Genomic DNA, 57,671 nt, shown 5'->3' with positions numbered 1-57,671 from the left:
CTAGCCCAATCCCATAAAAAAACGCCCTTAAGCCATTTAGCTTAAGAGCGTTTTGATTCACCGAGTTATCAATTAACCAGGGAAAATACCACGTTCCATACGCGCTTTTAAGATACGCTCACAACCAAGAATAAATGCAGCTGTTCTAAGCGTACATACTTTCTCGTTTGCTGTCGTCCACACATCATTAATCGCTTGAATCATGAGTTTATCAAGACGTTCATTGATTTCTTCTTCTGACCAGAAGTAGCTCGACATATCTTGAACCCATTCAAAGTAAGAAACGGTTACACCACCCGCATTACAGATAACGTCAGGAACAACGGTGATACCACGTTGAACTAAAATATCATCTGCTTCTGGATAAGTTGGACCGTTTGCACCTTCAAGTACAAGTTTTGCAGTTAATTTTTGTGCGCGCTCAATAGTGATCTGGCCTTCTAAAGCAGCAGGAATTAAGATGTCCATCTCTACGTCCCAGAATGCTTCATCACTGATCGCTTGCGCACCAGCAAAACCACCCACACCTTGATTTGTTTTAAGATAAACTTTTAACTCTTCAAGGTTAATGCCTTCAGGATTATAAATCGTACCTGTATGGTCCTGGATGGTTACGATTTTAGATTTTGATTCAGCAAATAAATATGCTGCTTCACTACCTACATTACCAAAACCTTGCACCGCAATTTTCGCACCATCAAGTGGTAATTTAATCTTATCTGCAACTTGTTGACCTGTAATAAATACACCACGTCCCGTTGCTTTAATACGACCTAAAGAACCACCCAAATGTACAGGTTTGCCTGTTACAACACCTGTTACAGTATGACCTTGACCAGATGAATAAGTATCCATGATCCAACCCATTACGTTTGGATTGGTACCTACATCTGGAGCAGGAATATCTTTTTGAGGCCCAATGATATGACTGATTTCACTGGTATAACGACGTGTTAAACGCTCTAACTCACGTGGAGAAAGTTTACGTGGATCAACACGTACACCACCTTTTGCACCACCGAAAGGAAGATTTAAAACAGCAGTTTTAATCGTCATCCACGCTGAAAGTGCCATGACTTCATTTAGGTCAACATCTGGATGGAAACGGATACCACCTTTACCTGGACCACGCGATAGGTTGTGTTGTACACGATAGCCTTCAAAATGCTGGATCGTACCATCATCCATTACAATTGGCACATCCACGATAAGCGCACGTTTTGGACGCTTAAGCGTGTCAATATAGTCTTTTAAATGTTCTAAGTGAGGAGCAACACGATCGATTTGCTCGAGGTAGGTTGACCATGGACCGTTATTTTGAGAGATATAAGATAAATTAGACATTTTTGCCTTATCCTTTTGATAAGTTCACGTGAACCATCAATCAAATATATAGTTAAAAATTATATAAGCGGCTAATTTGGCAGTTCTGCTATCCAAATCGAACCGTGGATTACATTCAGCCACATCAAAAACTTTAATTTTGCCGGTTTCCTTAATGGCTTCTAATAATGGATCAAATACCGATAAATCAACTCCTTTTACCGCCGGTGCGCTTACACCCGGCGCAATGCTAGCACTAAATACATCAAGGTCAACTGTAATATACAAATAGTCAACTTTTCCGATAAATTTTTGTATTTTTAAGATTATATTTTCGACATTTTTCTGTTGTAATTCATTATCGTAAATATAAGTACTGTTCAAACGATCTGCTGTTTCAAACAAAATTTTGGTATTTGAATGCTTCGCCACACCAATGCATAGATAATGAAATTCTTGCTGATGTTGTGCTGATAATGTTGCTGCATTGAGAAAAGGCGTGCCTGAAGTGACTTGCTCTGCTTCACGAAGATCAAAATGGGCATCGAAATTGATAATTCCAATCTTTTTATTTGGCTCGTGATTTTGAATATATTGAAACAAACCTGAAAAACTACCAAAAGCAACCTCATGCCCACCGCCTAAGACGATCGGTTTCATGCCCTGTTTCAAACAACGTTCAACCTGATCAGCCAATTCAGCCTGTGCGGTCTCCAACTTACCACTATCACAAACGACGGTTCCAAGATCAGCAATTGTGACAGGTTGGTGCACAGGTAAATTCGCCAATTGCGCACGAATCAGATCTGGCGCATCCGCAGCACCGACACGACCTTTATTTCGCTTTACGCCTTCATCTGAACTAAAGCCAATGAATGCATATGTGGCGTGTTGACTGGTATTGACCACCTGATGGATACGTAAATGTGCCTCACCTTCTCCATCATTTCTTCCTTGCCACTTAAATGAATGATCCATAATTAATATCGCTACTTAAATGTTATGCACTTAGCTGATCGAAATTTCAGTACCGTGTCGTACGATTCTTTTGCTTAAATCACCGCCGAGCCAATACACAATTTCAGAAGGGTGCTCAATATCCCATGCAATAAAATCCGCATATTTTCCCTGTTCTAAGCTGCCGTGTGTTGCCTGTAAACCTAATGCATGAGCGGCATGAATCGTGACACCCGCCAAGGCTTGTTCAGGCGTTAAACGAAACAAAGTACTGCCCATATTCAACATCAAACGTAAGGACAAAGCTGGTGAAGTTCCTGGATTCAAATCGCTAGATAATGCAATCCGAACACCATGCTTATGCAGGCTTTCTAATGGCGGAAGTTGGGTTTCTCTCAAAAAATAAAATGCACCGGGCAATAGCACAGCAACCGTTCCAGTCTCAGCCATTGCCTTAACATCATCTTCCGTCATGAACTCTAAGTGATCAGCAGATAATGCATGGTAACGTGCAGCTAAACTTGAACCACCCAATGAAGAAAGCTGTTCTGCATGCAATTTAATTGGAAGATTTAATGTTTTCGCTGTTTTAAATACACGCTCAACTTGTTCAGGTGAAAATGCTAAATACTCACAGAACGCATCAACAGCATCGACAAGCCCTTCTTGATGCAGTTTGGGCAACATTTCTGTACAAATATGCTCAATATAGGCATCACCTTGATCTTTAAATTCAGGCGGCAATGCATGTGCAGCTAAGCACGTGCTTTTCACAGTCATAGGTAATGTTTGTGCAATCTGACGAATGACACGCAACATTTTCCGTTCATTTTCATAATCCAAGCCATAACCTGACTTGATTTCAATGGTCGTCACACCTTCTTTTAACATGCAACGAATACGTTTTAGCGCTGATTCAAGTAACTGCGCTTCAGTTGCTTCACGGGTTGCCCGCACAGTACTGGCGATCCCACCACCATTTGCAGCAATCTCCGCATAGCTCACACCTTGTAAACGTTGTTCGAACTCAACACTACGATTCCCCCCAAAAACACTATGGGTATGACAATCGATCATGCCAGGCGTGACCCATGCACCATTGAGATCAATAGATTCTTCAAACTCTAGTTGAGGTACATCTTTTTCTAAACCGATCCAATCAATATGCTTTCCATCTGTCACCATGGCTGCATTTTCTATACTGGAATATTGTCCATTTTGCATCGTGGCAATATGACAGTTTTTCCAAAGCTTTTTCATGCATTTATCCTCAAATAGCCCAAGCATTAACTACTTAGGCTATTTTGTCTTTCATGTTCTAGTTCTATTGATTAAGCTTTAACTAAACTCGGTAACAAATTTGGGAGAATGAGCTCATTCAAACAACCACTTGCGAGTAACTCACTTGCTTGTTCAATATCAGGAGCAAAAAAACGATCTTCACTGTAATACGGCACTTGATCACGCAACACTTTACGCGCACGTTCAAGTTTCGGAGAGCTTTTTAAACCTTCACGGAAATCAAGACCTTGACAGGCACCTAACCACTCCACTGCCAAGATGCCACGAACATTATCAGCCATATACCATAAACGTTTGCCTGCATTTGGTGCCATAGAAACATGGTCTTCTTGGTTTGCTGAAGTTGGCAAACTATCTACACTTGCAGGATGCGCTAAAGCTTTGTTGTCACTTGCCAAAGCTGCGGCTGTGACTTGAGCAATCATAAATCCTGAATTGACCCCACCATTGGCAACTAAGAACGGTGGAAGCTGTGACATATGGCGGTCCATCATCATCGAAATACGACGTTCAGACAGTGAACCAATTTCTGCAATTGCCAATGCCAAATTATCTGCTGCCATCGCAACAGGCTCAGCATGGAAATTACCACCTGAAATCACATCACCTTCAGCAGCGAAAACCAGTGGATTATCCGACACAGCATTTGATTCAATTTCTAATACTTCCGCTGCTTGACGAATTTGGGTCAAACAAGCACCCATCACTTGAGGTTGGCAACGCAGTGAATATGGATCTTGAACTTTGCTGCAATCTTCATGTGAGTGGGCAATTTCACTTGAGTCAGTCAATAAGTCACGATAAGCCGCAGCAACATCGATTTGCCCACGTTGACCACGTGCTTCATGGATACGAGCATCAAATGGTGCACGTGAACCCAACATTGCTTCAACGCTTAAACCACCACAAACCGTAGCTGCTGCAAATAAATCTTCTGCTTCAAATAAACCACGTAACGCATACGCTGTTGATACTTGTGTACCATTTAATAAGGCCAAACCTTCTTTAGCCGCAAGAGAGATTGGTTCTAAACCAGCCGCTTTTAGTGCATCAACAGCAGATAGCCACTCACCTTTATAGCGAGCTTTACCCTCACCTAATAAAACCAATGACATGTGTGCTAATGGGGCTAAATCACCTGAAGCACCAACCGATCCTTTGAGTGGAATATGTGGATAGACTTCCGCATTGATCAACGCAATAATGGCATCAATTACTTTACGGCGAATACCTGAGAAACCACGTGCCAAGCTGTTTGCTTTGAGCAACATGATTAAACGAACCATTGCATCATCTAATGGCTCGCCAACCCCTGCAGCGTGCGAAAGAACCAATGAACGTTGTAGTTTCTCTAAATCTTCAGGCGCAATTTTCGTTGAGGCAAGCAAGCCAAAGCCTGTATTAATCCCGTAGGCAGTACGACCTTCATTGACAATTTTTTCCACGCAAGCAACGCTGGCCTCTATCGCAGCCGATGCACTTTCATCAAGTTTAACTTTAATCGGATTTAAATAAGCTTGGCGAAGATCTGCTAGCGTTAATTTGCCGGGTTGAATGAGAAGTTCCATGATTGGTGTCCTATTTTGAACTATATTGTTCTCTTACAGCGCCTCTTACACAATTGCAAAAAACGCCGTAAATGTGATTGAGTGATTTTTTATTGAGTAATCATTGGCAAGTTCAAACCTTGCTCTTTAGCACAATCAATCGCAATGTCATAACCTGCATCTGCATGACGCATCACTCCTGTTGCAGGGTCATTGGTCAATACACGTGCAATACGTGCTGCTGCTTCATCAGTACCATCACATACAATCACGACACCAGAGTGTTGAGAGAACCCCATACCTACACCACCACCATGATGCAGCGATACCCAAGTTGCGCCACCTGCGGTGTTCAAGAGCGCATTTAATAATGGCCAATCTGATACTGCATCTGAACCATCTTGCATCGCTTCTGTTTCACGATTCGGACTTGATACTGAACCTGAATCTAAATGATCACGACCAATGACGATCGGCGCAGAAAGTTCACCACTGCGAACCATTTCATTAAAAGCTAAACCGAGTTTTGCACGTAAACCTAAACCGACCCAACAAATACGTGCTGGTAGACCTTGGAAGCTAATACGTTCACGCGCCATATCCAACCAACGATGCAAATGCTCATCATCAGGGATTAACTCTTTTACTTTTGCATCTGTTTTATAGATATCTTCTGGATCACCAGACAATGCAACCCAACGGAATGGACCTACACCACGACAGAACAATGGACGAATATAAGCAGGAACAAAACCTGGGAAATCAAAAGCGTTCGCAACACCTTCTTCTTGTGCCATTTGACGAATGTTATTGCCATAGTCAAATGTTGGCACACCCATTTTTTGGAAATCAAGCATCGCTTGGACATGCTTTGCCATAGATTGTTTAGCCGCTTTTACCACAACTTCTGGTTCAGTTTTAGCACGCTCACGGTACTCTTCCCATGTCCAACCCACTGGCAAATAACCATTAAGTGGATCATGTGCACTGGTTTGGTCAGTGACCATATCAGGACGTACACCGCGACGAACTAATTCAGGTAAAATTTCTGCTGCATTACCATGCAATGCGATCGAAACAGCTTTACCTTCTTTGGTGTATTTTTCAATACGTGCGAGCGCATCATCTAAATCTGTTGCTTGCTCATCAACATAACGCGTACGTAAACGGAAATCGATACTAGTTTGTTGGCATTCAATATTCAGTGAACAAGCACCTGCCAATGTTGCTGCTAATGGTTGAGCACCACCCATACCACCTAAACCAGCAGTGAGTACCCAACGACCTGTTAAATCACCGTTGTAATGTTGACGACCTGCTTCTACAAAAGTTTCGTATGTACCTTGTACGATGCCTTGGCTACCAATGTAGATCCATGAACCTGCTGTCATTTGACCGTACATCGCCAAACCTTTTGCATCTAGCTCATTGAAATGTTCCCAATTCGCCCAATGCGGAACCAAATTCGAGTTCGCAATCAGAACACGTGGCGCATCTTTATGGGTTTTGAACACGCCGACAGGTTTCCCTGATTGAACCAATAGGGTTTCATCCGCTTCGAGTGTTTTTAATGTTTCAACGATCTTATCAAAGCATTCCCAATTACGTGCTGCTCGTCCAATCCCACCGTAAACAACAAGCTCTTTCGGATTTTCTGCAACATCAGGGTCAAGATTATTCATCAGCATGCGTAACGGCGCTTCAGTTAACCAACTTTTAGCACTGAGCTGTGTACCACGTGGTGCGCGAATTTCTACGTCACGAAATTTTGTTGTCGTTGTCACGATGAGACTCCTTTCGATGGAATTTGGTTAGCAAATTAAACTGCTCTTTACGATATAGCATGTATTAACTTGTATATACATCTATATACTACACAAAACTTTTAACTTGAAAAGATGCATTTCATTCCATTTCTAAAAATAAATCTCAAGCATATGAAATAAAATAATTTATTTTTTATTCGACAACAAAAAACCCATACAACTACAATTTGTATGGGTTTTAAAAAAGAGAGATAAAATTAGACTTTTTCAGTGCTATTAGACAAGCATGTTGTATATTTTGCTGACTAAAAGCGATATTTTTCAAGTATTTCCAATGAGATTAGAAAGATGAAATCATTGCGTAAACTTACCTTCCAGATAATAACGACTACCCGGATAAATCAAACGCGCACTGGAAATCAGTTGTTTATTTGACCATGTACGACGGCGAATCAATAGGCAAGGCTCGGTTTTATTAATCTTCAACCATTTACATTCTTGAGCCGAAGCTAAAATCGCCGTAACCACATGCTCACCCTCGGTTACAGGTGCTTTTGACATCAAATATGCATTCGGTGTAATCGCTGTAAAATCTTGTGCTAAATAATCTGGTATCAGCACCGGATCGACTAAACGATCTTCTATTTGTACAGGCACATCATTTTCATAATGCACAATAATCGAATGAAATAGCTTTTGCCCTTCACGCATCTGCATTAACACACTCTGCTCTGCATCAGCTTGAATTTGCTCTAACACTAACACTTCTGCACGATGCTTATGATTTCGAGCGATAATCTCTTCGGCAATATTATTCACGTGAAATAAAGCTGTTCGCCCTTGTCCTTCCGCAACAAAAGACCCTACACCTTGTATACGTACCAGCAAGCCTTCACTAGTCAACTCACGCAAAGCGCGGTTGACTGTCATACGACTGCAACCAAGCAAATTGACTAGTTCACTCTCGGATGGAATCTTTTTATTGACTGTCCATGTGCCTTCATAGATTTTTTGTGAAATCATTTGCTTTACACGTAAATATAAAGGAACAGGACTATCTTCCCCGAGTGATAAATCCAAATCGTTCTGCTTGGATGTTCTTGACATTGACTAAAACTCATACAAAATACTTTCAGCTATTGTATATGGATTAGTGTCAATTTGTATATACAAGCTTATACAATTAGAATCCCACTTTTAAATAATATGGAATTTTGTTCACTTGAATTCTTGAGTTGATAAACTCGTAAGCTAAACGGTATAGCGCTTACTCAATCCCCAATCTGCCAATATACGACGATACATGGTTGAAGAGCGATCAGCTTCAAAATGTGCTTCCATGGTAATATCTACAGGTAATTCTTCAGGTTTTTGAGACTCTACCATCTCTTGATCTTCTGCAAAAATTTGTGCATTAAAGTCATAAACAGCTTGCAAATCCCCAGTGGTATCAAAGTTACGTGTTAGTGGTACAAACAATCGAGTTTTATTATGTGAGATTGGGCAACAGGCATTTAAAATCTTTAATACACCATCATTTGGAAAATGAATCGTCAATACTGCTGAAAATGGTGGATAAACATCAAAAATCCGCTCCCAAAGGAAATCATCAGGCGCTAAATGTTGCATCCCATGTGGATAATTACTGACGTTACTGACATATTCAGTATGTAACCCATAATCGGTGCGTTCAGTCGAATACTTCGGAACGACAGGATTCTCTCTGTCCGCAAATGCATTGTGATGCACCCAAGCAAAATGCGCCACATCAATAAAACCCTCTAATTGACGACCACTTGAACCAGCAATATCAACATATGGAGGTAAAATTTCTTGGTGTTCTTCTGTATCCCATGTATCCAGTACTGGGAAATTTGCCGAGCTTTCGTCTCGTCCTAAAATACTCGTCCATACCAAACCATATTTTATGACCACAGGAAATTTGGTTAAGGAAAAACGATCAGAAATTTTGGTTAGATCAGGCTGTGCAGGAATTTTTATGCATTTACCTTGTTCATTGAAATGCAAACCGTGATAAGGACAAATAATTGTTTCACCTTCAACCCAACCCTTGCTTAACGGTACACCTCGATGTGGGCAAATATCACGTACCAAATGAATATTTCCCTTTTCAGTTTTATAAATCGCCATATTCAGATCAAGTAACGTGACTTGCTGTGGCTTAGTCGTTACATCTTCAACTCGTGCTACGGGATACCAATGTTGAGCCAATATATGCCAATCCTGATCGTCAAACTGACTGTGACAAGGTTTATTTGGAAGATTGATTAAAGGAATTGCATTCATGTTTTGCTCTCTTTCTGCTAAAGATCACGGATCGATATGGCTTAAATGCAGTGTGGAACAGAACATTTTTTTCGTCTATTAGAATGAATTTGATCATTCATTCTAAAAATTAGAACAGTAACGGCACTAAAATTGCTTTTGTTTAAATACTTATTTTTTATAAAACGTACATGTAATGGCATTACCCTTTTCTCGCTTCGCTGAATATTTTATTGCAGTCGCCAAAACCGGTAGTTTAAGAAAAGCAGCGGATCAGCTTTTTATTTCAGTTTCAGCGGTACATCGTCAGATCGTTTTAGCTGAAGAGGAACTTGGTGTAGCTTTATTTGAACGCCTGCCAAATGGCTTAAAACTAACTTTGGCCGGTGAGTTGCTATATGCAGATTTGCGAAGTTGGCAAAAAGACTTTCAAATGACACAAAAGCGCTTGAATGAAATCCAAGGCTTACAGAGAGGTTCAATTGATTTTGGTGTCATTTCCGCGCTCAGTGAAAGTTTTGTCACGGATGTTATTCAATCCATTCATCAAGATTATCCTTGGATTAATTTCAATATTCGCGTGTTAGATAGCGACTATGTTGCTGATCTCGTAATTAATGCAGAACTCGATTTTGGTTTAATCCTCAATCCAAAACATCAGCATCAATTGCAAGTCAGCTCATTTATTGAAATGCCACTCGGTTTTGTCATTCCCAAACAACATCCCTTAGCAAACAAAGAAAAAATCTATTTCTCGGATACACTGGAATTCAACCATATCATCGCTGCTGCACCGTTGATTATTCATGATCATGTGATGGCTTTATATAAGAAACATGATTTTAATCCTCCCCATCAAATTGAATGCAACGATATTCGTATGATGCTGTCATTGCTTAGAAACAGTCTAGGCATTGGTATCATGAGTTATCTAGATGCCTATGCTTTTATTGAAAATGGTGAATTTGAATTCAGAACGATTCACGAAAATGGATTACATCCGATTACCCTTGCCTTGTGTGTTGCACCAAAACGGCAACTCTCACGAATATCACAAATTATGATGAATCAAATCATTGAACACATGGAAGCACTAAAATTGCGCATGATAAAGATTACCCAGCAAATAAACTCGATTAACGCACCAAAATAAAACACACAAACATATGATTTATATTATTTTATTGTTTGACACCCAAACAATCCATCGAGTAATTTAATGAGAAGTTTCACATTTCCATCTTCTTAGGCAAACCCATGACACTCATAGATCAAACTAACCATGTCACCCATGATTATCCTCGAGATATGCTAGGTTATGCCAATCATCCTCCACATGCTCAGTGGCCAAATCAAGCCAAAATTGCCGTTCAGTTTGTATTGAATTATGAAGAAGGTGGAGAAAAACACATTTTGCATGGTGATGATGGTTCAGAGCAGTTCCTTTCTGAAATTAGCGGTGCTGAAAGTTATCCTGCACGTCACCTTTCTATGGATTCCATCTACGAGTATGGTTCACGTGTCGGGTTTTGGCGAATTCAACAGGAGTTTGCCAAACGTCATTTACCTATGACGATTTTTGGTGTTGCGATGGCATTACAAAGAAATCCTTTAGTGGTTGAAGCAATCAAACAAAATCACTATGACGTTGTTTCGCATGGTTTACGTTGGATTCATTATCAAAATGTAGATATTGAAACCGAGAAAGCACATATGGCTGAAGCCATGCAAATTTTAAAAGATTTATTTGGGGAATATCCAACAGGTTGGTATACAGGGCGTGATAGTCCCAATACCCGTCAACTCTTGGCTGACTATGATCAGATTCAGTATGACAGTGATTATTATGGGGATGATCTACCTTTTTGGACAACACTATCAAAAGAGAATGGTGAAACTCGTCCACATCTCATTATTCCATATACGCTTGATACGAATGATATGAAGTTCGCCTCTCCGACTGGTTTCAATCGTAGTGAAGATTTTTTTGAGTATTTAAAAGATGCTTTTGATGTGCTGTATGCTGAAGGAGCGACTTCACCGAAAATGTTATCTATCGGGATGCATTGTCGAATTCTAGGTCGCCCTGCCCGTTTTAAAGCATTACAGCGCTTTTTGGATTATGTGCAAAATCATGATCGGGTATGGATTTGTACTCGTCAGCAAATTGCGGAACATTGGTATAAATATCATCCTTATCCGGATGATATAACTTAAAAACCATCTAAGTATTTTTGCGTATATAAGTAAAGTTTTAACTATTATTTACTATTGTGGTTGGCGGCATGAATGCCGCCGTTGAGCTGTGGCATCAAGGATGTGCCATCAGCTCAACAAAGCGGTTTTGTTACTTTTGCCCAGTCAAAAGTAAGGCTAAAGCTTATACAAGAATAATTCGTCTTTGGATCAATTAAAAACTAATGCCAATGTATACAATTTAAGAACCCAGCAATAGAAAAATAATTAAAATTACTTTTTCATCAAACTCAAGCTATTTTTGCCATCTCCATACTCCGCTGCTGTAACAGCTTTACTGATTGTTTCGCTTGCGAAGCCAGCTCCATCATATCAACATCAGGAATTTGGTCATTTTCCACCACCATTTTACCTGCAATAAACATCGCTTTAATATACGCGCGACCACCACTTGCAATAGGACCAATCGCCATATCGTGTAAGCCCAAATAACGAGGATCATCCAAACGATACAAGACCAAATCCGCTTGTTGACCGATCTCAATCGTACCGACTTGATCTAAACTGAGAACTTTTGCACCACCGACAGTTCCCCAGCGAATAATATCTTCAATACTTGCCGCATCAGCACCGCCCTCAAACATCCCACCTTCATATTGTGGCTTTGCCAACATACCTTTTCTCGCACGTTGTAATAACCATGCGGCATGCGTTTCAGACAACATATCAGCAGCCTCGTTGGACGCCGCACCGTCAACACCAATCGAAATTGTCATGCCAGCTTTTTCTAAACTTACCAAATCAGCGATACCACTGCCTAAACGTGCATTACTTTGAGGACAATGTGCAACTCCTGTTTTTGTTTGACCCAAAATCTGGATTTCTTCTGGTAATAGCTTCACCAAATGAGCAAACCAAACATCATTGCCCACCCAATCATTTTCAGCACAATATTGCACAGGTGTCATATTAAATTTAGCTTTTGCTGCGTCCAAATAGTCTACCGTTTCAGATAAATGACTATGCATACCAATACCAAGCCTTCTAGCAATTTTTGCACTTTCTCTAAATTGTTCTGGTGTCATGGAATGTAAAGTTGATGTGGGGGCCATTACAATTTTTCTAAAAGAGTTGCCTTCTGATTGATGATATAAATGAACTAACCGCTCTATGTCAGCCATATAGGCATCAAATTTTTCTGGACGTAATGCTTGTGGTAAATCACTTTCTAAACCACGTGTAAGCGTTGCACCACCACGACATAATACAAAACGCATGCCGAGCTTTTCGGCTTCATCAAATAAAATAGCAGCACCATCAAACGGCATTTTTGGCCAATATAAATAATGGTGATCCGCAACTGTTGCACAACCTGAGCGTAGTAACTCAATTAAACCTATACGCACTGCGATTCGAAATGTCATTTCATCAAATGCACCACGAAAACGATACGGTGTAGTCGCGAGCCATGAACTTAAATTTTGATTTAAACCCTGAGGCTCTCCTTTTAATAAAGACTGAAATAAATGGTGGTGGGTATTTACCCATGCAGGATAAATAACACAATCTTTCGCATTTACTACCTGTTCATTTTCATACTCAGCCAATTGTCCAATTTCAGTAATTACTCCAGCTTGGATACGAATGTCTGGCGCAGAAGATCGAGCAGCAGTACCTGATAAACCAGTCAAAATAGCATGGGCATTTTTAATCAAATAACTATTATTCATCATACTTGTTCACTCTCATGCCATTTACGAAGAAATACACGACTTAATAAAGACATCAATACAAACAGCCCTAAGCCTGTACAAGTAATGAGAAACAGTGCAGCAAACATTAAAGGTAAATCTAGTTGGAATCCTGCCTGTAAAATTTGATAGGCTAAACCTGCACTTGTACCGCCAGCACCTGCAACGAACTCGGAAACTACCGCTCCTATAAGCGCTAAACCACATGAAATCCGTAGGCCACCAAAGAAATAAGGCAACGCATTCGGCACACGTAGGCGCATCAGAATTTGCCAACGACTGGCTTTATTAATCTGAAAAAGATTAAGTAGCCCTTTATTGACACTACGTAGACCTAAAGTTGTGTTGGTGAGTATTGGGAAAACAGCGACTAACATGGCGCATACCACCAATGCCAAAGTGGTATTTTGAATCCAAATAATCACTAAAGGTGCAATCGCCACGATCGGAGTCACCTGAAATAAAATGGCATAAGGCATAAAACATGCTTCTACAACACGACTTTGTACAAATAGAAAAGCAATTAAAGTTCCAATAATCACTGCACAAGCAAAAGCAAGTAATGTGATCTTTAACGTCACCCATAAACTACCAAACAACAGCGAAGATTGATTCATCAGTGCCATCACAATATCACTTGGCTTTGGTACAACATAAACGGGAACTTCTAATTGCTGAAAACTCAATTGCCATGTGAGTAATAAGAAGCAGCCAAGCATGAATGGCGCTGCAATACGTTGCATAACAGGATGTTGTATTAAAGGTTTAACCATGATCATGCCCTCCGTTTGCTTGAGCCAACAAAGCAGAAAAATGTGCACATTGTTTAATAAACGCATCAGATGTTCTAAAAGATTCATCTCGATGATATGGTCCATCCACTTCTAAATCTGCGATTACTCGACCAGGTCTTGCACCCATCACGATCACTCTAGAAGACAAATACACTGCTTCGTAAATACTATGAGTAACAAAAACAACGGTTAAATCGCGTTCAGACCAAAGTTTTCGGATATCACTATCGAGTTTATGTCGAGTAAACTCATCTAAAGCTCCAAAGGGTTCATCCATGAGTAATAAATCTGGCTCTGTCACTAATGCACGAGCAAGAGAAGCGCGCATTTGCATTCCTCCTGAAAGTTCACGCGGATAAGCTTTCGCAAATTGCTCTAATCCTACTGCTTTCAAAGCATCAGATACTTTGGAGGAACTTTTCGACTTAGCAATGTGTTGTAAATCAAGTGGCAGACGTACATTTTCCTCAATCGTTGCCCAAGGCATAAGTGTGGCTTCTTGGAATACCATTGCCATTTTGCATTGTGATTGAATATCCGCCTTACCATTCCAGCGAACTTGCCCCGCTGAGGGTTGCTCAAGATCAGCAAACATCTTCAGTAATGTGCTTTTCCCACAGCCCGATGGTCCAAGTAGAGAAACAATTTCACCTCGTGCAATATCTAGATCAAGTCGCTGTAAAGCATGTGTGCCGTTTGGATAGGTTTTTTCGGCTCCACGCACCATAATCATTGGCGTAACAAAATTTGATGTAGTCGGAATATCTACAGATAAAACTGAATTCATGCGGTTTCCCCTTGAGACGAATGTCTGATTTTCTAACCTACTGATGTAATTGTTATTTACTTACAGGATTGAACTGTGTGGTATAAGCCGCTTTCCAATTAGTTTTAGTATTGAGCAAACCTGCATTTACCATAAAATCACGCGTTGCTTTCCAACGCGCGTCTGTCATCACGCCAATCCCTCGAGTTTTGGCATCTCCGCCATCAATCAATTTTCGTTTTTTCATTTGATCAACTGCAAAAGCCAATAGATCATCATTCATATTGGGATTTTCTTTTTTTATCATCGCATTGCCTAAACGAGGATCGGCTAGGTAGTTTTTCCAACCTTCCATAGAAGCCTGTACGAAACGTTTTAAAACATCGGGTTTTGCTTGAATGACATCATTTCGAGTCACAAGAATTCCACCATAGGCTGGGTATCCAGCATCAGCGAATAAGAAAAAATTACTCGAAGGTTCAGCCTTTTTTGCTTGAAACACCTCTGAGGTTGCATAGGCTTGTTGAGCTACATTTTTACTTGCTAAAAATGGTTGCATATTGAAAGTATAAGGACGAGCCTGAGCTGCATTTAAATTATATTTTTCTCTTAACCAAGGCCACCAGCTTGCTTGTCCGCTGGTAGATACAAGAATTGTTTTTCCTTTCAAATCTGCCAAAGATTTCACATCGCTGTGAGTCAAAATACCTTGTGGATCAAATTGAAATGGTGCAGCAATTGCCTTGATCGGAAAATTACTTTCTATACCTTTTAATACTTGGAGATCATAATTAATAATAATATCTGCACGTTTAGAAAGTAATAACGTCATATTATTGACTTGTGGGCCACCGATTTTAATATCGACATCTAGCCCATATTTTTTATAGATTCCTTGTGCTAAAGCTTGATAATAACCACCTTGCTCTGCTTGTGCATACCATGTGGTTTGTAAAACTAATTTGTCGGCAGCTTGAGTAAATGAACTGAATAGTAATGCGCTCGCAATGACAGCTAATCGCCCTTTGCCTACATAGTGCTGAATTTTCATAAGTAAGACCCCTAAATATGTTTGAACTCATTTCACTGTTCTTTTAGGGGAATAAAAATCGAATGTAAAAAGGCACACAGATTCTCTCAAAGCCCTGAAATGACTTTGTCCCCAAAAGAGGAACAGCTAACGCTGTAGAGCAATGTCCCATGTGTAATACACACTAACCGCTTATACTCAGTTATGATTTAGCAAACACCATGCCAGCATTTATTTAATCGATATATTTCATAAAGATAGGCTAATATTTTTTCTTTTAATTTCACATCAGCCATCTATTTTGTATTAACATTACTTTTAATTTTGAATAATTTTAGATAGACAAATAAAATGCACCATTTTTAAACCATAACATGCACAAAAAAGGATCAAATATTAAACTATAATTTTAGACATTCAAATATTCTGTATTGGTCAATATTATTTCTCATATTTTATATACATCAAGGTCATAAATTAATCTCTTTTTAGATTGGTATAAAAAATGCTTATATTGATTTGTCGGAGTAGAAGCGTTCAGCATATATTTAAACAATATATGTGGGTCATTGCTCAGAAATAAGCTCACATTCTATTTATTTAGGATGTGTTGCTCTTTTTTGAAAAAATGACCCAGTCGCCTTTCATTCAATTTGATTGGGTCATGGTTTATTCAACAATTGAGGTGAAATATGAATAGCGCGAACATGACCAATTTAGCTGAAAATAATTACAGTTTAGAAGAGCTGCAAAAAGAAGCACGTATGGGGGCTTTGGGTCAAGAAACTTTTGAAAGAGAAGTTCGTATCATTGATCTTTCCAACTTTGAAGATCGTAAATATGAAATTGCAGAACAGCTTTGGTCTGCGGCAACTGATATTGGTTTTTTTCAAGTTTCAAATCACGGGATTAATTTAGAACAAATTCAAAATGCTTTTGAAATGACAAAAAAGTTTTTTGAGCTACCTACACATATCAAATCCCAATACCCTTTGAATCGAAATGCTGGCTGGGAAAGTAAAGCTCAAATTCGCCCATCTACAAGTACGCCCGATCAGAAAGAATCCTATCAAATTACGCGCCCAAGAATGATGGGGTTGTATCCCAGCGAACAAGAATTACCAACATTTAAGACCACAATGCTTGAGTTTGAAAAAGCATGCTGGCAAGTGGGTATGAAAATATTATCTTGCTTTGCTTACAAACTTGGATTCGCAGATAATTTCTTTACGCTAGCACATGATCCTGATCAAGAAACTTATCAAAGTACACTCCGGATGCTGCACTATTATGCAATTGATCCAGCCATCAAAGATCAACTGGGGTTATGGCGTGCTGGTGCACATACCGATTTTGATTGCTTAACCTTACTATTTCAGCGCAAAGGCCAAGGTGGTCTGCAAGTTTGTCCTGGTAAAGACATGGACCAACAACAATGGACAAGTATTGAACCGCGTGATGATGTAATCACTTGTAATATTGGTGATATGTTGATGCGCTGGAGTGATGATCAACTTCCATCAAATTTTCATCGCGTTAAAAATCCTGAAGCCCATGAATATCAAGGCGCACGTTATAGTTTGGCATTCTTCTGTCAAGCCAATGAAGATGTGATCATCGAAAGTCCGCAAAAGAAATATCCAGCAATCACGGCAAAGGAATATCTAAAACAAAGAATTAGTGCAAATTTTAAAGGGAAATATTAAGTAACTTTGCGGTCAGAGACTTGAAATCTCTGACTGTTTCTGTTCAATAATCCACTTCGGTTCAACCAGATGATGTACATCACAATTTTGTCCACCACCAATACGATCCACCACTAAAAAATCACTTTCAGCTTCTAAAGTAATTAATGGATGATGCCAAACCCCTTGGCGATAGGTAATACCCTGCTTACCATTACTTAGAAAGGCATAGATTTGCTGTTCATCTGGTTGTGAGTGATCCAAAGGTAAAGCCACAATAATGATAAATTTTTGTTGTTGTAATGGAATGAACGATTGTGAGCCGTAAGGATGACGTTCAAGCATAACTATTTTAAACGGAATCTGTGTTGCACATAAGTTATGAAAAATACTCATCCCCACAGTAACGTGATCACCAGTAATTTGAGCAACTGATAATGCATGATAGCGCTGCGTTAAACCTTGGTTAATCGAAAAAAAATCATGATTTTCTTTTTCAATCACATCACCAAAAGCGGAAAAACTCTCTTGAGTTAAAGGCTGAATTTGGATGTTTTTTCTCATATATTGAACTTCACTTTATTTTAGCAGAACGAAACTTCGTAGATTGTTCTTCTCTAATCCAATGCATAATGAACATTTGCTATCGAGCTAGGCGGCATGGATGCCGCCCGTTAGGCTGTGGCATCAAGGATGTGCCATCAGCCTAACAAAAGATTTTTGTTACTTTTGATCTTTCAAAAGTAAGCAAATACCAATTTAAAAATGATCTGTTTTATCAAAACTTATATGACCATGCTCATTACTGAAGAAACAATTTCATTCTGTGATTTTGCCCCACAAGCGAATCCGACTAATTCCACCATCTGGGATCATATTGACACGAATATAGTTCACTTTTTGATGCTGCAAAATTTCGGCAATATATGCATGAATCGCATCCATTGATAACGGTTGCTGCTCTAACACAAAAGGCCAAAACATACTCTGAGGAATCAACTGAGCATCCGTAGCATCCTCAACATAAGCAGCTTGTATCGAACAAAAAGCAGGAAAATTACCCTTAAAATGTGCTGTATCAATTTCTATTTTTTCTACGTGCCCCGCTTGACCTAAGGCAATAACGCACCAGTCAAAACCAGGTTCACGACGGCGCTTGGTTTCCCAACCATCTCCCATATTGATGCCGCGATCTGGGCTGAGTAAATTATTCGGATGCCCATAGTGCGCATCACTAAATGCAACAATACGCCCTCCATTTTTCAAACCAATCAGATCAATTTGTTGGGTTGAATCTATATTTTCCAGTACAACATTGCCATAAACACGTAAACGAGCAACACCGCCATCAGGGAAAATATTAAGTCGAATGTGGCTGATTTTATGTACTTCACAACTAAAAAAATGATGATGATCTGGAGACAAAACCGAGTTTTCTAACAATGGAATCCAAGTGATATTTTCCAGTTGATCATCAGGTGCATAACACCCTTCAATCGATGCAGAAGCAGGATAATTCCCTGTGAAAAAAGAAGTATCGAGATCAAAACCTGAAACTTTTCCAGTTACACCCAAACGCACAATACACCAATCGTATCCTGCTTCACGCTTACGACGTGTTTCCCATCCATCCATCCATTTCCCATGATCATCGAACTTGCCTTCGATGAATTTTGCAGGTTCTGGTTGTAACATTCTTTCCGCACTTGCAAAAAACTCATCAGAGCAAGACACAATGCTCGCGCCAATGCGCGCATCAGCTAAATTGGTTAAACCCTGTAAGTTATCTGGCAAAGCTACTACTTTGGCAATATGCACCGTCATTAATCAATCCTACAAAACATTTTCATATGGTTCATTCTATGCAAAATCCAGTCCAACTGGTCTGACCTGTTATAAATAATTATCTAATTTTAGCTTTGAAGCAATTTAAATTTATAAATTTTGTGTAGAATCAAATTGTTCATTTTATTTTTAGGAAACGATGTTTATGAGTCCACAAGCAATGCTCAATGGAAAATCATCTCAAGTGACTGAGCAAGCAGTGGAAGTCATTCATCAACGCATTCAGGAAGGTACTTATGCAATTGGTTCTGCATTACCCTCTCAACGTGATCTTGCCACGCAATTAGGAATTAGCCGCGCTTCTCTGCGTGAAGCTTTGACCCGCCTTGCCGCTTTAGGTCTATTAGAAATCAAGGCTGGTAAAGGGGTGTATGTCATCTCACAACACAGTAAAGCAGCAGAACAATGGGAAGGTGAACATCGCATTTCTTTAAAAGATTTTTATCAATTACGCTACGTACTTGAAGGGTTTTGCGCCCTGCTGGCATGTGAATATCTAACTGAACAAGATAAATTAATTTTAAAACAACACTATGAAGCGCTCTCAAATGCAATTTTGCAACAAAATTGGCAAGCTGCTTCTGAATTTGATTATGCATTTCATCAACATATCATTGATTTAAGTCATAATCAGTCGATCATTCAAACACTTAAAATGCATAATGAATGGATTAAGAAAAGTCAGATTCTTCCTTTTGTTCAACCAAATTTAGCATTTAAAACCATAAAAGAACATGATGCGATTTTACAGGCACTCTTTAAACAAGATGCTTTAGCGGCTGAAAAGGCAATGCAGGCACATATTATTGGCGCTGCTCAACGTGCTGGTGTTTATTTTTCTCGTCATGAGTCTTGATAAAATACCCATGCACCACTTTAACTCAAACTTTGAACCACATCGAAACACTCATCTTATTTCCGCTTCTTCATAGCGCATAATAACTGGTATGACCTGTTAAACCACCAAATAAAATTGGCACAATTCTCGCTTAAGACTTATTAGAAATTTATAGTTCTAAAATTAGGGTCTAAAAGATGAATATTGCGATTGTAGGTGCAGGTATGGGCGGTTTAACTGCTGGTATCGCTTTAAAAAAATTTGGACATCAAGTCACGATTTATGAACAAGCAGCAGAAATTTTACCGGTAGGCGCAGCAATATCACTATGGTCGAACGGCGTTAAATGTCTAAATTACCTTGGTTTGACTGATCAAATTCAAGCTTTAGGCGGAGAAATGGAGTCTCTTTCCTATATCGATGGTCTCACTTGTCAAACCATGACTCAATTTAGTTTAACTCCTTTATACAAAGAAGTTGGACAACGTGCCTACCCTGTTGCACGTGCAGATTTACAACGCCTGCTCATGCAAACATTTGGCTTAGAAAATATTAAACTAGGCATGAGAATGACCGAGATTGAAAATCAGTCTGAATATGTCAGCATTCGTTTTGCCGATGGTTCCGAGATTCAAGCTGATCTATTAATTGGTGCGGATGGAACCCACTCCATCACACGCAAGTTTGTACTCGGCCATCAAGTTGAACGACGTTATGCTGGTTATGTCAATTGGAATGGGCTAGTTGAAATTGATGAAAAAATTGCACCAGCGCAACAATGGACAACCTATGTCGGTGAAGGAAAACGTGTCTCACTTATGCCTGTAGCACAAAATCGTTTCTATTTCTTTTTTGATGTGCCTATAGAAGCAGGTCTACCCAATCAACGTGATCAATATAAAACTGAGCTGAAAAAATATTTCAAAGATTGGTGTCCACCTGTGCATCAACTGATTGATCGTTTAGATGAGCAAAAAACCAATCGCGTTGAAATCCATGATATTGAACCTTTTATGAATTTTTATAAAGGTCGTGCCGTTTTACTTGGCGATGCAGCACACAGTACCACCCCAGACATTGGGCAAGGCGGTTGCCAAGCAATGGAAGATGCTATTTACTTGGCACGTGCTTTGCAAATAAATACTTTTGGGCTAAGTGATGCACTAGAAAGATACCAGAACAAACGTAATGACCGAACCAAAGAAATGGTATTACGTGCTCGTAAGCGTTGTGATGTAACGCATATGAAAGATCAAAAAGTGACTGAAGAGTGGTATCAATCACTCTATACAGAACAAGGTTCGCACATCATGCAAGGAATTATTAGCAATATTGTGGGAAATCCTTTAGATTAATAACATAAAGTTTTAACTCCCCCCTTCAATGGGGGCTTTTTTTATCTAAATAATTTAATCAAGCAAACTTATAAAACTAATAAAAAGCCCATTTCATAGCTGAAATAGGCAATTGGAATAAAGCAGACTTTAAAACTTATAGCTCAATGTAAATCGATTTTGTAAAAAGTCTTTTTCATAACGTGGTGAAGTTTGGATACCAAAGAAGTTACTCACACTAAATCCTTTTAAAGCGCCTGTGAAATTATAAATTCCAAAAACCATATACTCAGACTGATTACGACTCGCAACATGATCAGCCTCTTTCAAATCCATAAAAGAATATCGAGCACCCGCAATCACTTGATCTGTGAGCTTTCCTTCCAAGGACGTCATAAAAGCATTCCCTGCGCCTAGATCCTGAGTACTGGTAAAAAAAGGTTGTGCGAAAATTTCACCTGAAGAAGTTTTAGTAGCGTATGGCGTTAATAAAGCACCATTTAGATAACTTTCGCTATCTGGTTTGATATAGTTATAGGCCACTTTCAAACTTGCTTTTGACAAAACTTTAAACGTCGCCTGAACCCCCAAAATTTGGCTATCTACCTCTCCAGCCAAAGCTTTCCCTTGATCTTTACCCGAAATATATTGCATAGAAAACTCTGGCGAATAATTCAATTTTGGCAAAGACAAATCTGCTTGGGTATAAATCAAACGCGTGTAATCATCATAGTCTTGATACCAAAATTGGGCTTTAAGCTTCTTATCTTCGGCGATATCAAAACTCTTACCAGCACCAACTGACCACACACCATCTGATTGAGTATTAGGATTTTGACGTGTGGTTTTGGTAAATTCATCATCAGCATAACTTTTAAATTTATTGACCTTGGTTAAGCGTATAAAGTCTGTGTTATTTCCCACTTGGAGATCCGCAGCTTGGTACAAAGCCATTAAAATACGCCGATCTGCATAATCCCCCATAAATGGTAAATTAAGACGCTGATTACCGACCGTCACCCGTGCGAAATCATTTTTCCAAGTCACATAGGCTTCCGCCAAGCCATCACGATCTTCTTTTAACTCAGATACTTCATCATTTTTATTTTTTTCATCTAAACGACGTTGCAGATCATAACCAATGGCTGCTTGTACGCCGTAAAAAGGCGCTGTTTCATATCTAATATAACCACCAATGGAAACTGTATCTTGATTGAGATTATTGACAAAATAACCATTATTCAAAGAATAATAAGCTGTTTTAACTGTGCCATGTATCGCTCCACAACCCAGCATTTCTTGTACGGATTTAACTGAATTATCTTGCACTTTGCAGTCTTGCCCTAAATTAAACAGCCCATTCAAGCTCGTATCCGCAGCCCAAACTTGGCCCATGCTCCCCATTGCGATAAGCAGAGTCACCGATTTCAAAGTAAAATTTTTCATAATATTCCCCTAATGATTCATTTAAAAAATCAACTCAATTCATTTTTAAGTCGTCAAAGCCCCAACCTTTGATTTTTAAAATCAAAAGCTCCCCTAGACCTATTCAAAAATGAATAAGTAATTTTTTAATGGTTGATGTTTAAAACGTGTGATGGATTTGGAAAATCAAGCCACTTCTATACAGCTATGAGTGGCCAGAATTAATAGGTAATGTGGTTGTTTCCACCGATTTTTTGGCGAAAGGTAAATGATTAAATAAAATATTGAGCAAAATGGCAGTGATACATGCTGAGCTAATTCCAGAATGTAATAGCGTACTAACCCATTTTGGAAACTGTGCATAGAACTCATTGTTTGCAATCGGAATCATTCCAATTGCCAATGAGGTTGCGACAATAATCAGATTTTTATGATCGTTATAATCAACTTTTGCCAATGTGCGGATACCACTTGCGGCCACTGTACCAAACAACACAATACCGGCTCCACCTAATACCGGCATTGGAATAGCAGCCACTAAACGCCCAACGATTGGTAATAGTCCAAGTACCACAAGAATCCCTCCAGCGGTTGCCACCACAAAACGGCTTTTAATCCCTGTAATTGCAACTAATCCCACATTTTGTGCAAATGCAGTTTGCATAAATGAACCAAAAATTGGGGCAACTGCACTAGACAACATATCAGCGCGTAGACCATCTCCAATCCGTTTAGAATCAACTTTGCTTCCAACAATTTCACCAATTGCGATAATGTCCGCTGTAGTCTCAGTCATAATGACTAAGGTTACGATTACCATAGAAAGAATGGCAGTAAATTCAAATACAGGCATCCCGAAATGGAAGATATGAGGAAAAGCGAACATTGAACCGCTAGCGACTTTGGAAAAATCTGCAAAACCAGCCAATGAAGCGATAATCGTACCTAATACAATCGCAATTAAAATCGCCAGACGACGCATTAACTGACTTTTTAACATACTGAAAATAATGACAATCGCTAAAGTCATCGCAGCTAAACCAATATTTGCTGGATCGCCCCAATTTTCTGCTTTGGGATTGCCACCCATCATCCAACGAATCGCAACGGGCAATAAAGAAATACCAATCATGGTAATTACACAGCCAGTCACCACAGGAGGGAAAAACCGAATAATTTTTGAAAAGAATGGTGCCAGTAATAAACCAATCAATGATGCAACAATGACTGCGCCAAATGCTGAAGCTAATCCTCCGCCTGTGGTGACAATTGCCAAAATTGTTGCAACACCTGCAAAAGAGACTCCTTGAACAATCGGCAGTTTTGCACCGAAATGCTTAAAGCCCAAGGTTTGTAACATTGTTGCAATGCCTCCGACAAAGAGCGCAGCAGCAACCAATAAACCTATTTCCGAGGCATCTAAACCTGCGGCAGCACCAATAATGATGGGTGGTGCAATAATTCCACCATACATCGTCAGCACATGTTGCAGTCCATAAATGATGTTTTTATTCATTCCTAAATATTGATGTTCCGCTGAAACGGTTGCACGAGGTTCACTGTGCATTTTATCGTTGTGCATGGTGGCCTTTCCTCAATAAAAATTTATACTTTCTACATCGCGAGTCATTAACTACCGCGATAGGTGGAATAAGAAAATGGGCTGATCAATAAAGGCACGTGATAATGTTGTTGAATTTCGCTTACCTTGAAATCGATACATACTCTCGGATAAAAGCTTTCAACCTCCATAGATTGAAAGTAATCGGCAATGTGAAAAATGAGCTGATAATTGCCTGGTGTAAATGAATCAATAGCGAATGCTTTAATACGACCATCCGCATCGGTTAATTGTTTATCCACCGATACATCACCTTGGGAGGTTTGCTTAAATAATTCAACGAAAACCCCCGCAGCAGGTTTACCCAATGAAGCATTTAGGATGTGTGTACTTATACCCGCCATTATTGAATCTCCTGCTTTAAACGGATTAACGCGATTTCACTGAGTTGTTGTTTGACTTCGAACTGCTCCAACTCAACTGAGTTTTCTAAACGTCGATTAATTTCTGCGAGCATTTCAGTTCCTGAACGCCCTGCAGCACGAATTAAAAAAATATGACCAAATTTGTGCTCATAAGCTAAATTGCCCTGATACAGTGCTTGTTGAATATCTTGATCTGCACCAAGCTGAGCCTGTTCTTTTTGTGAAAACTGCTGCTCTCTTTCCGATAAAGTCGTAGCAGCTTTTTTTTCACCAATTCGTGGATGTTGCGCAAGCGCTTCTGATATTTCTGACCATTGCCATGTTTGAGCCTGTAAAGCAGCCGTTTGATATAACTCATCAACTGAACCAAAAGGCCGTTGCTGAATAATGCTCTGAATCCATGATTGAATATGAACGCATGATTTTAATGCTTCAAATGCCTGCTCATTATTTAATGAATTGAATTGTTCCAAATCCATGTTTGCTCCAACTTGCACCAATGTCAGACTGGTCAGACCAGATCTATTTATATTAAGCAATGAATGTGCCAATTTAAGAATAATGTTTGAATCGTAAAATAAAAAAAGCTGCAACAGTTAACCTATTGCAGCTTTTTAAAGATTGAATTGAACTTAATCTAGGCTATATGCAATCACATAATCACCATGATCAGGAGATTGTCGTGCACCGCCTGCTGTGATCATCACATACTGTTTACCATTTTTAGGTGAAACATAACTAATCGGCGTACCTTGGCTACCGACTGGTAAACGAGATTTCCATAACTCTTTCCCTGTTGATGAATCAAGCGCACGTAAATAATAGTCTTGAGTCGCAGCAAAGAATACTAAACCACCTTGGGTTGCCATTGGCCCTCCAATCGTTGGCATTCCAATTGGTGCTTTAAGCCCCATTTTGATGCCCATAGGTCCTGTATCTTCAACTGTTCCCATTGGTACTTGCCAAGCAATTTGACGTGTCCGCATATCAATGGCTGTCATTGTACCGTACGGTGGTTTTTGGCATGGGATATTGAATTTAGACCAGAAACGATCTTTATTTACTTTATAAGGTGTCCCTTTCATTGGAACGGCGCCCATTCCAGTGTTGACTTTCTCTCCACCACTTGCTTCAAGTGCCAAATCTTCAGGTGTTTGTTTAATCAACTGAATCCATAAACCCAGACGCATATCATTCACAAACATGTATTGATGACTTGGATCAAACGCGATACTTCCCCAATTCATCCCCCCCAAAGAACCCGGAAAACTTAAAGATACATCTGTTCCTGGTGCGGTAAATAAACCTTCGTAACGCATAGATTTAAAGCTAATACGACACATCAGTTGATCAAATGGTGTCGCGCCCCACATATCCGATTCAGTAATTGTTTGATTGCCAATTTGCGGCATTTCTACTGAACGAGGTTGCGTCGGGCTATATTGCTCATTAGGAATATCGGCAGGTTTAACAGGCTGCTCAATCACTTTTGTTAAAGGTTGGCCTGTTAGCCGATCAAGAACAAAGAACTGACCTGATTTTGTTCCAATTACCACCGCAGGCTTATTTGTTCCGTCCGTCATTGGGAAATCAACAAGACTCGGTTGCATCGGCAAATCAAAATCCCATAAATCATTATGGACAGTTTGATAAACCCATTTCTCTTTACCTGTGGTTGCATCTAAAGCCAATACTGATGAATTGTATTTATGATCCAAAGGTTGGCGATTACCTCCCCACACATCAACAGATGAGCTACCCATTGGCAAAAATACGGTATTCATCTCAGGATCATAAGATAATGCAGCCCATGCGTTAGCAGAACTCCGCTTATATATCTCACCTTCTTTAAGCATATAATTTGGATCAGGATTACGTGGATCAAATACCCAACGCAATTCACCTGTAATGACATCGTATGCACGGATTACCCCACCCGGCATGTCTGCAGCAAAGTTATCAGCAATACGACTACCTACAACTAAGACTGATCCTGCCACCGTTGGTGCTGAGGTAACTTGGAAACGAGGTGCTTTGGTGCCCTCACCTAATCCTTTATGTAAATCAACTGTACCCTCCACGCCAAAATCTTTACAACGCTCTCCCGTATCCGCATTCACCGCGATTAAACGTCCATCAGGAGTATTGGTATAAACACGACGTAAACATGCAGTATTGGTTGCAACCGTTTGTATAGGTGTAGCACCCGCTAAACTTGGTTGTTGAATGGGTTGAGTTGTATCGAAATAAGCAACACCGCGACAACGTTCCCAAGCATCCGCCTTGGAGTTAACCTCTGCCTTCCAGATTTGTTTACCAGAATCTGCTTCTAAAGCAAAAATATTGTTATGTGGTGTACATAAAAAGACTTTATTTCCAACTTGCAATGGTGTCATTTGATCTTCTGCACCATTGCCCGAACCCGTTGTAAAATCACCTGTACGAAAGCGCCATGCTTCTTTTAACTGATGGACATTGTCACGGGTAATTTGATCTAAAGCTGCGAAGCGACTCCCTCCTGCATCTTGACCATAATGTTGCCAATTGGTTTGCTTCATATCTGTTTGAACAGGCACCAACGGTAATTGTTGTCCCGATGCAGCAACGGTTGGATGGGGTTGGAACATTTGATAAAAACCAATGATCATACCAACAACAGTCAATGCGCCTACAGCATAAGCAGGTAAATCCGCACCTGTCTGAAATTGATAACGGCGAATTGATGGCAGGGTAAACATCAATGCAGCAAAAATACCTGCTGGAAACATTAGGCGCGAGAATAGCGGCCAAAATTCCCAACCTGCATCAATCAAAGACCAAATAACTGTACCGACAAAAACGATCGCAAATAACCAAACACCCAGTGCTTTCTTCTTAAAAATAAAAATCGCAGATGCTAGGGTGAATAGTCCTGCAATGATGAAATACCATGAACCGCCAAGTGAGACGAGCTTAGCGCCGCCTACAGTGAAAAATAGTCCAGTAAGCAATAAAGCTAGACCTAAGACGAAGCACCATATTTTTAATATGGTATGACTGTTGGTAGATTCTGACATGGGGTCATACTCCTAAATTAAAAATTCACTCGCATGCTCAATCCAGCAACCCAAGCATCATCCACCTCTTTCACACCCGCAGGTTGATGGATATATTGTAGATTTGGTCGTAACATAATTGCTGGTGACCATTGATAGGTATAGTTCAATTCAACATTGAGCTCATCTCGTTGAACAGGAACATAATCTGCTGCGAATGCATCATATTGGTCGTAACCACGACTATGATTGATATCGATTTGACGATCTTTATAACGATCATTGACTATGTAATTTGCGATCCCCAAACCAATCGAGTCATTTGGTCGTTGATCAAAAGCACCTTTGTACCAAAGTGCAAGTTGTTGCGTACTTCGAACTGCTGTTGTTTCTTTATCGTTTACGACGACATTAACACTGGCATATAAACCACGTTTTGGATCATCGCCTTTCTGTGTTAACTTTTGTTGAGCATTAAGCCAAAAGCTATGTTTGCTATCATGCACTTTATCTGCAATCGCGATGTCATTTGCCTCAGCAGTTGAATAAAGTGCACCAACTTTATATTCACCTGCCAAACCATTAAAGGCTGCCAGTTTAGGTTTCCAAGCCAGTTCTACTGGAATAGTTGCCCCTTTGACATTATTCATATCCAAGTTAAAACCATCACTATTTTTATCGGTTTTAACGTTATCAGGATTAACTTCATAAACACCTACACCGAGCGTCCACTCAGGTGCAAACTGGTATTTCACATTTGCGCCCCACAAGCCAACAGGTAAGTTGTACCAAATCGAGCCGATCGATTTACCGAGTTGGCTTCCACATAACAATAAATTTTGGAACTCACATTGAGAACCATTAAAGTTCTCAGACATGCCCATTCGACCAATTTTGAATTGAACCGTATTATCAACAAAACCTGTTTTAATCCATGCCTGCGATAAACGCCAGATTTTGCCGCGACCATAGATTTCTTGCGAGTTGCTTAATGCACTTGAGCGTGGGTCTTTAATCCTTTCCAAAGTCAGAGCATTACCATCACGCTTGGTAATTAAAATATTTGCCGTGGTATCTTCCCAACCGAGTATTTTATTTAAATCAAAATTTGCACCTAAAGAAAGTTGTGCAGCATTCTCAAAACTATTGCTATCGTTATAACCACCATCCAAATTGGTCGCTGCTTGACTCATGATCGATGCGGTAAACTTATAACCCTCTTGTTCCAGTTGTTGGCGTTGGCCATTCCAATCACCCAATAACCATTGACGATCTTGTGTCCACGGTTGATCGGCTAAAGCATGCTGTACAGATAAAATTGAAAATGTCAGTAACGTCGTTTTAAATAAAAGTGAATGCTGTTTCATCGATAAATTCCTTGTCTTTCTACTAAGTAGCACCCCATGAAAGGTGCTACTTTTATTGTTATTTGACTCGCACGGCTGAACTCAGTTCAGATGTAGCGCCTAAATGATCCGTCACATTGGCAGTTATAGAGGCAACTTGAGCAGTTGGTTTCCATGAAACTTTTGCTACACCTTGAGCGTTGGTAACAGCAATCGCTGAACCTAAATAAAGTTCAGCTTCATTTGAACTAGCGACCGAGTTTCCAAAAAATTCGACTTGATAACGCTGATTTGGTTGTCCTTTTACTTCAACAGCAAGTTGACCTTTTGAGAGTGTCAGTTTTGGTGATTGAATGGCTTGGTTTGGTTGTGGATTACAACCTTGTTCATTTGGCTGCTGACAAGTTTTTTGTAGATTTGCAGGATCAATCTTGACACCATGCCCACGAGAACCCACAAAATGTGCATGCTCTAATCCAGGAATATCAAAAGTGATTGCACCTAAACGTTGGTTTGGTTCACAGCTTCCGCCTGCTTCACAGCGTTTAATATCCTTCGCATTATTCCAAATTTGATTTTTTGTTAGTGTGATACGCGCATTGGCATCTTTTTCAGAACGGATCGCAATTCCAATACGATTGCCATGAATTTTATTGCTATCTAAAATATTACCGTCCCCAGTTAGGTTAAATCCTAATGAGTTATTGGTTAGCTCGTTATAGGCGATATAGTTACGTTTGCCCCAATTAATCTGTAAACCATCTGAATAATTTTCAAACTTGTTGCCTACCACTGCATTGTCATTACCCCAAAGGATTTCAATCCCTTGTGATGGCTCTGGATTTGCTGAAGTTGAAATAAAATGGTTATTCGCAACTAAATTAAATGCAGCACCACGGGTTAGCTCTAATCCATCACCATTGTCTTGGAAATAGTTATTAAGAACTTTGTTGTTATTGGTGGTGGTTGCTGTTGGATTGCCCTTGCCATCATCGCCAGTCAACATCACGCCCGCACCACCATAGTTATGCATAATGCGGTTATGTTGAATCAGGTTATTACTGGCACGATTCATCAAGATACCGATACAAAAATGACGAATTTCTAAACCTTGGATGGTCACATTATTAATGTCACGTAGCACAATTCCCGGTAAAGTGGTTGTACGTACATTCGTCCCATATTGCCCTTCTACAGCGCCGGGACACGCCTCAACGCCACGACCTTTAATATAATTTGAACCATCAATAGCGATATGTTCGCCTGTTTTCGTCCATTGCGTACCAATGATTTTGACTGGTGCTTTAATTTCAGGAAGTGGGCTATTTACCTTGATGGCATAAGGTGCTTTCCCTACTGCCTGAATTAGAATCTCGCTGGCTTCTGTCGGCTTGCTATTGGCTTGTTCAATCGCCCAACGCAGTGAACCTTTTTCAGTGTCATCCTGATAACGGTCTACGATGTAAGTTTCAGCTGCTGCCATACCTGATACTGCTAAACCGATTGCGAGCGCGCTTAAACGTAAAGAAATAACTTTCATTTTAAAAATCCTTTTCAATTATTCTGTCGGCTGCACTGTTTTTAACAGCTGTTTCAATTGGGTCACATCAATTTGACCGGGTGCTGATGCTTCACCAATCATGCCGAAGCTAAAACTGCCCCCCATATTGGCTGTCGCAATACGTGAAATTGTGCCTAGTTTGCCCATCGACATTGTCAGCAATGGTTTTTTAGATTGTTGGCTGACTTTTAATGTCGCATTCATCAAGGTGAAAACATCTTGTTTGCTTTGTGGCATCACTGCGATTTTTAAAATATCTGCACCAAGCTCATCTTGTTGCAGTAAACGTTTAACAATTTCATCTTCACTTGGCGTTTTCTTAAAATCATGATTCGACATCACGATCAGTACTTTTTTATCATGTGCCAATTGAACTGTATTTTTGACGACCTGCTGATCACGGAACATTTCAACATCCAGCATGTCCATAAAAGGCTGTTTTAAATAGGCTTGATAGGTCTTGCCATAATCAGCATCGCTAATAGTGAGTTGGCCACCTTCGTTATGGGTACGAATGGTCGCGATCACTGGTTTATTACCTAATACCTTTTTTAATTCGTGTCCTAAAGCAATTACCTGTTTGGTATCAGCAGCAAAATCGAGCAGATCAATACGAAATTCTGCTAGATCTGCATCTTGATTGGCTGCAATCACTTTAGCTTGAGCGATCGCTTGTTCTTTAGTTTTTGCAGTAATCGGTACAATCGTTTTAACTGGTGACTTGGCAAGCTCAGCCAATTGAACTGGGCTATGAACATTTTCTTGAGCGTATGCCATTTGAACCGTAAATAAAGGGTAAACAAGCAGCGTTAATGCTGCCAGTGTTTTCATTTTCATCATCATCGTCCTTAATGGATTGCCTGTCTTTCACAAGAACAAGCAATCATTGGTTATTCAGTTAAAATTTAAAAACTTTAAATATCAAAAAACACTGTTTCATCTTCGCCTTGGATACGAATGTCAAAGCGATACACCACTTCACCATCCACTTCTGTGCGTTTTGCAATTAGGGTTTGACGACGAGTCGCCCACTCAATGCTGTTTAGAATCGGATCATTGGCATTTGCTTCAACTTCATCATCAAAATAAATACGAGTATGCAAACCAAGATTGATGCCACGCGCAAATACAACCACCGCAATATGCGGCGCTTGGGTTGTGCCTTTACGACCTGCTACTGCACCCGGTTTGATGGTGTTGAAACTCCAAAAACCTGTTTCAAAGTTTGCACCCGTGCGTCCCCAACCTAAAAAGTTTGGATCAACAGACTTACCTTGCGTATCCGCTTGGCTTGGGTAAACACCATTGGCATCGGCTTGCCAAATTTCCAACAACACGTCTCTTAATGGCAAACCTAGTCCGTCAAATACTTGTCCTTCAAGACGAATACGCTGACCTTGCGTTTTTTCACTCACCAACTGATTGTTAAAATTGTGTTCAAACACTTCGATATTGGCTTGTTGTGGTAACAAACCAATATGTACATAAGGACCACCTGTTTGTGATGGGGTTTCTTTCAATTCCTGAAAATTCCACGCGTTCATTGTGTTACTCCATTAAGTCAAATCATTTTCAAAATAAGTCGCACGACGACCACGAAGATGAATATCAAAGCGGTAACAACGGCTATCTGATTCAATGAAATTGTTTTTGTCTTCCAACGCAATTAAGGCACGACGTTGATCTTCAGATGGGATCGTTTTCAAAATTGGACAAGAGTCAATCAATGTATCGCCTTCAAAATAGAACTGCGAAATCAAACGTTGTGCCCAACCATCTGCAATTAATGAGAAATGAATATGCGCTGGACGCCATTCATTAATGCGGTTACGCCATGGATATGGACCAGGTTTAATAGTACGGAAAATATAAAACCCATTTTCATCCGTTAAAGTACGACCACAACCACCAAAATTCGGATCCATGGCACCAATAAATTTATCATTTGGATGACGGTAACGACCTGAAGCATTGGCTTGCCATACTTCTAATAAGGCATTTTTAACAGGACGACCAAACTGATCACGCACATATCCATGCACAATAATCCGTTCACCAACAGGTAAGCCCTCTTTGGCATAGTTCAAAATCAGATCATTGTCTTTAGGACCAAAAAGGTTCGGTGAGAAGTGTGGCGAAGTCACTTCCGTTAAAGTTTCATTGATCGAAATCAACGCATTTTTTGGTGAGCGTAATACACTGGTTTTATAGCCTGGTGTATATGCTGGCGGGTGATCATCTGTATTACGTTGCGGATATGCACCTAATGTATGATTGAACATGCCTATCTCCTTAATCCTGTGGTTGTGCCGAAACGGGTTGCACTTCGATTCCAATTTCCTTAAAGACTTCTTCTGCCATATGCATTGCAGCATTTGCAGCAGGTAAGCCTGCATACAACGAACTATGTAAAATCAGTTCCTTAAGTTCATCTTTAGTCACGCCGTTGTTAAAACAAGCACGTAAATGCATCCTGAGTTCATCTTCTCGCCCCAATGCCAATAAAATGGCAATGGTGACTAAACTGCGGGTATGGCGTGGTAAACCCTCACGTGACCACACTTCCCCCCAAGCAAATCGACTAATAAAATTCTGAAAATCCTGGTTAAAGTCATTTAGGTTCTCTAGAGAACGCCCGACATGTTTTTCACCCAGTACTTCTGTACGGACTTTCAGACCTTGTTGATAACGTTGTTCATCATTCATTGACGTTGTCCCGAATTGAAAGAAAGTTAGGTTGCGTCCGTATGCGCAACTAGAGATTTCACAAAGATCGCCACAGCAGCAGCCGTTGCTGGAATAAACAACATGCTTAAAATCATAGTGAACGACCAATTATTCCCAAGTAACACTGCGCCAATCCAAGCACCAAATACAGCACCAAAACGACCTATGCCTGTCATCCATGCAATGCCTGTTGCACGACATTGGGTTGGATAAAAACGAGCACTTAAAGCTGGCATTGCTGATTGCGCACCATTGATCGCGATACCAGCGCAGAGAACTAAAACAGCAAGCAATGTTGGATTTGCTAAACTTTGACCAACTGCTATGGCAAATAAACCAGCAGCGAAATAAAAACCTGCAATAATTCGATTTGGATTAAAACGATCCATTGCCCAACCGATGAATAAAGCACTGAGTACACCACCAAATTGGAATAAACCACCAATAAATGCAGCACGTTCCAACGTTGCCCCAGTTTCACGCATTAAGGTTGGTAACCAACTGGTCAGTAGATAAATCACAACCAACCCCATAAAATAGGTTGACCACAATAAAACTGTGCCTTTGGAAAATTGTCTTGAAAACAACATGCCAAACACATTTTTCTTCTGTGCTACATTTGATTGTTCTTCAGGGATGTGGAACTCAGTTACCCCCTGAACTTGTGAAGGTGCAATGTGTGTTAAAATTTGACGAACTTTCTCAGGGTTCTTATTTTTCACAATTAAAAAGCGATAAGACTCAGGTAAGAAAAAAATCACCAGAAGCATCAAAAATAATGGTGTCCACCCACCCAACAAAAACAAGCTATGCCAACCATAATTGGGAATAAGCCAGCTACTAATGAAACCACCCGTTGCCATCCCCAAGTTATAGCCGCAGAACATACAAGTCACCATTAATGAACGTACGCGCGTTGGGCAATATTCAGAGAATAGTGTGGTTGCATTTGGCATCGCTGCACCCAAACCAATACCCGTTAAAAAACGTAATACCACCAACTGATCCAAATTAGTTGCGTAGGCAGAAGCAAGCGTAAAGCCTCCAAAAATCAACATGGAAACGGTCAAAACAATCTTGCGGCCAAAACGATCGGCTGTGGGACCTGACACTAATGCACCAATAATCATGCCGCCTAAAGCTGCACTCATTACAGGTCCAAGCTGTGAACGATCAACGCCCCAATCCTGTGTTAATGCGGGAGCAATAAACCCCATCGCTGCAGTGTCAATTCCATCTACAAAAACGATAAGAAAACAAACAATTGCGATTAACCACTGATATTTACTGATTGGTGCATAATCAATCAGTTTCTGTGCATCCATACTATTTTTGGGAGCAGCAAATTCCTGTGCCATGGTTGCCTCCTTGTAGGCGAATTCCTTTCAAACCTGAACCGGTTATATTTTCTGAATAAACTTAGACAATGCTTGATTAAAGACCTGAGGCTGCTCGATATTCGATAAATGCGAAGCTGCCAAAATCTCAAGCTGGCTTTGCGAAATAGACTGATGCATAAAAGCAGCATCTTGAACCGTCGTTACAGGATCAAATTGACCAGCAATAATTAAAGTTGGAATATGAATCTGCTGAAGTTGATCTCTTAGATCTGCCTCTGCCAAAGCACGACATGCATTGGCATACCCTTGTGCAGGCGTAACAGATAAACTTTGAATGGTCTTCTGTGCTAAAACATCATGAGCATAATCAAAATGCTCACTAAACCAGCGAGTATGTGTGGTTTTAACAAGCTCTGCCAAACCGTGTTGCTCTACACTATCCGCACGATTATTCCATGCTTCGGCAGTTCCAATTTTTGCGGCAGAATTTGCGATTGTGACACTCAAAAAACGATCTGAATGATAAATCGCGAGATACAATCCAGTGATGCCTCCCATTGAAATTCCACAGAAATGTGCTTTATCAATCCTGAGTGCATCTAGAATATCCACTACATCTTCAGCAAGGTTTTGCAAAGTGCTTTGCTCAATCACACGGCTCATACCATGACCACGTGTATCGTAAGTTACAATTTGATATTGTTCTGACAATGCTTCAACCTGTGCTTGCCACATCCCATGATCGGTTCCAAGCGAATTAGAAAACACAATCACTGGAGCATCTTTCTGACCCTGCACTTGCACTGCAAGTTGATATCCTTGACGATTATGAATATTGATCATCATTTTGAATCTCCTTGAGCTGCTTTGAGAACAGAATCAATTTGCATTTGGATATTGCCCAAATAAGACTCGGGCTTAAAAATCTCATCTAGAGCTTGTACTGAAAAATGTTCTTTCACTTCATCTAGATTCGATACAATATTTTTTAAATGAGTATCTTGTGCGACTGCTTGCTGACATGCATGCTCAACTAGATGGTGAGCATTTAAACGCCCAATCTTGCTAGCAAGTGCCATCATGACTGCTTCAGCCATAATCAAACCTTGAGTCGTGTCAAGATTGTGTTTCATCGCTTCGGCATTCACATCAATAGCCTGTAATACTTCATTGCTACGCTCTAATGCGCCTGCACATAACTGAAAAATTTCAGGTATCGCTAACCATTCCGCATGCCATGCACCTAAAGCACGTTCGTGGTCTTGAACCATGCTTTGATAAACACTAGCCATCAGCGCTGGAACGCGATTTGCAGCTGCAAGAATTGAAGCGGCTGCAACAGGATTGCGCTTGTGAGGCATTGTCGATGAACCACCACGCCCTTTGGCTGTTGGTTCATAAACTTCAGCGATTTCAGTCTGCATCAATAGCGACCAATCTTTTGCCATCTTGCCAACATTGCCCACAATCATGGCAAGCAGACTAGCAATCTCTACAATACGATCACGCTCACCATGCCAAGTGCATTCAGGCGCTGTTAGCCCTAATTGATTTGCATAGGCTTCAACAACAATAGAGCCTTGTTCTTTTAATGAAGCCAGTGATCCTACAGCTCCACCAAGCTGGGCGGTGAACACTCTAGTTTTCATTGCCTGCAAACGATCGAGATCACGTTTTAATGCTGCCGCATAACGTGCGAACTTATGTCCTAATGTAATCGGCAAAGCTTGCTGCAACCATGTACGCCCAATCATCACTTGGTCACGGTAACGTTCAGCTTGTTGCAGAGAAATTTGATATGCAGATTGAAGTTGTTTTTCAATTAAAGCTAAAGCATCACGACACTGCAAAATCATTGCTGTATCAATAATGTCCTGGCTGGTTGCGCCCCAATGCACATAACGTGAAGCTTGTTCATCTTGCTGCTTTACAATGGCTGTAAATTGCTTCACCAGTGGAATTGCAATATTTCCCGCTAGACCTGTTGCTATAGCTAAAGCATCTAAATCAATTTTATCTAATGCAAATTGCCCTGCCTGTTCGATAATGGTGGTCGCAGATGCAGGAATTACATTGACTTGCGCTTGCGCCTTCGCCAAAGCCACTTCAGCTTGGATCATATAACTCAATAAAGAACGATCACTAAAAATAGCGGTCACATCTGATTGATAAAACAAGCTGGCATATAACTGGCTCATTTCACACCTCACTCAACACGCTGAATAATCAAAGCAATGCCTTGACCCACGCCGATACACATCGAACACAAAGCATATTGTCCCTTGATCTGTTCAAGTTGGTTCAGCGCGGTGGTCACTAATCTCGCACCCGATGCACCCAGTGGATGACCTAAAGCGATCGCTCCACCATTTGGATTGATACGGGCATCATCATCTGCCAAACCTAAATCACGAGTCACCGCTAAAGCTTGAGCTGCAAAGGCTTCGTTTAACTCAATCACATCCATTTGTTCTAAGGTCAGATGGGCTTGTTTCAGTAACTTTTTGATTGCTGGTGCAGGGGCAAAACCCATGATGCGGGGTTCAACACCCACTGTCGTGGCGGCAATGATTTTGGCACGAGGCTTAAGTTGGTATTGAGCAACTGCTTCATCTGAGGCAATCAATAGTGCTGCTGCACCATCATTAATGCCTGAAGCGTTACCCGCAGTCACTGTTCCATCTGCTTTCACAACACCTTTGAGTTTCGTTAATGCTTCAATCGTGGTCGATGCACGTGGGTGTTCATCAGTAGCGACAACAACCGCATCACCTTTACGTTGAGGAATCGTGACAGGAACGATTTCATGTTTAAAAAAGCCTTTGGCTTGCGCTGCTGCAGTACGTTGTTGGCTCACCAAGGCAAACTGGTCTTGATCGGTACGATTGATATTGAATTGTTCCGCTACGTTTTCAGCGGTTTGTGGCATGGTGTCTACACCATACATTTCTTTGAGCTTTGGATTGATAAAACGCCAACCCATGGTGGTGTCTTCGATCTTTTGGCTACGTCCAAAAGCACTGTCCGACTTACCCATCACATAGGGTGCACGGCTCATGCTTTCGACACCACCCGCAATGATGAGATTTGCTTCACCCGCTTTAATCGCACGTGCAGCCATGGCAATGGCATCTAAAGATGAACCACAAAGACGGTTCACTGTGGTTGCAGGGACTTGATAGGGTAAACCTGCTAACAGCGCAGACATACGACCGACATTACGGTTATCTTCACCTGCTTGATTGGCACAGCCATAAATCACATCATCGACTTGTTGCCAATCCACAGTTGGATTACGTTGCATTAAGGCTTGAATCGGAACTGCACCGAGATCATCAGCACGAACAGGTGCTAAACCACCTGCATAGCGTCCGAATGGGGTGCGGATGGCATCAATGATATAAGCGTTTTTCATATTGTTTTTCCCTTAGATTTACCCAATTTCCCTCTCCTTTTAGGAGAGGGCTAGGGAGAGGTCAATCTATCCCTGTGTCGCATCAATCAATTGAGCACCCGTCAAAGCCTGTAGTTCTTCAAAACTCAGACCATCTACTTTCTCAATCACTTTTAAACCTTCTGTGGTCACATCAATCACACACAGATCGGTATAGATACGATCAACACATTTCAGACCCGTTGCAGGATAAGACAAGGTTTCAACAATCTTCGGTTCACCTTGCTTGGTGACATGATCTGTAGTGATAAACACTTTCTTTGCACCTACAGCTAAGTCCATTGCACCACCGACAGCAGGAATCGCATCGGCTGCACCTGTATGCCAATTGGCAAGATCACCGTTGGCTGCGACTTGGAATGCACCCAGTACCGCAATATCTAAATGACCACCACGCATCATGGCAAAGGAATCACCATGATGAAAAAAGCATCCCCCTGTGAGCATGGTCACATACTCTTTGCCTGCATTAATCAGCTCAGGGTCTTCTTCACCTTTGGCTGGTGGTGGGCCAAATGCCAATAAACCGTTTTCAGAATGTAGAAAAACATCTTTATCCGCAGGTAAGTAATTTGAAATCTTAGTGGGTAAGCCAATACCTAAATTGACATAGGCACCATCAGGAATATCTTGTGCAACACGTTCTGCAATTTGGTCACGGCTGAGTTTTTGATAGCTCATTGTTATTCTCCTTATTGCGCAGCGACAGGTGAGCTTGCTTCAACAGCAACCACATGCTGAACAAAAATCCCTGGGGTAATAATGTGTTCAGGATCAAGCTGACCAAGTTCTACTACTTCAGAGACTTGAGCGATGGTGACATCTGCAGCCATGGCCATGATCGGTCCAAAGTTACGTGCTGATTTATTAAAAACTAAATTGCCCCAACGATCGCCTTTGTGAGCTTTGATCAAGGCAAAATCAGCTTTGATTGGATATTCCAGTACATAGTCTTTACCATCGATATGACGAGTTTCTTTGCCTTCAGCCAATAATGTTCCGAAGCCAGTCGGTGTAAATACAGCTCCTAACCCCATACCTGCGGCTTGGATACGGCAAGCGAGATTGCCTTGTGGGACGAGTTCTAATTCGATCTTGCCTGCATGGTAGAGTTCATCGAACACCCATGAATCAGACTGACGAGGGAAAGAACAGATGATTTTACGGACTGCACCTGTTTTTAGGAGTTTGGCAAGACCATAATCGCCATTACCTGCATTGTTATTGACGATGACAAGGTCTTTAACTCCAAGTTCAATCAGAGCATCGATGAGTTCAGCAGGTTGTCCTGCGGTTCCAAAGCCACCGATCATGATGGTCGATCCATCTTTTATTTGGGATAAAACCTCAACCAATGAGGCTGTACTCTTATCAATCATCTGACTACTTCCTGTACGATAAGTCACTCAATCTTTCAGGCCGAAAAACGGGCCAATGAAGTTGAGTGTTCTGTTCGGATTGCTTGTATTTATTCTTGATAAATTTTGGACGCACTTCTATGCTTTAAAGTGTATTTTGTTCGATATATATATTTTATGTTCGATGATCGAACATTATCCAAGTAAAACAGTCAGCTTTTGATTAGAATGGAAATGAGCAACTGAAATTGCAGATTGGAGTTATCATCATATGGATCATGATCAAGAAAAAACTGTTCGATTGATTCATCACAGTGAGAATAAGAAGTCAATTCGACATGAAGATTTTATCGCAGGTATTGCTAAAGGTTTAACCATCCTAGAGTGTTTCGGTCCAGAACGTCATCGTCTAAATATCAGTACAGCTGCTGAAAAGACAGGCATGACACGTGCCGCTGCTCGACGTCATCTACTTACTTTGGAATACTTAGGCTATTTGGAGTTTGATGGACATTATTACTATCTTGCACCTAAAATTCTAAAATTTTCAGGTGCTTACTTAGATGGATCCCCACTCCCCAAAATTTGTCAACCGTTATTAAATTTATTGACCAATCAGACCTCACTTATTTATTCAGTGATGGTGTTAGATGGATATGAAGCAATTACCATCGCACGAAGTGCGGCACATCAACAAACGGATCGCGTTAACCCATATGGTCTACATCTAGGTAATCGGTTGCCCGCTCATGCCACATCAGCAGGTAAAATTTTACTTGCCCATCTTGATTTAGATGAGCAGAAACAATGGTTAGAGAAATATCCTCTTAAACGACTTACTAAATATACGCATACCGAAAGTGAGGAGTTTTTGGCGCTACTGCATGAAATCAAAGAGCAAGACTGGTGCTATTCATGTGAAGAGCATGAACTGGGTGTACACGCTGTTGCGGTGCCGATTTATGATTCAAATGCTGATGTTGTTGCAGCGTTGAATATCGTATCGCCAACCATGCGAACGACCAAAGATTATTTAATTACTCACATTTTGCCATTACTACTGGAAACTTCTCGAGATTTAAGACATGTGATCTAAAGCATAAAAGAAGCTCTAATTTAAATAGAAATGTAAATTAGAGCTTAACTTTATTTTCTCGAATTACTTTAAAATCATATCTGTCCAACCCGTAAATGGATTGTCAAACTGCTCCCATTCTTTTGCACCAAGTGCCATTTCGTCATCTGTTAATAAACAAGCATCAAACTGCGCCGTTAGTGCGTCTTGATCCATATCCATACCGATCAAAACAATTTCTTGTCGAGCATCACCTGTTAAATCATCCCAATTTCTTTCAATTGCATCACGACTATGTTGATCTTCTGGCCAATGTTCATCTGGTACGGCTGCCCACCAATACCCTGCTACCCCATGTCGAGCCATCGCACCTGCTTGCGACCAAGACCCTGCAAACTCTGGATTACAAGCCAACCAAAAGAAACCTTTTGAACGAATCACACCTTTCCATTCAGAATTTACAAAATCAAAAAAACGTTGTGGATGGAAAGGCTTTCTTGCTCGATAAACAAAACTACCTATGCCATATTCTTCGGTTTCAGGTGTATGCTCACCTCTGAGTTCTTTCAACCAACCAGGCGCTTGAGCCGCCTCATTGAAATCGAACAAATTGGTATTTAGAATTTTATCTAGCTTCACTTGCCCAAATTCAGCAATTTCAATTTTCGCTCTTGGATTGAGTGAATGTAAAATGCCAAATAATTTTTCTTTTTCTTCACGATTAATCAAATCAACTTTATTTAATACAATCACATCACAGAACTCAATTTGGTCGATTAAAAGATCCACCACATTGCGTTCATCATCTTCCCCCAATGATTCACCTCGTGAAGTTAGGCTATCCAGCGAACTATAATCCTTTAAAAAATTATAAGCATCAACTACAGTTACCATGGTATCTAAACGTGCAAATTCACTTAGTGAAACACCATTTTCATCTTCGAAGGTAAATGTTTCTGCAACGGGTAACGGTTCAGAAATCCCTGTTGATTCAATCACCAATTGATCAAAGCGATTGTCTTCAGCCAAACGACGTACCTCAATCAACAAATCCTCTCGTAAGGTGCAGCAAATACAACCATTGCTCATTTCCACCAGTTTTTCATCTGTACGTGATAATTCAGCACCGCCCTCACGAACTAAAGCCGCATCAATATTCACTTCAGACATATCATTGACAATCACGGCGATTTTTCGCCCTTCACGATTGTTCAAAATATGATTGAGCAACGTGGTTTTTCCTGCACCTAAAAAACCAGATAGGACGGTCACAGGAAGTTTGCTTGGAGTGGCTAAAGAATGATTCATTGGCGTTCTCACTGATTAAATATGTTGAGTTTCATGTTTGGAAAGACATGAGAAACATTGACCCAATACTTCTAAATATGGGTATCTTGGATTGAATTGTTTGGCTTGGATGGTGCTTTCCACACAGGTTTTAAGTTGTGGAATGTCGATACTTTGCACGCTTTGGCATTCGGTACACACAGTAAAAAGCCGATAACTCGCTGAAATTTCGGCTTGGTCTAGCACATACATATTTAAGGTATTTAGTTTTACGATCAGGCACTGTTCTGACAGTTTTTTCAGAATTCGATAGATTTGAATTGGCGCTTGAAAGCCATAAGGTTTTGCCTTTTCCAATAACTCATAAGCACTCATGGCTTTATTTTCTGTTTTTAAAATATCTAAAATATTTTGTTGGGCGATCGTTAGCTTCATTGCAATTTACTCATTGTTATTATTAAAAGAATTATTCATACAAGGTGAGGAAGTGTACCGATGGTCGACTCCCCATGTACGATAGCCTGCTGTATCGATATGGATTTGTCCTGATGCATACACACCTAAACCCATATTTAATGCTTCACCTTGCTCTATCCAGAATTCACAAAGCTTCTTTTTGGTACTTTCGATACGGATTTGTTCAATTGAATCTGGATTCTCACTACCTATACGAAAATCCAGTGCGGCATTAAACACATGTTTAGATCCACCCGCCCCACCTGCACACCGATTCAATGCATAGTTTCGATACACAGATGTCACCGTAAACTGATCAATGCGTTTTTGTTCGACCAATTGCTTCAGAATCTTTAAAGTCGGAATGCTGTTATTCCAGAGTTCTCTGGGTGGAACTTCATATTCAGCGTAATTACACTTTTGCCAATCTCTCGCTGTTTGAAAAAACTCAAAATCTGGAATAAAAGAATCAATCCCTTGGGCTTTCAAGAAGTTTTTATAAGCTTGAATTTGCTGTTGATGCTGAGCCTGCATTGCCCACTGGAGATACGAAGATGGGATACGCTTTTCTTGCAGAATCACTTTGGGAATCGTATGTTTCGATTCAAGTTTTGGTAGAGGTTGCGGTCGGATCTCTTGATACGAAGACTGACAAGCAGACAGACCACAAATGAATCCGAGCATGTAGATTTTTTTCATTTTGATTCGCCAGCATCACTTAAATCGAATTTACTTCGCAACGCGCTTGTCGATGCTTACTGTTATGTTATAACATTACAACAAACATTACAACGTAAGCCATTAGACAAATGAATCTCGCTCTTCCAGATATTTCAGCTGAATCGACTTTACCCAAAGCTTATAGCCATTGCCTAGATTGGGTTGGCATGGAAAAAATTGCATTACCCGTTCGTATCGAAAATACGCTATGTCAAAGTCAAATCAATGCTTATGTCAGTTTGGACGATCCCTTAGCCAAAGGGATTCATATGTCACGCTTGTATACGCGACTATTAGAACTGAGTTCGATTAAAAATTTGAACTTGATCGATCTGCAGTCATTATTACAAGACTTTTTAGAAAGTCATCGTGATCTATCCAAACATGCAAAAATTGAAATTCATAGCGAACTGTATATCGAACGACCTGCATTGATCAGCAAGCTTTCAGGTTGGAAAAGTTATCCTTTTGTTTTGTCATGCCAACTTTTAGATGGGCAGTTTTTAGCAGAACTAAAAGTTGAGATTCCCTATTCATCAACCTGCCCATGCTCGGCTGCTCTTGCAAGAAACATTATTCAACAACGTTTTGAATCGGCGTTAAACAATCAAGACATTCGTTTAGATCAGCAGGAAATTTTAGATTGGCTAAGCAGTACAGATGCGATTGCTGCAACACCACATAGTCAAAGAAGCTTTGCGATTCTTAATTTCAGACTTGATCAAAATATCCAACATATCCCACTGATTTTATTTATCAATCAGGCTGAACAAGCTCTCATGACACCTGTTCAGACTGCCGTTAAACGTATTGATGAACAAGCGTTTGCAATTGCCAATGGTCAAAACCTGATGTTTTGTGAAGATGCCTTACGACGGCTATATGGCACATTTTTAAATCATAAAAGTATTAGAGGCTTTAATTTCAAAGTCATTCATGCAGAAAGCCTGCATGCGCATGATGCTGTGGCTCAAGGTTCATGGCAATGGTAAAGCATTCTATTTTCGAACAGATGGAACATGGGTTTTTAGGGCAGAAATTTGATTTTGAAGCTGTATTTGAACAGATCAAATGGAACCAAGATGGTCTAGTTCCAGCGATCACTCAAGATCAAACAAGTAAAGATGTATTGATGATGGCTTGGGTTAATCGAGACGCCTTAATCGAAACCTTGCAGACCAAACAAGTGTGTTATTGGTCGCGCTCACGAAAGTGTTTATGGCGTAAAGGTGAGAGTTCAGGACATCGTCAATATTTGACGGATGCCAGACTCGATTGTGATGGCGACTGCCTATTGTTTTTCGTCAATCAGAATGGTCCAGCCTGCCATACCCTACGCCCGACTTGTTTTTATCTTGGTCTAAATACAGATCAAGTGACGATTTTAACTCAACCTGTGATTTAACTTATTTTAAGCGGTAATTCTATGCTACGTAAAAATCCATCTGGCCATTTGCCTGTTATCGATCAATCTGCTTATGTCGATCAAACCGCGATTATCTGCGGCAAAGTCATCGTACATGCCAATGTATTTATTGGTCCTTATGCCGTAATTCGTGCTGATGAAACTGATGAACATGGCGAAATGGAACCAATCATTATCGGTGCAAACTCCAATATCCAAGATGGTGTGGTGATTCATTCAAAAGCAGGCGCTGCGGTGACAATTGGTGAAAACTCATCGATTGCACATCGTTCGATTATTCATGGTCCTTGTGAAATTGGCCGCCATGTTTTTGTTGGTTTTAACAGTGTCTTGTTTAACTGTAAAGTCGGTGATCATAGTGCGATCCGACACAATGCAGTGGTCGACGGTCGTGATTTACCGAGTCACTTTTATGTTCCTGCCATGAGCTATATCCATCCTAAAACGGATTTAAGCCAATATCCGCCTGTTGATGTTGCGATCAGTGAATTTTCTGAAAGTGTGGTAAGCACCAATATCGAGTTAGTCAAAGGATATAAGGCATTACACAATGAATTTTAGACAATTTCCCAAGATCATTATTCGCAATGCCAACCTAGTCAATGAAGATACACAGTTTATTGCCGATGTACTGATTCAAGATGGACGAATCGAGAAAATCGCTAGCAATATCACGGGCGTTTTCAATGCGAAAACCATAGATGCCAATGGTGCTTGGTTAATCCCAGGCATGATTGATGATCAAGTGCATTTCAGAGATCCAGGTTCACCACAAAAAGGCAATATTGCCTCTGAATCTATGGCTGCAACCATTGGTGGTATTACTAGTTACATGGATATGCCCAATACCAATCCTGCGACATTGAACTTAGAGACACTGGCACAAAAAAAGCAGATCGCAGCGCAACATAGCATGGCAAATTACGCATTTCATTTTGGCGTGAGTTCTGAAAACTTAGATATTATTGAACAACTTGATCCTAAATTAGTCAGTGGTGTCAAAGTCTTTATGGGTGCATCAACAGGCAATATGTTGGTCGATGATCCTAAAATTTTAGAGCGTTTATTTGCCAATGTACCGACTATCTTATTGACCCATTGTGAATATACGCCTCGGATTAAAGAACAGGAAAAACTATATTTGGAAAAATATGGTGAAAATATTCCAGCAGCAATGCACCCTAAAATTCGAGATAAACAGGCTTGCTTTGAAAGTTCTCGACTTGCTGTTTCCTTAGCTGAGAAATACGGTACTCAACTGCATGTTTTACATCTGACCACAGCCAGAGAATTATGTTTATTTAAAGATCTGCCTTTAAATCGAAAACATATTTCAGCTGAAGTCTGTATCCATCATCTTAGTTTTGATGATTCTGACTATGCTACTCTTGGGCATTTAATAAAATGTAATCCCGCCATCAAAACTCAACAAGATAGAGAAGCTTTGATCCATGCGATTTCAAACAGTAATCGTTTGGATATTATTGGAACCGACCATGCACCACATACTTGGGATGAAAAACAACAATCCTATATGAATGCGCCTTCAGGTCTGCCACTGGTACAACATGCTGTGCCTGCATTGATGGAACTGATTGCAGATGGAAAACTCAGTATCGAAATGATGGTGCGTAAGACATCTCATCAAGTTGCCGATTTATTTAAGATCAAAGATCGTGGTTATATTCGTGAGGGCTATTGGGCCGATCTCGTCATACTCAAAGAAAATACGTATAGAATTGCAGTCAAAGATCAAAAAAATTATATGCATTGTGGTTGGAGTCCATTCCAAGAAAAAACCTTTCGTTATGAAGTTGATACGACCATTGTTTCAGGGCAACTGGCATGGCATCAGAATCAATTGTTTTTGAATTGCCGAGGAAAAATATTAGAAATTGATCGATAGAAAGGATATTTGATTAAACTCCGAACTCGCTTGCTCTACAACTTTTAGTCCAGTTCTGGTCTGCTCAACGGTGTAAGTACTATATTGCCCCGTTGAAACTAGACCAAATTGAAGTTGAGTTCTTAAAATTAAGAAAATCTCATTTCTCTCATCGATCAATACAGGATTGATCCTTTGTAAGTTTTCTACAAATTGTTGTGCAAAAAAAGGATTATTGAGCTTTTTAGGGCGATTTATTTGAATGTCGAAAAAATTAAAATTCGTATCAGAAATTTGTTTAATATGAAGAATTTCTGGTTGCATCTCTTTAAGTTGCATATTCGTCATCTCATTATTCTGCTCTTGAGAGACTGCCGAAGATATTCCACTCACTAAACAAACAAGTACCGTTAAGGCTGCAAAGATTTTATGTTTTGCCCACATGCTTGGTATTTGTGGATCATTATGATTTTGCTGAGCATTAATGACTATCGATTTTGATATAAAATCATGGACTGAACGGCGATTTTTTCGGTTAAAAATATAGAAATATACAATTAGAGCTTGTAAACAGATTAATAAGAGACCAATACCCCAAGAAAAGATAGCATTCGAGAAATATGCACTTAAAGACATTAAACACATAGGTGCAAATAAAACTGCTGCACGCACCATAGATGAGGGAACTGAAAGGTGTTTACCATCCAAACTAATGACTTCAATTTTTAAAAGCTGTTTCGCAACAGTTTTTCCAGCGTTTAAATGACTATTTAATAAACCGAAATATAAAATGACATATATATACCCTGCCAGAATAGAAATATTTGGGTGCTGATGTAGGAAATTCGAGAAAATACTAACAATCAGCCCACAAAACATGCTGATAAGTAACGCATCTAGGATGAAAGCAAACAATCTACGCCAAAAACCAGCGATGTAAGGTGTATTCAAAGACAATGTTTTTTCCCTTATGAAGTCGTTAGATATATTGTAATTTATTGAGTTAATCTATTCTATTAATGCATTCCCTATTACTTTAAGATTCTGTAATTCTTCATCTGTATATTTCATTTTCGATAACAGCTCTTGATCATTTATAATTTCAATGTATTGGTCAAAAATATCAATCTTATTTCTTAACAAGAAATCAACAAACTCCCCACCATTATAGTTCCTATGAAACTCAGAAAATAATAAAGTGGCATAAAAGTCCTTTTTCTGATTATTATTTATTCCTGACAGAAACGTATCTAAATTATCATAAAAATTACTAGAAGGCTGATTACCACAGAAAATATTCTTATCAATAAGGGTAATTGAATTAAAAACTTGAATATCCCGCGTTAGAACAACAACCCTATTATTAAAAATATCAACGCAGGATTCTCTTTCAATCGAAGAGCATCCTATAAAGAACAATGCTCCAAATATAAACAAGATTTTTTTAATTTTATTTAACATTCATCTTCTCTTTCAACCTTTCCTTTATCTTAGTAAAAAATCGTTCACACACCTCCAAAAAACTTATTTAAAAGCCTATTAAACAGTATCTTTCTATAGAAACCTATAAACTAAAGCTTCATTATGATAAAAAATCACATAATGAAGCCTCGCCATTTATTTATTTCTAAGAATATTTAAATTATTAATTGCGTTCAAATGTCCATGTTTAGCTGCTTTTTCATATCAAACTTATTTGCTTCTCAAAAATATTCTTCAGCCTTTTGAAAATCCTTATCTTTTCCTAACCCAGCAAAATAAATCATACCTAATGAGTTTATAGCTTCATGGTTATTAGCTTTTGCAGCCTTTTCAAACCAATAGTATGCTTTATCATAATTAGGCTTGATATTATCTAACCCATTTAGATAGACCCATCCCATTAGATTCTCTTTTTCATCTAAAGATAGGTCTTTTAAATTAAAAATTTCACACTGCTTACTGCTACTTCCTGCTAATTTACACTCTTCCTCAAGCCTAGGGAACTTGTCCTGTTTATTCAAATTTGTACAAGCAATTAAGCTACTTACAAAAATGCTTATAGCTGAACCCATTAATATTTTTTTAGCATTTATATCAACTTACTCTTTATAATTATAGCATTTATATGAAGTTGTGTTATTCGGTTTATAAAAAATTATATGCCAGTCATTATTTAATTGCATTGCATTCGACCCCTCAACCAGATCTTTATTACCCGCCAAAATCCTAGGTTTTATAATCTCCATTTGTCTTTCACCATCACAAAATATATAACTTTGATTGTATTTTAAATAATACTTCCAACCTATTTTATCCAATGCTTTTTTTTTGTTTTCAAAAAAAATATTAATATTAAAATCCTTCGACTCAATTTTATAAGAAACCCTATTAGCAGTATAAGAGGAATACCCTCTCAAATCTCTAGTTTTACCATTAAAGAGTATATGAGCTTCATCTACAAACTTTTGATTTACATGATCTAAGTAAGGTTTTTGTACATTATTATTCCCACACCCAACCAGAAGCAATGAGAATATAAAAATGGTTTTTTTCATAACTTATCTCTTAAATCTATTTATCAGACATCATCTTTGTAACACCAACGTCTGCACTAACACCAACTGTACCAACTACGAGTTCAACAGCTCTTGCCTTATAAACAGGACTATTTTTTGAAACCATTGGTACAACATAATTTGCTCCCAAACCAATTCCAGGGCCAACAACAAATCCAGCTGATGCTGATGCACCATTAATAAATTCATGTGTTAAATCGCGCATACCATATTCATCAACTGTAGCTTTATCTAAATTCTTAATTACTCCACTTACGCAACTCGCACCCACTAAATCTTTAGCGCTTTTCGGCACTGATTGAGTAATTAATGCACCTTTAGATCCGGCAACATACCAACCTTCATTTTCTTTTGCCCATAAGTTCTTTACAACGGTTACGTTATGTCCCAATAAACCTCCACTACAAGCCAAATAATCAGCACTTGGTGAACAAGTATATCCTTTATATGCATTCTCCCCCAATATAGCCTTTGATCTCAGCCCTCCTGGTTGTCTAGAAGCAGGCGTTCTTTCACAAACTGTTTTTTTATAAAATTCTTCCGCATTTTTTGCCCTAGCCTCATCCGCAAACTTCTGTTGTTTTGCTTTGTCTGCGGCTGCCTGTGCAGCAGCTTCCTCTCGTAAGGCTATCTTTCTAAAATCTTCCCTACGATTCTCTCTCCGTTGCTGTATATCCTTATTTTCAAGCTTTAACCACAATGGCGCATCATCGGGCAATCTAAAAGGATCTTTTTTAATATTTTTCTCCGACATCAACCCCATCGGATCAACCCACTGAGTTGGATCACTTACATAAGCAGAAGTGTTCATTCCTCCATTTAACCCAATCGGGTCTTTACTCATATATCTTGCACTATGTGGTTCATAATAACGATAACGGTTATAGTGCAATCCTGTTTCTTGATCGTAATATTGACCTTGGAATCTGATGTTACTCTGCTCAAACGGATTGTCTGGATTTACTGTTTTGATGTCGAGTGTGCTGCCCCAAGTATCTTGGGTAATTTCCCAAACACACTCACCTCTTGCATTGGTCATAGTCTGTGGCGTACCGACTTGATCACAATGGTAGAAAGTGATCTGCTCTAAATCCACTCGATTTTTACGGGTATCATTGCGCCATACAGGATCTTTATAAACCGAATAAGGTTTGTTTTGATATTCAGTATAGTCTGGTGTTTCGATCAGTTGAATAAAACCTTTATATCCTGCTTGTAACAATGGAACGAAGCTATTCGGTTCATACAGATAGTGCTTGGTAAAACTGTCTTGCTCTGATTTGCGGGATTCCCAAATCATCAGATCACCATCCCAACCAAACAAGGTCAGCGCATCTACCGTTTTCTTATAAAGTCTGCGTCCAAATACGTCATAACCGTAGTCCGTGACTTGACCATTGTGATCACTGCGAATCAATCGATTTTGGTTGTCCCATGTCAGTTTGAGGGTTTTACCTGCTTGTTTAGCCTCTATGACATTGCCTTGTGCATCGTAGTGATAATGTTTTCCTTGATAGCTTCTGACCAGATTGTTTTTAATTTGTGCCGTACCAGATGCGGATACAGGGTCGATCAAATTACCCGCAGGATCAAAGCTAAAACTCTCTGTTTTATGTGCGCTTTGCGTTGTGATTAAACGTCCGATTGGATCGTATTGATAGTTGAGCATACCCAAGCGACTATCTTCAACTTGATTAAGTAGGTAGTTTTGGTCGTAATGGTAATGTCTATGCGCTTGGTACTGTAAGTAGTCTTGCGTTTCTTGTTCAGGTTGAATCAGTTGTGAACTGAGTAAACCAACGTCATTATAGTGTTTAGTCTGGATGAGTCCATTTGCCAATAGGCGTGTTGTTTCTCGATGTAAGTCATCTCGTTGGAATGAAACTACGTCTTGTTTATTTAAGGCAATGGCATATAAATGTCCTGAGCCATAACTCAAATTGGCTTGTTCCTGTCCATCTGGACGGATTGTTTTAACTAGATTACCAAGTTCGTCATATTCATAACGTAACACCGCAGTAAGTGGACGAAGCCCTGCGATTTTGTAGTGCTGATGCTCTCTCACCAATTGCCCAAGTGCATTGCGATAAAAATCAATTTGGCTAACCTCATTACTGGCTCGGCTCAGTTGACTGTTCAGGTTGTAATCAAATTGTTCTGTTTGTTTCTTTCCCGTATTTAAATGGGTAAAGCTTTTCGATGCGATTTGTCCATCTGCGTAATAATCAAATTGGGTCAGGATATTAGGCTGTCGGATTTCAGATAACCTGCCACTCTCATCATGATAGCTGTAGTGTTTTTCTTCTCCATCAAAGGCTTGTTCACGTATCAAATATCCATATTGATTGTAATCAAACAAATATTCTGCTTGGTTTTGGTTGATTAGTTTTTTGATGCGTCCTTGTTTATCCCATTGATAACCAATGCGATGTTGATTAGCATCAATTCGCTGTGTTAACAAGCCGAGTTTATTGTAATGATACTCGGTCACTAAGCCTTTACTATCTTTATGTTTAAGTAAACGCCCTTCTTCATCATGTTCAAAATGTTCTTTTAATCCATCAGGGTAAACAATACTTTGGAGTTGTCCTTTGTCTCGACCTTGAGTGCTGTAAAGGTACTGCACGACCTTATTATTTGCAGTTTGTTCAGCTGTCAGTGAACCTTCTTCATCGTATTCCCACGTACTGCTTTTGCCTGAGCAATCAGTATAGGAGGTCATTTGTCCTAATTCATTGTATTGAATTTTTTTGCTGCCGCCTTTAGCATCAATCACTTCGATCAATTGATTGTCATTATTGTATTTATATTGGGTGATATGTCCCAAAGGATTTATTTCTTTACCGACATTACCCTTGGCATCATATTCTCGTTTCCAGATATTACCTTCTGGGTCTTTTGTTTCGACCAAATTGCCTTGCTCATCGTAGGCAAAACGTATTACCCCGCCGTTTGGCTGTACGATTTTGATGAGTTGATCTTGATCATTGTATTCTTGTTGTGTCTCACGTCCTTCAAAATCAATTTGACGAGTAATACGTTTTTGACTATCACGGCTGTACCACGATTCACGCCCATCTGCTAAACGTGTACGATAGGTAAATCCATTCAGATCAAAATAGTAATAGGTCGGGACATTGTAGGCGTCATAAACAGCGACTTGGCGTAAGCGAGGATGCCATTTGAGTTTGGTATGGTAACTACCATCATCTGCCCATTCTTCAATCGCTTTGGCTTGGGCGTCGGTTGATTCATAGCGAATATTTTGCCCACGTCCTGTGCGATCGGTATAGCGTGTGAGTTGATGGAAATGGTTGTACTCATAGTTTCGGACATGACCATTTTGATCAATGGCTTCAATTAAATTGCCTTGGATATCATATTGATAACGCGCTAAAGGCTCAACCTGTTCATCAAAAAATACCGCAATGATTTTAACTTGCTCATTAAAAGCAAATTTTAATTGGTGTTGAGCATGTTTTAATTGAAAATCAACGCTTTGCAAATAGGCAATTTCATCGAAAACAAGGTAGCTTAAAACAACTTTTTCTTGTGTATTTTCATTAAATTGTTGAATCAATTGATAAGGCTGACCAGCCGAAAATTGATGAAATTGAAAAGACCATTCTCCACCGAAGTTTAGTATTAAATCACCATCTTCGAGTGGTTGTACGGTTATTCCTTCAAATGGTACTTCATAAGCTTCAAATGGGATTGAAGCAGGGAATTGATGTTTCCGCCCTTTACTGTCTATAAATAAATAGCCTTGAGCATTCGGTTGAATCATGTTGGAAAATGGCATCATCCAACGTGCGCCAATCATGCTGTGATCAAACTCATTCATTTGTGAGTTATATCGACGGATAAAGGAAAAACCAACTTTCGGCAAATAGAAATCTGCATGCTGCACTCGTTCAGCACCAATTGAATAGCTAATACTTTGCCCTGTATCTGACCCTTTGCCCTCACATGGCGGAGCATTTAAAGCATCGGCTTGTAAACTCACGAACTCTAAAGTATCTCCTTTGGTATGCCGTTCATACTCCCCTGTTTGATTCATCGGCACACTAGCGCTACCTTTATTTTCTAACGCTTTTATCGCTTTCAAAGTTTCTTGTATTAACCATGCCAAAGTATATTTTTGGCTAGCATTCGATTGCTGTTGCAGCATTTGGCTTAAACTTTTAATCGCTTGAGTTGCTTCTTGCTGCAAACGACTTTGCATATTCGGCTCAATCTTCGGTGTCAGGTTTGCTTGGCTCGGTGTTCCGATCAGATCAATTAATGGCACGGCCCAATTGCTAAATTTAAGCTTGGGGTCCCGTTTCTCTGCCGAGGCACCTGTTGGAGCTACAACACCAGCATTAATTTCTGCAGCCGAGGTTGCCATACTCTGTAAAATACTTGCACCCAAAGTTGCAGCTTGGGTCAGTAGTACACTTAACTTTGCTTGGGTTTCTTTTAAAAATACTTCTAAATCCCCAGCAACCATTGCATTGAGATGTAAGCCTAAACGCTTAATATCAGCTTCTTTAATTTTCCCATTTTCAGGGTATAAACATTCTGCCATTAAACCAAACATTGGTCGTAACGCCATACGAGCATGGGCTTCATTATTCGGTTCAGGAAACAATCCAATTAAATTAGCTCCGAGTAAAGCACCACGCTGCAAATCAGCATCACCTGTCTTCGGTGTTGTTGCATACAAAAGTAAATCTAAGACACTACCAGTCAATGCAAAAATATTCGCAACCGTCGGAACATTCGCATTACTTTTGACTTGTTCTAGCGTGGTATTCCCACAGACCTGTAAATAAAGTTGAATTTGATTTGCAATCATTTGCAAATCGGTCACATTGGTTACACTTTCTAAATTAAAAACAGCAAGTTCAACAGTGGGTTGTTTTGTAGTTTCTGCCTGTTGTGTCTTTTCAGTAGCCATTAATTAAAACCTTTAATTCATTCGATTACATCAATATGTTTAATTCACTTCGAGCTTTCTATTATTACATCTACTTTTTCGATCTAGAGAAGGTGTCGACCATACCCTGTTTAATCGGGGAGTCTATTTTTGTGAATTGAGATAATTTTGCTGTTGCCTGATCAGTGAAAAAATCTTTGCCTTGCTCTTTGAGCATTTCAAGAGATTGATTTGGATTTATTGCCATTTGACCAAGACTTTTCATTTGATTGGCGGATAGATTGAGATTAAGTTGTTTTGACACAGTATTGAGCGCGCTATTTGTAACCTGATCTTTAATCTGTCCTACTGTTTGTCCAACTAAGTTAGTTAAAGTATTTTTACCTAAGTCTTTAAAGTTATTTTTGTCCATCGAAAGAAGATTACTTTTCAATTGGGACATTGCATTTTGCCCCAATGAACCCAAAGCATTTTGCATCATTGCAGCAACGCCTGAAACTGGTTCAGCCCACGTATAATCACGGCTAAAATCACTACTTTGTAGCCATGCACTCGTGTCATCTTTCTCAAAAACAACTTTTGCTTGGCCAGGTGCAATACCTGTCACCTGAGCAAAACCATTTGCATTAAGCTTGCCTGTAATTTGCTTGCCGAGCGAATCAATTACCTTATAACTATTTTGCTTAAAGAAGTTTTCACCACCATAGCTTCGTAATAACTCCAAAGCCCCTTGCATTGGTTTAGCTTTTGGCAATTGTGGGACATTGGCACTTACACTTGCCCCACTCTTAAACAAATGCTGCCCTGCTTTCACCTCGAACTTTCCACCTGTTGTTGGGAAAATCCCTGAACCATTCAATTTGAGCTGTGAACTATCAGCGGTAAATACGATTTCTTTTGGGCTGGTAATATAAATCGTATCTTCGGTGGAAATAATCTGGATGTCTTTCCGAGCAATAAAATCAGCGCCATCCCCTTGTGCCTGTATCTCAACTTTGCCTTTGCCTGCCACTTGTTTAATTCCATTTTGTGCTGCAAATAAGCTGATCTTTTGACTGGCTTGGGCAATCAGGTTCTTTTGGGTGGTCAGGTTAATACTGTCCCCTGCAAATTGGTTCAGTTGTCCATCTGCGGATAGATGGATGTCTTCTGAGGTGCTGAGTCCAATCCCATTCGGTGAGCTGAGTAATAGTAAGGCTTTGTTGAATTTGGCTATATCTTGCTGAATTTCTTCTGCAAATGCCTGTAATTGCTCTACCGACTCCAATTCATCTGTTTGTTGGTTCTTTGCCACTTCACTCAGGGCTTTGGCATTGTTTTGGTTGCCTTCCAATTGTTGTTTGGCTGTTTGTGCTTCGAGATGTTCGCCTTCGGCTTGCGCTTGTGCATGGGTGGTGATGAGTAAGCCTTCGCCTGCTCGAATCGCGCCCCACTGGTCTGTGCGTAGTTCAAAGCCTTCACCTCGGTCTTCGCTTTCTGCTTGGGCTTTGGGATGGCTCAGTTTGCCGAGATTGAGTTGGCTGGCTGCATGGCTGCTTTGTAGTTGTGCGCTGATCTGTCCGGTGGTGTCGTCAAAGCGCAGTTGGTTGTAGCCTGAACCTTGATATTCTTTGGATTTGATCCCTGCTAGTTTTTTGGTATCAGGTAATTTGCCTTGATCATCAAATTTTGTTGGACTGCGTTGTGCTTCGTGCAGTCGCCCGGTGACATAAGGACGGTCAATGTTGCCATCAAAGAACTCAATCGCTACGATTTCACCTATTCTCGGTAAGAATCGCACACCATAGCCTTCGCCTGCCCAAGGAGTGAGTACATCCACCCAAGCTGAGTCAGTATCGTTGTTGTTGCTGCCTGCGCCACCATCGTGGCTATGGTCGTCATTGCGGGTAAATAGGAAGCGAACTTTGATTCGTCCCCATTCATCCACATGGATTTCTTCGCCTTCGGGTCCCACCACTCTTGCTCGTTGTGGGTGAGCAGTTGGACGGTGTTGCAGTGGGTGGTATTCGGGTACGGTTTTGATGTTGCGGCGTTGTAGCGTCAGTTGGTTGGCTTGGCGTTCTTCACTCTTGCTTGAATGCTGCCATTGGCTTTGTTCTACTAATTGGCTGATTTGATCATTCAAATCTTTAGGAAGGTTGTTTTGATTGAACCAATCCTTCTTTGTGATTAAGAACTCCTGATCAGCCCCTTTGTGCTGATCAATTTCAGGGTGTTCGTTGAGTTTAAACCAGTAGCCTACTTGGGTGTCTCGCACGGTAGTATTGGCGATAAATTGTTTGGCTTGAGCATCGTGGTAGTGACCAAGATTTTGATTGATTTTTTCAATTTGGTTGTTGCCTGATGCTGTAGCACCATCTTCACCATTCAGGTCTTGCATCCATGCGGGAGTCATACACCACGCATCTTCAAGCCCCAGTGATGCAACATCATGTTGTTGGCTATGTTGGTGTTTCGTTTGTACGCTACCTGCACCGTCTTCTTGTTCTAGGGCATCAGCTTGCCAGCGTTGGATATGAACTGCTGTGGGTTGTAGCGAACGCTCAGCAATCAAGTTGGTCATGCTGTCGTATTGTTCGGTGGCACTGCTACGGTGGTAGCGAATTGTTCTTCGATTTAAGGCTTGGTATTGGCTGTTGTCATCGATCAAGCGAAGTTTTTGGGCTTGGATTGGACTGTTGCTGTTGGCAACAGTGAGCTGGGCTTCGTCAATCAGCCAGTTGATGCCTTCACTTCTAAGCAGTCGGGTAATGAAGTCGTAGTCGCTTTCATTGGCTTGCATCACAAAGGGACGGATGTCGTAATCTTGGGTTAAACCGCTTAAATCTAAAGTTAAACTCGATGCAAACAACTGGCTACGCTGCTGCCATTCCTTGAACAATACTTGAAGGATATCCGCCACGTTTTTATTCATAAACACGCGGGAGTTTCGGCGTTTATGCCACAGTGCAGTTGCATCTTGTAGTTTGAGTTTATACAGGGTCAAACTGCCATCAGATTGCCCTTGTACGGCTTCAGTGATGATCCCTGTGGTTCTAAATAGAGCACCTGTGTCTGTTACGGTATCGACTGCCGCTTGAGAACCAATAAACTGTTTTAAGGGGATGGTTGCGTCCGTTGATAGGCAGATGAGTTCTGCGTTAACTCCGTCATTCAGACGATGCGTACCTTCAATACGCTGTAAAAACACCTGATTGGCTAAAGCAGGATTTGAAAATTGGATATGAATCGCACGTTTTTGTGCAGTTAAGCCAAGTTGTTCTAATGCGGCATAAATCGTCTTGAACATTGCTTCTTTTTGAAATTTTTTAAATGTGAATGCATTTTACAGCAAAAAGTGTGTTTCTGCTCAGACCGTCCCGTCTATTTGTTGTGACGATTTATGTCTTTTGTTATTTCAACTTTTTTAGGATCATCCGTCGATGGCTAATCTGTGATTTGCTCATTTGGTATTTGTACTTCAACTCCCCCATCTTGAGTGTTTCTAAGTCTTCTGCATGTTGTAAGACCCAGTCTTCTATGTTTATTTTCACTGGTCCAATCCTTTCTTTAATCGCTAATCGGCGACGTAATGCTTTGCGGGCGTTATAGATTTCATCGGTTGTTGTTTTGAGTTGTTTTGCAATTTGCTGAATTGTCATGGTTGGACTAAGAATTGTGTCTCGATGCTGATAACGCCATTGCCATGTTT

The 57,671-nt window shown here is 40.1% G+C and carries 51 protein-coding genes (2 of these 51 cut by a window edge); 11 read left to right on the top strand and 40 right to left on the bottom strand.

The window, feature by feature from the left end; all coding sequences use genetic code 11:
• Positions 1-4, top strand: the 3' end of a protein-coding gene (locus tag F2A31_RS06215; protein WP_150025639.1) for an aminotransferase-like domain-containing protein. Its footprint begins 1,403 nt before the window's first position; 4 of the gene's 1,407 nt are visible here — the last part of the coding sequence; the start codon falls outside the window, past its left edge; its stop codon occupies positions 2-4.
• A gap of 68 nt (positions 5-72) precedes the next feature.
• Here the strand turns inward: F2A31_RS06215 and F2A31_RS06210 are convergent, their stop codons facing one another.
• The 7 genes from F2A31_RS06210 to F2A31_RS06180 all read right to left on the bottom strand — a co-directional run bounded on the left by F2A31_RS06210 (position 73) and on the right by F2A31_RS06180 (position 9,202).
• The gene (locus F2A31_RS06210) at positions 73-1,344 is read right to left on the bottom strand and encodes a Glu/Leu/Phe/Val family dehydrogenase (RefSeq protein WP_150025638.1); all 1,272 of its coding nucleotides are present in this window, start codon (positions 1,342-1,344) and stop codon (positions 73-75) included.
• A 36-nt stretch (positions 1,345-1,380) separates the two neighbouring features.
• On the bottom strand, positions 1,381-2,301 hold the full coding sequence (gene hutG / locus F2A31_RS06205) for a formimidoylglutamase (protein ID WP_150025637.1): 921 nt from the start codon (positions 2,299-2,301) through the stop codon (positions 1,381-1,383).
• Between the two features lie 30 nt (positions 2,302-2,331).
• Positions 2,332-3,540 carry an imidazolonepropionase gene (gene hutI, locus F2A31_RS06200; protein WP_150025636.1) on the bottom strand — a complete coding sequence of 403 codons (1,209 nt, stop codon included), beginning with the start codon at positions 3,538-3,540 and terminating at the stop codon, positions 2,332-2,334.
• 71 nt (positions 3,541-3,611) lie between these two features.
• A complete protein-coding gene (gene hutH, locus F2A31_RS06195) occupies positions 3,612-5,150 on the bottom strand; it encodes a histidine ammonia-lyase (RefSeq protein ID WP_004639564.1) in 1,539 nt (512 codons plus the stop codon).
• Positions 5,151-5,239: 89 nt separating this feature from the next.
• Positions 5,240-6,916 (bottom strand): urocanate hydratase, encoded by a 1,677-nt coding sequence (gene hutU, locus F2A31_RS06190; RefSeq protein WP_150025635.1) that lies wholly within the window; start codon positions 6,914-6,916, stop codon positions 5,240-5,242.
• 333 nt (positions 6,917-7,249) lie between these two features.
• Entirely contained in the window at positions 7,250-8,002 is a 753-nt protein-coding gene (hutC, locus tag F2A31_RS06185) for a histidine utilization repressor (protein ID WP_125502312.1), read from the bottom strand.
• Between the two features lie 144 nt (positions 8,003-8,146).
• Entirely contained in the window at positions 8,147-9,202 is a 1,056-nt protein-coding gene (locus F2A31_RS06180) for an aromatic ring-hydroxylating oxygenase subunit alpha (RefSeq protein WP_150025634.1), read from the bottom strand.
• Between the two features lie 175 nt (positions 9,203-9,377).
• On the opposite strand from F2A31_RS06180, the gene F2A31_RS06175 reads away from it, so the two are divergent.
• Positions 9,378-10,334 (top strand): LysR family transcriptional regulator, encoded by a 957-nt coding sequence (locus F2A31_RS06175; RefSeq protein ID WP_005082563.1) that lies wholly within the window; start codon positions 9,378-9,380, stop codon positions 10,332-10,334.
• Positions 10,335-10,438: 104 nt separating this feature from the next.
• A complete protein-coding gene (puuE, locus tag F2A31_RS06170; protein WP_150025633.1) occupies positions 10,439-11,398 on the top strand; it encodes an allantoinase PuuE in 960 nt (319 codons plus the stop codon).
• A gap of 269 nt (positions 11,399-11,667) precedes the next feature.
• Here puuE and F2A31_RS06165 read toward each other — a convergent pair whose 3' ends face one another.
• The 4 genes from F2A31_RS06165 to F2A31_RS06150 are packed head-to-tail and all read right to left on the bottom strand — an operon-like array spanning position 11,668 to position 15,739.
• A complete protein-coding gene (locus F2A31_RS06165; RefSeq protein WP_150025632.1) occupies positions 11,668-13,110 on the bottom strand; it encodes an amidohydrolase family protein in 1,443 nt (480 codons plus the stop codon).
• The gene (locus tag F2A31_RS06160; protein WP_017396342.1) at positions 13,107-13,901 is read right to left on the bottom strand and encodes an ABC transporter permease; all 795 of its coding nucleotides are present in this window, start codon (positions 13,899-13,901) and stop codon (positions 13,107-13,109) included. The genes F2A31_RS06165 and F2A31_RS06160 overlap by 4 nt, the downstream gene beginning before the upstream one ends.
• On the bottom strand, positions 13,894-14,709 hold the full coding sequence (locus F2A31_RS06155) for an ABC transporter ATP-binding protein (protein ID WP_150025631.1): 816 nt from the start codon (positions 14,707-14,709) through the stop codon (positions 13,894-13,896). The genes F2A31_RS06160 and F2A31_RS06155 overlap by 8 nt, the downstream gene beginning before the upstream one ends.
• A 52-nt stretch (positions 14,710-14,761) precedes the next feature.
• Positions 14,762-15,739: an ABC transporter substrate-binding protein gene (locus tag F2A31_RS06150; RefSeq protein ID WP_150025630.1), complete on the bottom strand. Its 978-nt coding sequence runs from the start codon at positions 15,737-15,739 to the stop codon at positions 14,762-14,764.
• Positions 15,740-16,410: 671 nt separating this feature from the next.
• On the opposite strand from F2A31_RS06150, the gene F2A31_RS06145 reads away from it, so the two are divergent.
• Positions 16,411-17,424 (top strand): isopenicillin N synthase family dioxygenase, encoded by a 1,014-nt coding sequence (locus tag F2A31_RS06145; RefSeq protein ID WP_150025629.1) that lies wholly within the window; start codon positions 16,411-16,413, stop codon positions 17,422-17,424.
• 12 nt (positions 17,425-17,436) lie between these two features.
• On the opposite strand, the gene F2A31_RS06140 is transcribed toward F2A31_RS06145, so the two are convergent.
• Positions 17,437-17,967 (bottom strand): ureidoglycolate lyase, encoded by a 531-nt coding sequence (locus F2A31_RS06140; protein WP_150025628.1) that lies wholly within the window; start codon positions 17,965-17,967, stop codon positions 17,437-17,439.
• A gap of 255 nt (positions 17,968-18,222) precedes the next feature.
• Positions 18,223-19,227, bottom strand: coding sequence for an allantoicase (alc, locus tag F2A31_RS06135; protein ID WP_150025627.1), 1,005 nt, complete (start codon positions 19,225-19,227; stop codon positions 18,223-18,225).
• A 166-nt stretch (positions 19,228-19,393) separates the two neighbouring features.
• Here alc and F2A31_RS06130 point away from each other — a divergent pair, with 166 nt between their 5' ends.
• Both F2A31_RS06130 and hpxO read left to right on the top strand, forming a co-directional pair.
• Positions 19,394-20,104 (top strand): FadR/GntR family transcriptional regulator, encoded by a 711-nt coding sequence (locus F2A31_RS06130; protein WP_005082543.1) that lies wholly within the window; start codon positions 19,394-19,396, stop codon positions 20,102-20,104.
• 179 nt (positions 20,105-20,283) lie between these two features.
• Positions 20,284-21,441, top strand: coding sequence for an FAD-dependent urate hydroxylase HpxO (hpxO, locus tag F2A31_RS06125; protein WP_150025626.1), 1,158 nt, complete (start codon positions 20,284-20,286; stop codon positions 21,439-21,441).
• A gap of 129 nt (positions 21,442-21,570) precedes the next feature.
• On the opposite strand, the gene F2A31_RS06120 is transcribed toward hpxO, so the two are convergent.
• From F2A31_RS06120 to F2A31_RS06040, 17 genes are all read right to left on the bottom strand, one after another.
• A complete protein-coding gene (locus F2A31_RS06120; protein ID WP_150025625.1) occupies positions 21,571-22,866 on the bottom strand; it encodes an OprD family outer membrane porin in 1,296 nt (431 codons plus the stop codon).
• 184 nt (positions 22,867-23,050) lie between these two features.
• The gene (locus F2A31_RS06115; RefSeq protein ID WP_150025624.1) at positions 23,051-24,427 is read right to left on the bottom strand and encodes a nucleobase:cation symporter-2 family protein; all 1,377 of its coding nucleotides are present in this window, start codon (positions 24,425-24,427) and stop codon (positions 23,051-23,053) included.
• A 47-nt stretch (positions 24,428-24,474) separates the two neighbouring features.
• Positions 24,475-24,810: a hydroxyisourate hydrolase gene (uraH, locus tag F2A31_RS06110; RefSeq protein WP_075315401.1), complete on the bottom strand. Its 336-nt coding sequence runs from the start codon at positions 24,808-24,810 to the stop codon at positions 24,475-24,477.
• Positions 24,810-25,310 (bottom strand): 2-oxo-4-hydroxy-4-carboxy-5-ureidoimidazoline decarboxylase, encoded by a 501-nt coding sequence (gene uraD / locus F2A31_RS06105; protein WP_150025623.1) that lies wholly within the window; start codon positions 25,308-25,310, stop codon positions 24,810-24,812. Before uraD ends, uraH begins: the two co-directional genes overlap by 1 nt.
• 153 nt (positions 25,311-25,463) lie before the next feature.
• Positions 25,464-27,887, bottom strand: a complete 2,424-nt coding sequence (locus F2A31_RS06100; protein WP_150025622.1) for a glucose/quinate/shikimate family membrane-bound PQQ-dependent dehydrogenase — start codon at positions 27,885-27,887, stop codon at positions 25,464-25,466.
• A gap of 17 nt (positions 27,888-27,904) precedes the next feature.
• Positions 27,905-29,233, bottom strand: a complete 1,329-nt coding sequence (locus F2A31_RS06095; RefSeq protein ID WP_150025621.1) for a carbohydrate porin — start codon at positions 29,231-29,233, stop codon at positions 27,905-27,907.
• A 58-nt stretch (positions 29,234-29,291) separates the two neighbouring features.
• Positions 29,292-30,752 carry a right-handed parallel beta-helix repeat-containing protein gene (locus tag F2A31_RS06090; protein ID WP_150025620.1) on the bottom strand — a complete coding sequence of 487 codons (1,461 nt, stop codon included), beginning with the start codon at positions 30,750-30,752 and terminating at the stop codon, positions 29,292-29,294.
• Positions 30,753-30,770: 18 nt separating this feature from the next.
• Positions 30,771-31,604: a type I 3-dehydroquinate dehydratase gene (gene aroD, locus F2A31_RS06085; RefSeq protein WP_171490562.1), complete on the bottom strand. Its 834-nt coding sequence runs from the start codon at positions 31,602-31,604 to the stop codon at positions 30,771-30,773.
• An 83-nt stretch (positions 31,605-31,687) separates the two neighbouring features.
• Positions 31,688-32,317, bottom strand: coding sequence for a protocatechuate 3,4-dioxygenase subunit alpha (gene pcaG / locus F2A31_RS06080; RefSeq protein WP_150025618.1), 630 nt, complete (start codon positions 32,315-32,317; stop codon positions 31,688-31,690).
• A 12-nt stretch (positions 32,318-32,329) separates the two neighbouring features.
• A complete protein-coding gene (gene pcaH, locus F2A31_RS06075; RefSeq protein WP_150025617.1) occupies positions 32,330-33,055 on the bottom strand; it encodes a protocatechuate 3,4-dioxygenase subunit beta in 726 nt (241 codons plus the stop codon).
• Between the two features lie 10 nt (positions 33,056-33,065).
• Positions 33,066-33,479, bottom strand: a complete 414-nt coding sequence (gene pcaC / locus F2A31_RS06070) for a 4-carboxymuconolactone decarboxylase (RefSeq protein ID WP_150025616.1) — start codon at positions 33,477-33,479, stop codon at positions 33,066-33,068.
• A 26-nt stretch (positions 33,480-33,505) separates the two neighbouring features.
• Entirely contained in the window at positions 33,506-34,858 is a 1,353-nt protein-coding gene (locus F2A31_RS06065; RefSeq protein WP_150025615.1) for an MFS transporter, read from the bottom strand.
• A gap of 42 nt (positions 34,859-34,900) precedes the next feature.
• The gene (gene pcaD, locus F2A31_RS06060) at positions 34,901-35,686 is read right to left on the bottom strand and encodes a 3-oxoadipate enol-lactonase (protein ID WP_150025614.1); all 786 of its coding nucleotides are present in this window, start codon (positions 35,684-35,686) and stop codon (positions 34,901-34,903) included.
• Positions 35,683-37,038, bottom strand: coding sequence for a 3-carboxy-cis,cis-muconate cycloisomerase (gene pcaB / locus F2A31_RS06055; RefSeq protein WP_150025613.1), 1,356 nt, complete (start codon positions 37,036-37,038; stop codon positions 35,683-35,685). Before pcaB ends, pcaD begins: the two co-directional genes overlap by 4 nt.
• An 8-nt stretch (positions 37,039-37,046) precedes the next feature.
• Complete coding sequence (gene pcaF, locus F2A31_RS06050; RefSeq protein ID WP_150025612.1) at positions 37,047-38,255, bottom strand: 3-oxoadipyl-CoA thiolase; 1,209 nt, start codon at positions 38,253-38,255, stop codon at positions 37,047-37,049.
• Positions 38,256-38,321: 66 nt separating this feature from the next.
• The gene (locus F2A31_RS06045) at positions 38,322-38,975 is read right to left on the bottom strand and encodes a 3-oxoacid CoA-transferase subunit B (protein ID WP_039047306.1); all 654 of its coding nucleotides are present in this window, start codon (positions 38,973-38,975) and stop codon (positions 38,322-38,324) included.
• A gap of 11 nt (positions 38,976-38,986) precedes the next feature.
• Positions 38,987-39,673, bottom strand: a complete 687-nt coding sequence (locus F2A31_RS06040; RefSeq protein ID WP_150025611.1) for a 3-oxoacid CoA-transferase subunit A — start codon at positions 39,671-39,673, stop codon at positions 38,987-38,989.
• A 250-nt stretch (positions 39,674-39,923) separates the two neighbouring features.
• Here F2A31_RS06040 and pcaU point away from each other — a divergent pair, with 250 nt between their 5' ends.
• Positions 39,924-40,748 (top strand): IclR family transcriptional regulator PcaU, encoded by an 825-nt coding sequence (pcaU, locus tag F2A31_RS06035; protein ID WP_100833791.1) that lies wholly within the window; start codon positions 39,924-39,926, stop codon positions 40,746-40,748.
• Between the two features lie 63 nt (positions 40,749-40,811).
• Here pcaU and zigA read toward each other — a convergent pair whose 3' ends face one another.
• Genes zigA through F2A31_RS06020 form a run of 3 tightly spaced genes read right to left on the bottom strand, consistent with a single transcriptional unit; the run spans position 40,812 to position 43,169 of the window.
• Positions 40,812-42,035: a zinc metallochaperone GTPase ZigA gene (gene zigA / locus F2A31_RS06030; RefSeq protein ID WP_150025610.1), complete on the bottom strand. Its 1,224-nt coding sequence runs from the start codon at positions 42,033-42,035 to the stop codon at positions 40,812-40,814.
• Positions 42,036-42,050: 15 nt separating this feature from the next.
• Positions 42,051-42,449, bottom strand: coding sequence for a transcriptional repressor (locus F2A31_RS06025; RefSeq protein WP_150025609.1), 399 nt, complete (start codon positions 42,447-42,449; stop codon positions 42,051-42,053).
• Between the two features lie 6 nt (positions 42,450-42,455).
• Positions 42,456-43,169, bottom strand: coding sequence for a D-Ala-D-Ala carboxypeptidase family metallohydrolase (locus tag F2A31_RS06020; RefSeq protein ID WP_150025608.1), 714 nt, complete (start codon positions 43,167-43,169; stop codon positions 42,456-42,458).
• A gap of 110 nt (positions 43,170-43,279) precedes the next feature.
• Between F2A31_RS06020 and folE2 the strand changes: the two genes are divergently transcribed.
• Genes folE2 through F2A31_RS06000 form a run of 4 tightly spaced genes read left to right on the top strand, consistent with a single transcriptional unit; the run spans position 43,280 to position 46,522 of the window.
• The gene (gene folE2 / locus F2A31_RS06015; protein WP_150025607.1) at positions 43,280-44,182 is read left to right on the top strand and encodes a GTP cyclohydrolase FolE2; all 903 of its coding nucleotides are present in this window, start codon (positions 43,280-43,282) and stop codon (positions 44,180-44,182) included.
• Positions 44,176-44,595: a phosphoribosyl-AMP cyclohydrolase gene (gene hisI, locus F2A31_RS06010; RefSeq protein WP_150025606.1), complete on the top strand. Its 420-nt coding sequence runs from the start codon at positions 44,176-44,178 to the stop codon at positions 44,593-44,595. Before folE2 ends, hisI begins: the two co-directional genes overlap by 7 nt.
• A 21-nt stretch (positions 44,596-44,616) precedes the next feature.
• Entirely contained in the window at positions 44,617-45,177 is a 561-nt protein-coding gene (locus tag F2A31_RS06005; protein WP_150025605.1) for a gamma carbonic anhydrase family protein, read from the top strand.
• A complete protein-coding gene (locus F2A31_RS06000; RefSeq protein WP_150025604.1) occupies positions 45,167-46,522 on the top strand; it encodes a dihydroorotase in 1,356 nt (451 codons plus the stop codon). Before F2A31_RS06005 ends, F2A31_RS06000 begins: the two co-directional genes overlap by 11 nt.
• On the opposite strand, the gene F2A31_RS05995 is transcribed toward F2A31_RS06000, so the two are convergent.
• The 7 genes from F2A31_RS05995 to F2A31_RS05965 all read right to left on the bottom strand — a co-directional run.
• Positions 46,505-47,458, bottom strand: a complete 954-nt coding sequence (locus tag F2A31_RS05995) for an RDD family protein (protein ID WP_150025603.1) — start codon at positions 47,456-47,458, stop codon at positions 46,505-46,507. The genes F2A31_RS06000 and F2A31_RS05995 overlap by 18 nt on opposite strands.
• A 51-nt stretch (positions 47,459-47,509) precedes the next feature.
• The gene (locus tag F2A31_RS05990) at positions 47,510-47,962 is read right to left on the bottom strand and encodes a hypothetical protein (RefSeq protein WP_150025602.1); all 453 of its coding nucleotides are present in this window, start codon (positions 47,960-47,962) and stop codon (positions 47,510-47,512) included.
• Between the two features lie 242 nt (positions 47,963-48,204).
• Positions 48,205-48,555, bottom strand: coding sequence for a tetratricopeptide repeat protein (locus F2A31_RS05985; protein WP_228715654.1), 351 nt, complete (start codon positions 48,553-48,555; stop codon positions 48,205-48,207).
• A 27-nt stretch (positions 48,556-48,582) separates the two neighbouring features.
• Entirely contained in the window at positions 48,583-49,038 is a 456-nt protein-coding gene (locus tag F2A31_RS05980) for a hypothetical protein (RefSeq protein ID WP_150025601.1), read from the bottom strand.
• 16 nt (positions 49,039-49,054) lie between these two features.
• Positions 49,055-54,001 carry an RHS repeat-associated core domain-containing protein gene (locus tag F2A31_RS05975; protein ID WP_150025600.1) on the bottom strand — a complete coding sequence of 1,649 codons (4,947 nt, stop codon included), beginning with the start codon at positions 53,999-54,001 and terminating at the stop codon, positions 49,055-49,057.
• 70 nt (positions 54,002-54,071) lie between these two features.
• The gene (locus F2A31_RS05970; protein ID WP_150025599.1) at positions 54,072-57,269 is read right to left on the bottom strand and encodes a type VI secretion system Vgr family protein; all 3,198 of its coding nucleotides are present in this window, start codon (positions 57,267-57,269) and stop codon (positions 54,072-54,074) included.
• 103 nt (positions 57,270-57,372) lie between these two features.
• On the bottom strand, positions 57,373-57,671 hold the end of the coding sequence (locus tag F2A31_RS05965; protein WP_150025598.1) for a hypothetical protein. Its footprint extends 631 nt past the window's final position; 299 of the gene's 930 nt are visible here — the last part of the coding sequence; its start codon lies off the right edge, out of view — the gene reads right to left on this strand; its stop codon occupies positions 57,373-57,375.

The organism is Acinetobacter suaedae (assembly GCF_008630915.1).
Taxonomy (GTDB): Bacteria; Pseudomonadota; Gammaproteobacteria; order Pseudomonadales; family Moraxellaceae; genus Acinetobacter; species Acinetobacter suaedae.
This window is presented reverse-complemented; position numbering and strand designations above follow the sequence as displayed.

Coding starts and splice junctions, on each gene's coding strand:
- F2A31_RS06210 (WP_150025638.1), bottom strand. CDS start 1,344: ATGTCTAATTTATCTTATATCTCTCAAAATAACGGTCCATGGTCAACC.
- hutG (WP_150025637.1), bottom strand. CDS start 2,301: ATGGATCATTCATTTAAGTGGCAAGGAAGAAATGATGGAGAAGGTGAG.
- hutI (WP_150025636.1), bottom strand. CDS start 3,540: ATGAAAAAGCTTTGGAAAAACTGTCATATTGCCACGATGCAAAATGGA.
- hutH (WP_004639564.1), bottom strand. CDS start 5,150: ATGGAACTTCTCATTCAACCCGGCAAATTAACGCTAGCAGATCTTCGC.
- hutC (WP_125502312.1), bottom strand. CDS start 8,002: ATGTCAAGAACATCCAAGCAGAACGATTTGGATTTATCACTCGGGGAA.
- F2A31_RS06180 (WP_150025634.1), bottom strand. CDS start 9,202: ATGAATGCAATTCCTTTAATCAATCTTCCAAATAAACCTTGTCACAGT.
- F2A31_RS06175 (WP_005082563.1), top strand. CDS start 9,378: ATGGCATTACCCTTTTCTCGCTTCGCTGAATATTTTATTGCAGTCGCC.
- puuE (WP_150025633.1), top strand. CDS start 10,439: ATGACACTCATAGATCAAACTAACCATGTCACCCATGATTATCCTCGA.
- F2A31_RS06165 (WP_150025632.1), bottom strand. CDS start 13,110: ATGATGAATAATAGTTATTTGATTAAAAATGCCCATGCTATTTTGACT.
- F2A31_RS06160 (WP_017396342.1), bottom strand. CDS start 13,901: ATGGTTAAACCTTTAATACAACATCCTGTTATGCAACGTATTGCAGCG.
- F2A31_RS06155 (WP_150025631.1), bottom strand. CDS start 14,709: ATGAATTCAGTTTTATCTGTAGATATTCCGACTACATCAAATTTTGTT.
- F2A31_RS06150 (WP_150025630.1), bottom strand. CDS start 15,739: ATGAAAATTCAGCACTATGTAGGCAAAGGGCGATTAGCTGTCATTGCG.
- F2A31_RS06145 (WP_150025629.1), top strand. CDS start 16,411: ATGAATAGCGCGAACATGACCAATTTAGCTGAAAATAATTACAGTTTA.
- F2A31_RS06140 (WP_150025628.1), bottom strand. CDS start 17,967: ATGAGAAAAAACATCCAAATTCAGCCTTTAACTCAAGAGAGTTTTTCC.
- alc (WP_150025627.1), bottom strand. CDS start 19,227: ATGACGGTGCATATTGCCAAAGTAGTAGCTTTGCCAGATAACTTACAG.
- F2A31_RS06130 (WP_005082543.1), top strand. CDS start 19,394: ATGAGTCCACAAGCAATGCTCAATGGAAAATCATCTCAAGTGACTGAG.
- hpxO (WP_150025626.1), top strand. CDS start 20,284: ATGAATATTGCGATTGTAGGTGCAGGTATGGGCGGTTTAACTGCTGGT.
- F2A31_RS06120 (WP_150025625.1), bottom strand. CDS start 22,866: ATGAAAAATTTTACTTTGAAATCGGTGACTCTGCTTATCGCAATGGGG.
- F2A31_RS06115 (WP_150025624.1), bottom strand. CDS start 24,427: ATGCACAACGATAAAATGCACAGTGAACCTCGTGCAACCGTTTCAGCG.
- uraH (WP_075315401.1), bottom strand. CDS start 24,810: ATGGCGGGTATAAGTACACACATCCTAAATGCTTCATTGGGTAAACCT.
- uraD (WP_150025623.1), bottom strand. CDS start 25,310: ATGGATTTGGAACAATTCAATTCATTAAATAATGAGCAGGCATTTGAA.
- F2A31_RS06100 (WP_150025622.1), bottom strand. CDS start 27,887: ATGTCAGAATCTACCAACAGTCATACCATATTAAAAATATGGTGCTTC.
- F2A31_RS06095 (WP_150025621.1), bottom strand. CDS start 29,233: ATGAAACAGCATTCACTTTTATTTAAAACGACGTTACTGACATTTTCA.
- F2A31_RS06090 (WP_150025620.1), bottom strand. CDS start 30,752: ATGAAAGTTATTTCTTTACGTTTAAGCGCGCTCGCAATCGGTTTAGCA.
- aroD (WP_171490562.1), bottom strand. CDS start 31,604: ATGAAAACACTGGCAGCATTAACGCTGCTTGTTTACCCTTTATTTACG.
- pcaG (WP_150025618.1), bottom strand. CDS start 32,317: ATGAACGCGTGGAATTTTCAGGAATTGAAAGAAACCCCATCACAAACA.
- pcaH (WP_150025617.1), bottom strand. CDS start 33,055: ATGTTCAATCATACATTAGGTGCATATCCGCAACGTAATACAGATGAT.
- pcaC (WP_150025616.1), bottom strand. CDS start 33,479: ATGAATGATGAACAACGTTATCAACAAGGTCTGAAAGTCCGTACAGAA.
- F2A31_RS06065 (WP_150025615.1), bottom strand. CDS start 34,858: ATGGCACAGGAATTTGCTGCTCCCAAAAATAGTATGGATGCACAGAAA.
- pcaD (WP_150025614.1), bottom strand. CDS start 35,686: ATGATGATCAATATTCATAATCGTCAAGGATATCAACTTGCAGTGCAA.
- pcaB (WP_150025613.1), bottom strand. CDS start 37,038: ATGAGCCAGTTATATGCCAGCTTGTTTTATCAATCAGATGTGACCGCT.
- pcaF (WP_150025612.1), bottom strand. CDS start 38,255: ATGAAAAACGCTTATATCATTGATGCCATCCGCACCCCATTCGGACGC.
- F2A31_RS06045 (WP_039047306.1), bottom strand. CDS start 38,975: ATGAGCTATCAAAAACTCAGCCGTGACCAAATTGCAGAACGTGTTGCA.
- F2A31_RS06040 (WP_150025611.1), bottom strand. CDS start 39,673: ATGATTGATAAGAGTACAGCCTCATTGGTTGAGGTTTTATCCCAAATA.
- pcaU (WP_100833791.1), top strand. CDS start 39,924: ATGGATCATGATCAAGAAAAAACTGTTCGATTGATTCATCACAGTGAG.
- zigA (WP_150025610.1), bottom strand. CDS start 42,035: ATGAATCATTCTTTAGCCACTCCAAGCAAACTTCCTGTGACCGTCCTA.
- F2A31_RS06025 (WP_150025609.1), bottom strand. CDS start 42,449: ATGAAGCTAACGATCGCCCAACAAAATATTTTAGATATTTTAAAAACA.
- F2A31_RS06020 (WP_150025608.1), bottom strand. CDS start 43,169: ATGAAAAAAATCTACATGCTCGGATTCATTTGTGGTCTGTCTGCTTGT.
- folE2 (WP_150025607.1), top strand. CDS start 43,280: ATGAATCTCGCTCTTCCAGATATTTCAGCTGAATCGACTTTACCCAAA.
- hisI (WP_150025606.1), top strand. CDS start 44,176: ATGGTAAAGCATTCTATTTTCGAACAGATGGAACATGGGTTTTTAGGG.
- F2A31_RS06005 (WP_150025605.1), top strand. CDS start 44,617: ATGCTACGTAAAAATCCATCTGGCCATTTGCCTGTTATCGATCAATCT.
- F2A31_RS06000 (WP_150025604.1), top strand. CDS start 45,167: ATGAATTTTAGACAATTTCCCAAGATCATTATTCGCAATGCCAACCTA.
- F2A31_RS05990 (WP_150025602.1), bottom strand. CDS start 47,962: ATGTTAAATAAAATTAAAAAAATCTTGTTTATATTTGGAGCATTGTTC.
- F2A31_RS05985 (WP_228715654.1), bottom strand. CDS start 48,555: ATGGGTTCAGCTATAAGCATTTTTGTAAGTAGCTTAATTGCTTGTACA.
- F2A31_RS05980 (WP_150025601.1), bottom strand. CDS start 49,038: ATGAAAAAAACCATTTTTATATTCTCATTGCTTCTGGTTGGGTGTGGG.
- F2A31_RS05975 (WP_150025600.1), bottom strand. CDS start 54,001: ATGGCTACTGAAAAGACACAACAGGCAGAAACTACAAAACAACCCACT.
- F2A31_RS05970 (WP_150025599.1), bottom strand. CDS start 57,269: ATGTTCAAGACGATTTATGCCGCATTAGAACAACTTGGCTTAACTGCA.